This window comes from Rhodococcus sp. ARC_M6 (assembly GCF_022810305.1).
Classification (GTDB): domain Bacteria; phylum Actinomycetota; class Actinomycetes; order Mycobacteriales; family Mycobacteriaceae; genus Rhodococcus_F.
Genome location: NZ_JALGQH010000014.1, coordinates 1 through 56,715, shown reverse-complemented (window position 1 = coordinate 56,715; position 56,715 = coordinate 1). Strand labels below are relative to the sequence as shown.

Below are 56,715 nucleotides of genomic sequence, written 5' to 3'. Positions count from 1 at the left end.
TATGACGACGGGGCTATCGAGTTGACTGCCATGCCGGCGCAGGCCGCAGTCGCTGAAGATTCGGATTCGGTATCCACCGAGTAGACGACCCGTTCGCGGCGGCGGCGCTCCGCGAGGCCACGCTACGGGCGTGGGCGGATTCGCCTACCCGATTACGTGAAGACGCGGCCACCGAATCCGATTTGGCCGCAGCGGGTTACCGCGACCGATTGCTGACGGAGTTGGCTCAGAATGCTGCCGACGCGGCTTCGAGGGCAGGCGTACCGGGATCCTTGAGTGTTGTGTTGGACGGTGCGGTTCTGACCGTCGCCAATACCGGCCGGCCGCTCGACGAGGACGGGGTTCACGCACTCACCGCACTCCGGGCTTCCGGCAAGGTCAACGCCGACGATGGCGTCGTGGGTCGGTACGGTGTCGGATTCTCGGCTGTGCACTCGGTCAGTGACGAGCTCGAGTTGCGGTCGACGACCGGATCGATTCGGTTCTCCGCCAAGAGGACTCGTGAAGAGATCGAGAAAGCCGGCCTGCGAGTTCCGGACTCGGGCGTGCCCGTGCTGCGGCTGGTGTGGCCGTCGGACGAGAGGCCCGGCGCCGGTGTCGATTCCGAGGTGGTGCTGACGCTGCGCGATGATATCGACGGCGGCGCATTGGTGTCCCGGATGGCTGCCGAGGCAGTTGATTTGCTTCTCGAACTTCCCGGATTATCTTCGATTCGGTTGGGTGACAAAACCTTTGAACGAACCGAGCGAGTCCTGGAATCCGGACTGACCGAAGTCTCGATCAATTCCCACGTGTGGTGGCAGTACCGAACTGCCCGTGCTCGCTGGATCGTTCCCGTCAAGCACGGAGTGGCCGTGCCGGTCGGCGACGACGTTCTCCGGGCGCCGACGCGATCCGATGAAGAACTGTCCATCCCGACGCTGGTTGTCGCCGACATCGCGATGCAGCCGGATCGGCGACGAATCCTGCCCGGTGCACCCATCGCGCCGCTCGCAGCGGGATACGCCGAGTTTGTTGCAGCATTGCCGGTCGATCGAAGAACTACTCTGGTCCCGCTGCCGGCCTTTGCGCGAAGTGAGACGGATTCGCTTCTGCGCGAGGCACTTCTGAAGGAACTGCAGGAAAATCCTTGGCTTCCCGTCGTGGGCGAGCCGGACCGGGCGCCGCAGCGTGCGTCCGTGGTTCCGGGGCTCAGTGACGAGTTGGCGGAGTTGCTCACCGATATCATCGGCGGCTTGGTCGTGCCGGAACTTTCGGGTCCGCGCCACGAACGTGCTCTGGCGGCAGTGTCGACACACCGAATCGGGCTGGCTCGAATCGCAGAACTGCTCAGCGGACTCGAACGGGAACCGTCGTGGTGGTCGCGCCTCTACGGCGCTCTGGAACCGCTTGTCATCGATGCACTGTCGGTGGAAGAGCTTGGGACGCTTCCAGTCCCGTTGTCGGACGGGCGAATTGTCACCGGTCCGCGAACCGTGGTTCTGGGTACCGAACTCGGCGATTCGGTGCCACCGGTGCCGTGGACAAGGCTAGTTCACCCGCAGGCATCGCACCCGTTGCTCGCGCGGTTGGGCGCCGTGGGTGCGACTGCAACAGATTTGCTGTCCGACCCGGCGCTGCACGCACTCATCGAAGATGCTGCCGATCAGGATGATTCCGTCGCAACGGAATTAGCGGCGACCGTGTTGGCTCTGGCCGCGCATGTCGCGCCGGGTGCGTTGCCGTCGTGGATCGGTGAAGTGTTGCTTCCCGATTCTGACGGAGAACTGCGCTCCGCCGATCAGTTGTTACTGCCGGGTGCGCCGTTGGCAACCGTGCTGGTTGACGATTCACCGTTCGGCACCGTGGACCCGAAATTTGTGGAACAGGTGGGGGAGCAAGCACTTCGAGTAGTCGGTGTCGGTTGGGGCTTCACCGTCTTTCGAGAAGAGTTGCCGTCGGGCCCGGATCACGATCTCGATTCCGAGGATCAGTGGTGGGACACCCTGAGTGAGGATCCCGAGCATATCGAGGCTGTGCGTGACCTTGATCTGGTCGACGAAAATCGTTGGGCGGCAGCATTGTCGCTTCTCATGGAGTCGCCGGCGACGCGTCCGTTGCTCAGTGACCGACGCGGGTACACCGCGTGGTGGCTGCGTTCGAATGCCGAACTGGGCGGCGAGATCCTGGGCTTGCTGCGAGCACCCCACGACCGCACGTTCGAGGGATTGCTCGACGTAGCAGACCACCCGGAAGGCGACGATCTGCGCGGAGTACTCGCGGCGGATACCGTCGAGGACCCGGAACTGGCTCAGCTCCTCCTCGATCGACTCGCGGATCCCTTGCGGATGCCCACACCGGCCGTCGTTGCACGCGCTCATCGCCACCTGGCGGATGCCGCCCGGCGTCGCGTTCTCGATCTGGACGAGCTGAGCTTGCCGAGCTTCGTTCGCGGACTGTCCGGTGACCTCGTCGAACCCGGCGACGCCCTGGTGCTCGATCGTCCGTGGTTCGGTCCGGCGTTGCCCGCGCAGCGAGTAGTCCTGGGCAGCTTCGAGACCGCGGAAGCGTTGGCTGATCTGCTGGACATCGCGACTGCGTCGTCGGCTGTCGATGGTCGAGTCACGAGCAGTGGAGTTACCCGGTTGTGGGCCGAGGAGCCGCAGGCCGTCCTGGCATTTGCCGCCCTCGGACGAGAAGTGCCCGAGGGCGAGGTGGTGATTCACCACGCGCTCACGATCCGACTGAGCGGCGCAGCCGAGGGAACCGTGACCGTGCCCTGGTGGGTGGATAGCGATGGTGTCCATCACGTGATGCGTGTGTGGGCACAACAGCAAGAGACGTGAGGAAACAGTGTCGTTCGATATTTGGGTACTCGACAGCGCTGTAAGTGCGCGCACACCGTGGTTGGTCGACACCGTGGACGTCATCACCGACAGCGGCGGAACCCTGGCCGCGTGGTCGATCGCGAGCGTCCTGACCATCACACTTCTGATGTGCTCCCGACGCGTCGACGCTCTACTGGTGGCGGGTTCCATGCTCACCGGGTTGCTGGTGATGACGGGACTCAAACATATCTTCACGCGCACCCGTCCACCGATTCCGGAGCGGTTGATCGAAATCGACTCGTACTCGTTCCCGTCGGGGCACGCGATGATGACGGCGATTCTCGCGACGGTGGTGGCCGCGGTGATCGTTCGGCTGACATTGCCGAGGCTCGTAAAAGTAACCATGCTCGCGATGCTTGCGGTCTACACCGTCGCAGTCGGGCTTTCTCGTGTCTACCTGGCCGCGCACTGGATGACCGACGTCCTGGCCGGCTGGGCATTCGGTGTCATCTGGGCGGGTCTGTGGATCTGGGGGACGAACCGGCTGCGCCACCGGCAGGCTGTGCTGACTTAGTCGGTCAGACCCGCACCCTGTTGGGCGCCTTTGCTGCCTCGTAGCGCTGCTCGGCGCTGAATCCAGAACAAGCCGTACCCGAGGAACCCGACGCCGATCCCGGCGTAACAGACGGGTAGGGCGTCGGACCAGCGGTCGCCGCTCAGCAGGACCACGACGGTGGCGACTACCCACCCCGCCGTGCCGATGATGAGAGCTGGTCCCGGTGCGGACAATCGCTCAATCAAGTTTGTTGTGTTCGGAGTCTCGTTCACGAAATTAACGCTACCTGGGCCCTCGTGCCTTACTCTCCCTAGTGCGACCGGCCTTCATGCGCGCCGGCACAGGCGACCTCTAAAGCGATGGGGAAAGAAACACATGGCGGCATCCGGGAAAATTCTCGACACATATTTCAAGATCAGTGAACGAGGGTCCACGATCTCCACGGAGGTTCGCGGCGGTGTCGTCTCATTCTTTGCAATGGCATACATCGTGGTGCTCAACCCACTGATCCTCGGCAGTTTCTCAGCCGATGACGCCGTCGCCAAGGTCGACGTCCTCGGAAACATCTTGCCGGTCAACCAGGTGGCTGCCGTCACGGCATTGGTCGCCGGACTCATGAGCATCGCCTTCGGCGTCATCGCCAACTATCCGTTTGCCATCGCGGCCGGCCTGGGTATCAACAGCCTGCTCGCAGTGACGATCGCCCCGCAGGTCACCTGGCCTGAAGCCATGGGACTGGTGGTCCTGGACGGCATCATCATCGTGGTGTTGGCGCTCACCGGTTTCCGAACCGCAGTGTTCAATGCGATTCCGAACGCGCTCAAATCGGCGATCGCAGCCGGTATCGGTATGTTCATCGCCTTCATCGGCTTCGTCGACGCAGGATTTGTCCGTCGTATCCCCGACGCCGCGGGCACGAGTGTTCCCGTCGGGCTCGGCATCAACAGTTCCATCGCGTCGTGGCCGACTGCGGTCTTCATCTTCGGTGTCCTCCTCATGGGCGTCCTCGTGGTGCGGAAGGTTCGCGGTGGCCTTCTCATCGGCATCGTCGTGACGACCATCCTGGCGGCGATCATCGAGGCTGTTGCCGACGTCGGACCGTCGCTCGGAACCAACCCGAAGGGCTGGAACCTGAGCGTTCCCGCGATCCCCGACATGTTCGGAGGCATGCCCGATCTGAGTCTGGTCGGTGAGGTCAGCCTGTTCGGTGCGTTCACTCGAATCGGAGTTCTGGCTGCCAGCTTGTTGGTGTTCACCCTGGTTCTCGCCAATTTCTTCGACGCTATGGGCACCATGACGGGCCTCGGTAAAGAAGCCGGACTGACCGACAAGGACGGCAACCTTCCCAACGTCGGCCGCGCTCTGGTCGTCGAAGGTGCCGGTGCGATCGTCGGTGGTGGAGCTTCGGCGTCGTCGAACACCGTGTTCGTGGAATCGGCTTCGGGTATTGCCGAGGGCGCCCGCACGGGTCTGGCGAATGTCGTGACAGGTTTGCTGTTCCTGGTCGCCATGTTCCTGACGCCGCTGTATTCGGTGGTGCCGATCGAGGCAGCAGCGCCGGCGCTGGTAATTGTCGGTGCACTGATGATCGGGCAGGTTCGTGACATCGATTTCACGAAGTTCTCGGTTGCCCTTCCCGCCTTCCTGACTATGGTCGTCATGCCGTTCACCTACTCGATTGCCAATGGCATCGGCGTCGGATTCATCTCGTGGGTCGTCTTGAACGCGGCCAGTGGTGAAGCCAAGAAGATTCACCCTTTGCTGTGGGTCGTGGCGGCTCTCTTCATGGCCTACTTCACGGTGGGACCGATTACCGACGCACTTACGTAAAACTTTCAACTAGCCGGTGCCCGATAACCCGGTTACCGGCTAGTTGTTGACGTATTGTTCTCGCGTGACCCCCGAAACCCGTGCGCTGGCCAGTGATCTGTCGTTGGCTGTAGTGCGTCTCAGTCGGCACCTGCGAGGCCGAAGGGCTGATGCGCAGGTATCTCTGACGCAGCTTTCTGCCCTGGCCACCCTGAGCCAAGACGGGCCGATGACGCCCGGTGCCCTCGCGGCTCGGGAGAAGGTTCAACCACCTTCGATGACCAGGGTTGTTGCCTCCCTCGCCGAAATGGGGTTGGTGGAGCGTTCGCCCCATCCCACCGACGGGCGTCAGATTATCGTGACGTTGTCCGGCGCCGGCCAGGCTTTGCTTGCCGACGAGACTCATGCGCGTGAGGCCTGGATGAACGAGCAGCTTTCAGGCTTGAGCGCTGACGAACTCGCGACGCTTCGCGGAGCTGTCGGCATCATCACCGCCATGGTGAACGCGTCCGAGTAACCTCGCTGCATCATTTCGGTACAAGATAATTACCGGAACGAACGATCGTAGAGGCAAGATGGGGTGGTGCCCCGCGATCCCGACTCCGGCATGTTTGCCGCACTCCGCAACCGAAACTATCGACTCTGGGCGTCCGGGCAGATCGTTTCGCTTGTCGGAACGTGGATGCAGCGCATCGCCCAGGACTGGCTGGTACTGACGCTGTCCGACGGCAATGCGTTGGCCGTGGGCATCGTGATGGCGTTGCAGTTCGGACCCACTCTGTTCCTTTCGGTGTGGGGCGGCGTCCTCGCCGATCGGTACGACAAGCGTCGAATCCTCATCTTCACACAGTGGGCGAGTGCGTTGTGCGCGCTGGTGATGGGACTGCTCGACGTCGGCGGAATCGTCGAAATGTGGCACGTCTTCGTCATTGCGTTTGCCCTGGGATGTGTCTCTGCGGTCGACGCTCCGGTGCGGCAGTCGTTCACCATCGAGATGGTGGGCAAGGAAAACCTGTCCAACGCAATTGCGTTGAACTCCATGACTTTCAATACCGCCCGCATCATCGGTCCGGCAATTGCCGGTGTGCTGATCAATGTCATCGGCACCGGGTGGGTGTTTCTGCTCAATGTTGCGACGTTTGCCGGCGTTCTCATCGCGCTCTATCTCATGAACACCAAGGAACTGACGCCGTCGGAACCTGCTCCCCGGGCCAAAGGACAGGTGCGCGACGGATTCCGGTATGTGTGGGGGCGCAAGGATCTGCGCGTGATCATGCTGACTGTCTTCATGGTCTCGACGTTCGGCTTGAACTTTCCGATCAGCCTCGCGGTGATGGCCCGAACCACATTCGATCGGGGCGCCGATGCCTACGGACTGCTCTCCACCACACTGGCGGTCGGGACGTTGGCGGGAGCGGTGTACGCCGCGCGGCGCAAGGACCCACCACGATTGCGCACGTTCCTCTTTGCCGCGACGGCCTTCGGTGCCTTCGAAATAGCAGTCGGCCTGATGCCGACCTATCCGTTGGTGGCGTTGATGCTGATACCCGCCGGCGCACTCACATTGACCTTCAGTACCTCGGCGATGAATATCCTGCAGATGTCGGTGCCTTCGGAGATGCGCGGACGGGTCATGGGCATCTACATGCTCAGTTTCCTCGGCGGAACACCGCTCGGAAGTCCGGTGCTGGGTTGGGTGGCTGACACTGTTGATCCCCGGGCACCGCTGATCGTGGGCGGAGCGATCTCCCTGTTGGCGGGCGCCTTTGCCGGCGTGTATCTGCTGCGCAGCGAGCGCCTGAAACTACGACTGAAGATGCCCGAAGGCGGCGGTAGGTTGCCGGTTTTCGATGTGCGACCCGCTGTTGTCTGTGATGCGGCCGAGCAAGCGGTGGAAGCTAACCGCGTGCCGTGAGCTTTTCTCGTTTGGGAAACAGCGTGTAACTCAGCGCGACGACGCCCCAGATTCCGAGGACCAGCGTCAGGTTGCTGATCCAACCCTCGAGCGCCTCGGTCCGACCGGCGTCGTCGACGAGGAAGATCGCGACGGCGAGTAGGCCGCACGAAATGGCCCAGGCCAGAGCGGCTTTACCGAACTCTCGCCACTCTCGCACTGCCCGCGGGGTGCCGTACTTCGGCGGCGAAACAGGCGGGGGACCGCCGGCAAATCGGTAGGAGAACTGGGCGTCGGCCCACGAGACGAGGCTGTGCCCGAACGCGACGGAGACGCCGATGTACGCGGCGGCGAGCCCATGGCTGAAGTTTGCCTGGCCTCCGCCGCGCAGATCGAGAGCTGTCGCGACCAGGAGCACAACATCGACCAGTGGCGCGCAGATCAACAACGCAGCGCCGAGCGTCGGCTTTCGGAGTAGATAGCGGGCGGCTAGTCCTGCGGCGATGAAGACCCAGAACATGATTTCGCAGGCGACGATCAGGTGGATGATCATGAGACCTCATTTCTAGTACGACTGTATTAGTTACGGAAACTAGCACAGTCGTGTTAGTTTTGTGAAGTGGTGAAACGATTGAGCCCGGAGATGCGGCGTGAGCAGATAGCCGAAGCCGTCTGGCGAGTCATCAGACGCGACGGGATCGCGGCCACCAGCGTTCGGACCGTCGCCGACGAGGCGGGAATGTCTACCGGTTCGCTTCGGCATTTTTTCGCGACGCAGTCAGAGTTGTTGGTCTTCGCCATGGAGTTGGTGGTCATTCGCGTCGAAAAGCGGATCGACGCTATCGAATTCGACCCGGATATGCGGCGCGCCATCCGTCAGTTCGCGGATCAGTTCGTTCCCCTCGACGACGATCGCCGCGAGGAAATGCAGGTGTCCATCGCCTTTGCGGCCGCAGCCCAGACAGATTCGGCGTTGACTGCAGTACGCGATCGGACCGATCAAGTCTTGTTCGATCACTTCCGTCAGTTCGTCGAGGCAGTGCGGAACGATGGATTCCTTCGGCCCGAGGCCGTGGTGGAAGTCGAGGCGATGCGTTTGCATGCGGTGGTCGACGGTCTCGCTGTGCAAGGCGTCAACGATCCGAAGCGAGTGAATCCCGCCGCCGTTGCGCAAGTTCTCGACGCCCATTTTGCTTCGATGTTCAGCGCGGACGGGAGTCGTGACTTAGCTGCCGTGCGCGATACGGCACGATAGAGCAGTGGTTCACGTTATCGATATTTCAGATCCCGCCGATCCTCGGCTGGATGACTTTCGCGATCTCAACTCTTCCGATCGCCGTCCGGACCTGCCGGAAGGCAAGGGTCTGGTCATCGCCGAAGGAGTTTTTGTCACGCAGAGACTCCTCACCTCCCGCTTCCCGACCCTCAGCCTGCTCGGCGTCGAGCGGCGTCTCCTCGAGTTGGCCGACGATCTCGACGGCGTCGACGTTCCCTTCTACCGAACCACCGCTGAAGTCATGGCCGAAGTGGTGGGCTTCCATCTCAATCGTGGGGTGCTTGCCGCAGCCGGTCGGCCGTCGCCTTTGGCAATCTCGGATGTTTTGCAGGACGCAAAAACGGTGGCAGTCCTCGAGGGCGTCAACGACCACGAAAACCTCGGCTCGATGTTCCGCAACGCCGCCGGTCTCGGTGTCGACGCGATTCTGTTCGGCAAAGGATGTGCTGATCCGCTGTACCGACGTTCTGTTCGCGTCTCCATGGGCCATGTTCTGCGAGTGCCGTTCGCGCACGTCGAAAAGTGGCCCTACGATCTGGAAGAATTGCGCAGCAACGATTTTCAGCTCATCTCTCTGACCCCCAATCCTGAGGCCGTGACCCTGGCTCAGGCGATGACCGGCGACAAAGTTGCGTTGCTGCTCGGCGCCGAAGGCCCGGGTTTGACTGAACATGCCATGCGCGCCACGGATATTCGCGCCAAGATTCCCATGGCGCCGGGAACCGATTCGCTCAACGTCGCCACTGCTGCTGCGATGGCCTTCTATGAACGCGTCAGGACAATGCAGTAATGCCGAGCCGAACTCCCTGGGCTACCGGCGTCGCGGTGTCGATTTTTGCCGCGATGCTGTCCACAGTTGCCGTGGCCGCATTCAGTGAGGGGCTCGCGGACATCAACGCGGTGCTGGCGATCGTCGTCAACATCGTCGCCGTCGGCGGATTGGCGCCGACGGTCTGGCGGTGGCGAGCTGTACCCGTGTGGCGGTGGGTGGTTTACGGTGCGGTCGCGGGTATTCCGTTGGGCTGGATCACTGCGATAGCGGCCTGATCGGGTCCGGTTCTGCCCGATGTGTCAGTGGAAACCGAAGTATCGTGCCAGGCGGCCACGCTTCGTCGGTTCCGGTGCTGAAGGTTCCGGTGCTGAAGGTTCCAGGGCTGCCGGTTCTGGGGCTGCCGCGTCGACAATCGGCTCTGCAGCTTCGGCAATCGGTTCCACAGTCTCGGTCTCGGACTCGAGTTCTTCGATCGGAGGATGAAGTTCCTCGGTCGTGTCTGACTCCGACTCCGACTCCGACTCCGACTCTGGCGTCGGCTCCGGTTCCGGTTCCGGAATGGAAACCGTACTGGGCGCCGGCTCCACTTCCGGGGCGGCAAGTTCCAATTTCACTTTGGGTGCCACAAGCTCCAACATGATCTTCGGCGCTTCGACCTTCTGCTGAATCTTGAAGCCCCACAACAAGATTTGGGTCTTGTCGAGGTCGTCGTTGTGGGGGGTCCCCGTGTACCGGAAGCCGAGCCACTCTGCATTGGCGGCTTCAGCGAACTGCTGGGGATGGAACGGCAAAGACTGCGGGTCGGGCAACACACCGGCGGGATAACGCAGGGGGTGCTCGCCGGCCCAATACGGCAATTCCCAGGTTTCAGGGATGCCGATGTTCTCGACGATGTCGATCGGCAGTGCACTGAACGAACGCTGCAGATGGCCGTTTTCCCACAGTGCGAAGGAACCCTGAGCGCGGCCAGGGACGGAGCTGACCAGCAATGTGCGCGGCGCGGGGGGCGAAAGTAGCCACGTTGCAGGCAGTTCCGAAGGGAGAAAGGAACTCAGTTCGGTGCTGCAGACGACGCTGATGTTCTGGTACACGCCGATGAAGACGTAGCCGGGTTGCACGGTGGCGGCCGTCGACAGTGGATGTGGCCCGAGGGATTCGAAGTCCTTGTCGGGGTACAAGCGCTTTGCCACGGTGAGTGCCGCGTTCTGGTCAGGCTGGGGGTACGTGCTCAGTTCGGCGCGCGCGTCACTGCTGTCGATAAACCAGATTGTTGATACCCGTGCCGCCACCGATCGCCCTTTCTCCTGTACTTAGCTTTTAAGAAGAATACGACGAATCGGCTGACGACTTGCCTGTCGGGGCGCATGGTTGCAGGGTCAGCGTCCGCTGCTACGTACGCCAAGGAGAACATCGTCCCACGACGGGAGAGCAGGTTTTCCGCGCTTGTCTTTGGTGGATGGTTGCTGGGGTGCTGTCTTGGGTGTGGTCTCTGCCGCCGGTTCCGGAATTTCTTCGGAAACTACGGGTTCGGGCTCGATTTCGACTGGCGGTGAAAACTCTGCCGGAGCCGCGATTTCGGTGACCGTCGGGATTTCGGTGACTGTCGGGATTTCGGTGACAACTGCCACCTCGGTCTGGATATCGATTTCGGTCTTGACTTCTTCGACCGGAACAATTTCGTTATCAACCCGTGATAATTCAGGCTTCTCGTCCACGACGGGTGCCAGACCACGTAGCGGACGACCGAAATCGGGATCGATCAGATCGAATGCGGTGTCGTCGAGTGCAACGATCGTCCCGCCGTGTGCGTCCGGCTGGTAGCGCCAATGCGCGGCATTGGTGCTGCGTCCGGCCTGCCACTGCAACTGGGCAACCCAGTGATTGTCTTCGTCGCGCCAGGCGTCCCACGTGGCGTCGTCGATGGTGTGCCCGCGGGCGCGAAATGCGTGAGTGACGATCTCTGCGAGGGTAGGCACGGTTGGGCCGTTGTCGCGGATCGGGTGGCCACCCTGCGCCATTTCCGCTGCACGGGAGCGTTCCAGGAGGACAGGGTAGGCGTATCGCTCGACCTTGCTGGCGGGAATTCCGGCTTCTCGCGATACCTGCTCGACGGAAGCGCCGGAGCGGATGCGGGCCTGGATTTCCCGGGGGCGGAGCTGGCTGTCGGTTTCGATCTCGATCTGGCCCAGTCGAGCCATATCGCCCCGGGATGCTGCACGCAGTTTGTCATCGGCGGGGATACGAAATTTCTCGCCGGTTTGGGCGTCCGCGCACACCACATGCGATCCATCGGGTTCAAGTCCGATCACTCGAAGCTCTCGCACATTGACCTCCCTTATCGCGTCGGCTCGCGACTTTGCGCCGCAATTTACTGTAATTCATTTGTGATCAGCGGTCCGGCAGGACACTCCCGAAGGGTGTGCCGCTCGGACCTAGGTCACACGTACAGGGGACCGGCGTCTCCGGCAGTGCGCCGGGATAGCGATCGACGACCTTGTTCAATTCGATCTGCAGGTACAGCGTGTTCAGTCCGAAGGCAAAGGTCGGAATCCACGACAGCGTCGGCGAGCAAGTCAAACGGGCTCCGGCGTTTCATCGCCAGCCCAGTCGCGACCGGTTGTCCGTACGAGACGGATGAATCGACGGATGCAGCATCGAATTCTGATTCGGACATGAGGTCCCCCGGTCTGATTGGCGACAATAATCCCAGTTCAGTACACAATTGGGATGTTAGTGCGCGTGGCAGCTGTTCAGTTCGGAATCCACCGGATTGGTCTGAATACACTGCTGGCCCCGACTCGGAAAGAATCGGGGCCAGCAGATGGAACGAGTCGAGAAATGGCTCAGCCGAGCTGCGAGACGACCCAGTCGATGCTCTTGGTGAGCTGGGAAACGTCTTCGGGATCGATGGCCGGGAACATGCCGACGCGCAACTGGTTGCGGCCGAGCTTGCGGTACGGCTCGGTGTCGACAATTCCGTTGGCGCGCAGGATCTTTGCGACAGCAGCAGCGTCAACATTGTCGTTGAAGTCGATGGTGCCGACAACCTGCGAGCGGTGTGCCGGATCAGTGACGAACGGGGTGGCGAACTCGCTGGCCTCGGCCCAGTTGTACAGGCGGGAGGACGAATCAGCGGTGCGTCCGGTGGCCCAGTCGAGGCCGCCGTTGCTGTTCATCCACTCGATCTGGTTGGCGAAGAGCAACAGGGTTGCCAGCGCCGGGGTGTTGTACGTCTGATCCTTGGAGCTGTTGTCCACGGCGATCGGCAGGGAGAGGAAGTCGGGGGTCCAGCGACCCGAGGTCTTGATCTCCTCCACGCGCTCGAGAGCAGCCGGGCTCATCAGTGCGATCCACAGGCCGCCGTCCGAGGCGAAGCACTTCTGCGGAGCGAAGTAGTAGACGTCGGAATCGGCAACGTTGACCGGCAGTCCGCCGGCGCCCGAGGTGGCGTCGATGGCGATGAGGGCATTCTCCGAACCCGCGGGGCGGGAGACGGGGATTGCGACACCGGTGGAGGTCTCGTTGTGTGCCCAGCCGATGAGATCGACGGACGGGTCGGAGACCGGCACCGGTGCGCTGCCCGGATCAGCGGAAATGACGATCGGGTCACCGATGAACGGGTTTGCCTTGGCAACCGAAGCGAACTTGGAGCTGAACTCACCGTTGGTCAGGTGCAGCGACTTCTCGCGGATGAGGCCGAATGCTGCCGCATCCCAGAACGCGGTGGTTCCACCGTTGCCGAGAACAACCTCGTAGCCCTCGGGCAGTGAGAACAGATCGGCGAGGCCGGAACGAACGCTGGCGACAACGTTCTTGACCGGCTTCTGGCGGTGGCTGGTGCCGAACACCGAAGCGCCCACGTCGACCAGGGACTGCAGCTGCTCGGGGCGAACCTTGGAAGGACCGCAGCCGAAGCGTCCGTCAGCGGGCTTGAGATCGGCGGGGATGATCGGTGTGGAGGTCATCGCTTCTTTCTGTTCCTTCACTTGTGTTCTGTACTACCGTGATTGGTGATTAGAGCAGGTGTTACGCGTGGCTGATCTGATCCCAGCCCTCGACGGACTCGGGGGAGCGGGGTGCCGGGCCGGTGTAGATGGCGGCCGGACGAACCAGTTTACCGAGACGCTTCTGTTCGAGGATGTGTGCACACCAGCCGGCGGTGCGGCCACACGTGAACATGGCGGGCATCATGTGCGCGGGAACCTCGGCGAAGTCCAGGATGACAGCAGCCCAGAACTCGACGTTGGTCTCGATCGCACGGTCCGGACGACGCTCACGCAGTTCGGTGAGAGCAGCCTGCTCGAGTGCTGCAGCAGCTTCGTAGCGGGTGGCGTTGAGACGCTTCGCTGTGGCGCGGAGCACGCGTGCACGGGGATCTTCGGCGCGATAAACGCGGTGACCGAAGCCCATGAGCTTTTCCTTGCGGTCCAGGATTCCCTTGACCAGGGCGCGGGCGTCGCCGGTGCGCTCGGTCTCTTCGATCATCGGGAGCACGCGTGCCGGTGCGCCGCCGTGCAGCGGGCCGGACATGGCGCCGATGGCACCGGAGAGGGAAGCCGCGACGTCGGCGCCGGTGGAGGCGATGACGCGGGCGGTGAAGGTGGAGGCGTTCATGCCGTGCTCGGCGGCGGAGACCCAGTACGCGTCAATTGCCTCGACGTGGGCCGGGTTGGGCTCACCCTGCCAGCGGACCATAAAGCGTTCGGTGACGGTCTTGGCTTCGTCGATGCGCTTCTGCGGAACTGCGGGCTGGTAGATGCCGCGCGCCGACTGTGCGACGTAGGACAGTGCCATGACGGATGCGCGTGCGAGCTGGTCGCGGGCGGTTTCGTCGTCGATGTCCAGGATTGGTTCGTAGCCCCAGATGGGAGCCAGCATCGCGAGTCCAGCCTGGACGTCGACACGGACGTCACCGGTGTGGATCGGGAGGGGGAACGGCTCGGCGGGCGGTAAGCCTGCGCCGAAGCGTCCGTCGACGAGCAGGGCCCATACATTGCCGAAGGTAACCTTCTGGCCGACCAGATCTTCGATGTCGACGCCGCGGTAGCGCAGTGCGCCGCCGTCTTTGTCGGGCTCGGCGATGTCACTGGTGAAGGCGACTACGCCTTCGAGTCCGCTGACGAAATCGTCGGGTATTCCTGCGCTCACTGCCATTCTCGTGGACTCTCCTCGTTCGAGTGCGCCCGGTCAGAGTCGCACTGCCTCAGCCTTCAGCGATTGCGCGTCAAGTGCTTGCGGGATGAGCACGCACTTCAAGTTGTCTTGCGCAATCTTCTCGTCCCGATCGGCTGCGGTCGCTGATGCGGCCTGCGATTCGAATCGGGTCTAGCCACGGCAAACTTTAGCGGGTCCCGCACGGCCGGTGACCGGTGAGTACCCGGGAGTAGCGTTCTGGGCTGTGTCGAAGGAACATCAGGACCCGGTGGTAGTGAACAACGAACTGGCTGCGATGCGGGTGGGGTATCCGCAACCCGGCAGTGAATCCGAGGCTGTACACGACCGGATGAGCGTCGAATTGGACGTGAGTCAAGTCGAGAACGGCTGGCTTCCGCTCATGCGTCAGTGGCTGCTCGATGCCGTCGAGGCCGAGGCGCCCGAACCGAATGCGATGACACTGTCCACTCTCGACGAACACGGGCACCCGACGTCCCGGACGGTTCTCTGTAAGGGCTTGTCCGAAGCCGGGGTTCTGTTCTTCACCAACTATCGCTCCGACAAAGCGCGTCAGCTGGACGTGCATCCCTTTGCATCGGCGAACTTCACCTGGCTGACGCTCGCCCGGCAGGTCATCGTTCGAGGCGCGGCCGAGCATGTGAGTGATCAAGTGACACAAGGGTATTGGAGTACCCGGCCGCGAGGGTCTCAGCTCGGGGCCTGGGCGTCGTCGCAATCACAACCCGTCGAATCACGGGCAGCGTTGGACGAACAACTCCGTGAAGTCGCCGCGCGCTTCGGCGTCGACGGTGAGATTCCGGTGCCACCGCACTGGGGCGGGATCCTGATCCGCCCCGAGATCGTCGAATTCTGGCAAGGCCGCGCCAACCGCATGCACAATCGGGTCCGAACTGCCGTCGTCGACGGTCAGTGGTCCGCAGTTCGTCTCCAGCCGTGAAGAGTGTTCTCGCGGACACGACTCCGCTCGAGAATCCTGATTATCGACGATTGTGGACCGCCGGAATCGTCACGGTTATCGGCGCCCAACTCAGTGTGGTCGCAGTCCCGCAGCAGGTGTACGTCATCACCGGCAGTTCCGGCTATGTGGGTTTGACGGGAATCTTCGGTCTTGTTCCCCTGATCATTTTCGGGTTGTGGGGTGGCGCCCTCGCCGACGTGATGGATCGTCGACGGCTGTTGATGATCAGCTCGATCGGCCTCGGTGTCACGTCGGTGCTGTTCTGGATTCAAGCTGCTCTGAACGTGAACAACGTATGGCTGGTTCTCACACTGTTCGCGGTGCAACAGGCGTTTTTCGCGGTCAACCAGCCGACCCGGGCCGCGATAATTCCGCGATTGATTCCGGGAGCGCAGTTGCCGGCCGCGAACTCACTGAACATGACGGTGGTGCAGTTCGGTGCGATCGCCGGGCCGCTGTTGGCGGGTGTGCTCATTCCGACGGCCGGTCTGGCTCTGCTGTACCTGCTGGACTCGATCTTCCTGCTGGCCACGTTGTGGGCCGTGTGGAAGCTCCCGTCGATACCGCCGACCGGAACGTCGAAGCGCGCAGGTTTCCGAGAAGTCCTGAGTGGGTTTTCCTATCTCGCGACACAGAAGGTGCTGCTCGCGTCCTTTGTCGTCGACATCATCGCAATGGTGTTCGGCATGTCCCGGGCGTTGTTCCCGGAGATTGCGGAAGAAACCTTCGGCGGCCCACCCGAGGGCGGTTTCGCGCTGGGCTTGTTGTTCGCGGCGATGTCGGCGGGTGCCGTACTCGGCGGCGTCTTTTCGGGGTGGTTGCCACGAGTTCAATACCAGGGCAAGGCAATTCTGATCTGCATTGTCTTGTGGGGATTGTCGATGATCGGATTCGGTGTGGTCGTCTACTTCGCGAGTCCGGAGTCCAGCGTGATCTACCTCTGGGCAGCGGTGGCGTTCCTGGCATTCGGTGGTGCCGTCGACATGGTGTCGGCCGCGTTCCGCAGCACGATGCTCCAACAGGTCGCGACGGACGACATGCGCGGACGGCTCCAGGGCGTCTTCATCGTCGTCGTGGCGGGTGGCCCGCGTATCGGAGACGTCCTGCACGGCGGCGCCGCATTCCTGTTCGGAACGGGGGTGGCGGCGGCCGGCGGTGGCGTTCTGGTGGTTGTCGGGGTCGTCGTGGCGGCAATCGCCTTCCCGACGTTCGTTCGGTACAAGGTGGGACGCGCCGCCTGACGTCCTGGTTTGCGGACGGTTCGTGGTGGAAACTTAAGTCCATGACGCAACCGCACAGCACGGGTAGAGGTGGGTTCGAGATCCGTGGTGGCGGCTACCGGGCCGAGATCGCTGCGGCGGGAGCCGGATTGCGATTGCTCGATCACGACGGTCCGTCGGGGCGTCGTGCGCTTACCGAAACGTGGGAACTCGGTTCGAAACCACCGTTGTCCGCCGGCTTGGTGCTGGCGCCGTGGCCCAATCGGATCCGTGACGGCCACTTCATGTTCGACGGTATCGAACATCAGCTGGAGATCACGGAGCCTGCTCTGGGGAATGCCAGCCACGGGTTCGTTCGTCGACGTAATTGGAGTCTGGTCAACCACACGTACAGTCGCGTCGAATTGTCCGTCGACGTGGGATTACACAAGGGTTGGCCGTACCCGCTGCAGTTGACGATCGTCTACGCAGTGGACGAGAGCGGCTTGACCGTGACGCACACTGCGACCAACAAGGGGGCGACGCCGTCGCCGTTTGGACTCGGAATGCACACCTTCATCCGGGCCGGCGATTTTCCGCTCGACGAATGTTCTCTTCACCTGGCTGCGGGGACACGGTTGCCGATCGATCCCCAGCGGCTACTGCCCAATGCGTATTCGCAGCCTGTTGCGGGCACGGATTTCGATTTCCGAACGCCGCGTTCGCTCGAAGGTGTGCAGTTGGATACGCCGTACAGCGCGCTGGACGTCGTCGACGGCAGCGGACGTACGCAGCACGAGTTGCTCGCGCCCGACGGCACCGGGACGGCACTGTGGACGACGCGTGAGTTCCCCTGGATTCAGGCGTTCATCGCAGATCCCGCAAACGACAAGGGGTATCCGGATCGTGGGCGGGCGTTGGCGCTCGAGCCGATGACGTGCCCGCCCGACGCGTTCAATTCGGGAATCGACATGTTGGTTCTCGGGCCGGGGAAGACGTGGACGGGTACTTGGGGGATCCACGCGTTGTGATCCCCATCCCAAATGCTGGGAGCGCGTAACGAAGCTGTGGACGGTCTCGATGGAGGTGAGTTGGTGAACGCAGTTCGGCTGTGAGGCGGGATTCACGGCAGGTCGATGGGGTGCAAAATGACAACCCTTCGGCAAACAAGCAGTTCACGATAGGTTGGGGGGTGTGAACATCGGACCCAGCACGTCCGTGACCAAGGCAATGAAACTTGTTTCAGTTTCGGGGGATATGTCTAACTCCGATCGGGCTGAAATCCTTCGCGGAGCTACCCTCCCTCGGCATGTTTTGTTCGGTGCGACTAGTTTCTAGTTGAATCGTATGAAGTTACTCGTTGGTTTGAGCTTGAGAGGGATCCTTCGTGCCCGCTGACAATGACACAAAGCCCACGCTTACTTACCCCGGTGGTGAGCACACGATGTCCATTGCCAGGGCAACCGAGGGCAATGACGGCATCGAACTGGGAAAGCTGCTGGCCAATACGGGGTACACCACCCTTGACCCCGGCTTTGTGAACACTGCATCCACCAGTTCCGCAATCACCTACATCGACGGCGAGAAGGGCATCCTGCGCTACCGCGGATACCCCATCGAGCAGTTGGCCGGTAAGTCGACGTTCATGGAGGTCAGCTACCTGCTGATCTACGGTGAGCTTCCGACCGAGGTCCAGCTCGAGTCCTTCACGGACCGCATCCGTCGCCACACACTCCTGCACGAAGACCTCAAGCGGTTCTTCGACGGCTTCCCGCGCAACGCACACCCGATGCCGGTTCTGTCCTCGGCAGTCAATGCGCTCTCGGCGTACTACCAGGATTCCCTGGACCCCGAGGATCCGGAGCAGGTGGAGCTTTCCACCATCCGTCTTCTCGCGAAGCTGCCGACCATCGCGGCGTACGCGTACAAGAAGTCCGTCGGACAGCCGTTCCTCTACCCGGACAACTCGTTGAGCCTGGTCGAGAACTTCATGCGCATGACGTTCGGCTTCCCGGCCGAGCCGTACCAGGGTGATCCCGAGGTCGCCAAGGCACTCGACATGTTGCTGATCCTGCACGCGGATCACGAGCAGAACTGCTCCACCTCCACGGTGCGCATGGTCGGTTCTTCCGATGCCAACATGTTCACGTCGGTGTCCGCTGGTATCAACGCACTCTGGGGCCCGCTGCACGGCGGCGCAAACCAGGCCGTGCTCGAGATGCTCGACGAGATCAAGGCCAACGGAAGCACCGCAGCCGAGTTCGTCCGCAAGGTCAAGAACAAGGAAGACGGCGTGAAGCTCATGGGCTTCGGGCACCGCGTCTACCGTAACTACGACCCGCGCGCTGCGCTGGTCCGTGAGACCGCGCACAATATCCTGGGCAAGCTCGGCGGCGACGACGAATTGCTCAACATCGCAATGCAACTCGAAGAAGCGGCTCTCACCGACGACTACTTCATCGAGCGCAAGCTGTACCCGAACGTGGACTTCTACACCGGTCTGATCTACCGCGCGATGGGCTTCCCGCCGCGCATGTTCACCGTGCTCTTCGCCATGGGTCGTCTGCCCGGGTGGATCGCACACTGGCGTGAAATGCACGAGGATCCGGCTACCAAGATCGGCCGCCCCCGTCAGATTTACACCGGCTACACCGAGCGTGACTACAAAGACATGACGTCCCGCTAACGCGCTACTGGCGACATGACTTTCCACTAGTTTCACTCACCAAAACAATTTCGCCTCGACACCCGGACCTGTCCGGCTCGTAGTTCAGGAGAACATCATGAGTAGCAAGCCCGTAATTGAATTCCAGGAAGGCCCCGCGCCGACCGATCTGGTCATCAAGGATCTGGTTGTCGGAGAAGGCACCGAAGCCGTTCCCGGTGGCACCGTCGACGTTCACTACGTCGGTGTCGAATTCGAATCCGGCGAAGAGTTCGACTCTTCCTGGAGCCGCGGCGAGTCCATTCAGTTCCCGCTCCGCGGTCTGATCAAGGGCTGGCAGGACGGCATTCCCGGCATGAAGGTCGGCGGACGCCGTCAGCTCACCATCCCGCCGGAGCTCGCCTACGGCCCGGCCGGTGCGGGCCACCAGCTTTCCGGCAAGACCTTGGTGTTCGTGATCGATCTGCTCAACGCCAAGTAAGTCGCAGTACCGCTGGTACAGATTTTCAAGAAGCGTCCTGCTCGACCGTCTGGTCGGGCAGGACGCTTCTTTTGTCGCAGTGGCGATAATGACGGTATGGACATCGAGATTCTGTATGTGGATCAGTGCCCGAACTCCGACGAAGCCGGTGTGCGAGTGAAGGAAGCGCTGGCGAAGGTCGGTCTGGTCGACGTCGCAGTGTCGTACCGATTGCTGGCCACCGATGACGAGGCAGCGGCGGTACCGTTCGCGGGATCACCGACGATCCTGATCGATGGTGTCGACGCTTTCCCTGACGCTGACAGAGTTACCGACTTGGCGTGCCGCGTCTATCGAACGGACGAAGGGTTGAAGGGATACCCGACCGTGGATCAATTGGCCGCCGCGATCCGGAGACGCGTCTAGGCTCCGGTCGCGCGCGGGTCTCGGGTCAACTCGTAGTCTTGCGTCGGTAGAGCAAGTTCGCCCACACAAATCCCATGACCGCGATTCCCAGGCACCACGCGAGTGCGATGACGGCGCTGTTTCCGATCGGTGTCCCCATCAGGAGCCCACGCACCGTCTCGATGATCGGTGTGACCGGTTGATGCCGCGCAAATCCCTGAAGCCAGGACGGCATGGATTCAGCGGGAACGAAGGCGGTGCTGACGTAGGGCAGAAACATGATGGCGAAGGTGAATCCGCCTGCGGCTTCGGGATTTTTGGCCACGAGGCCAAGTGCTGTCGAAAGATATGACATCGCGAAGACGAACGCGATAATCACGCCGGCGACAGCGAGCCAGCGCAGTGGATCGCTGGTTGGGCGAAAGCCCATGATCAGGGCGACTACGATCACGATTGCCGTGGTCAGAATGTTGCGGACGACGCTGGCGAGCACGTGCCCGGTCAGGACCGACGACGGCGCGATCGCCAAGGTCCGGAAGCGATCGATGATTCCGTCCTTCATGTCGCTCGAGACGCTCACAGCCGTGGTCGATGCGCCGAAACCTGCGCACAGCAGAATGATTCCGGGAACGACGTAGTCGATGTACTCGCTGCCGGTGTTGATGGCTCCGCCGAACACGTAGACGAAGAGCAGCATGAGTATGACCGGTAGCGCTATTGCCGTGATCATCGAATCCGGGCTGCGTAGAACATGTTTGAGATTTCGCCGGAGCATCACCGCGGAATCGGTGGTAACGGTTGTTGTCATCGGACACTCGCAATCTTGGATTGAGCGGTCAAGGCGAAGAACACGTCGTCGAGGTCGGGTGTGTGTACGGAGAATTTTTCGACGGTGACCGTTGGGTCGTCGATGGAGTCGAGGATTGTTCTGATCGACGACACGGCTCCATCCGACGGGATCTGCAGGGTCAAAGTTTCGGGTGATTTGTGCGCGTAGGGGAATACTGTTGTGGCGTAGTCGAGTTGCGCCGGATTTTCGAATTGCAGCGCCACGTGTCCACCAGGAACCAGCCGTTTGAGTTCGTCCGGTGTTCCCTCGGCGACCAGTCGGCCGCCGTTCAATACGCCGATGGTGTCTGCCAACTCGTCTGCCTCGTCGAGGTATTGGGTGGTCAGAAAGATTGTGACACCTGACTTCGTGAGAGTTCTTACGATGGACCACATTTCGTGGCGACTGCGCGGGTCCAAGCCTGTCGTGGGTTCGTCGAGAAAAACAATCTCCGGTTGCGCTACCAGGCTCATTGCAATGTCGAGTCGCCTGAGCATGCCGCCGGAGTATTCGCCTGCACGCTTGCCTCCGAATTCCGTGAGGTTGAATTGTTGGAGTAGTTCTTCGGCGCGGTGTCGGGAACCCTTCCGGCCCAGATGATTCAGCTCGCCGAGCAATACCAGATTCTCGGTTCCGGTGAGCAGGGTGTCGACCGCTGCGTACTGGCCGGTGACGCTTATCCGTCGGCGAACGTTCTGCGGATCGTCGCGAAGTGAATGTCCCGCGACGGTGATATTGCCGGAGTCGAACGGGATGAGGGTTGTGAGAATTTTGACTGCCGTGGTCTTTCCGGCTCCGTTTGCTCCGAGTAGGGCGTAGACGGATCCGGAGGGTACTGACAGGTCGAGTCCGTCGAGTACATGCTGGTCGCCGTAGCGCTTACGGATTCTGCGGGCCGAGATTGCGGGGACTTTTGTTGGCATCGGAACCTCCGATAGGGAACTGTGTACGCCATAAACTCGTGTTTATAGCGTACACAGTTCTAGGATGATGGCAAGAGCGAAGAGATGGGACTGTATGGACACCGGCGACGACGGCGCGTTACCGAAAGTTGTGGAGTTGGCCTGGGGTCTGGATCAGCCGGGCACACGCGGTCCCAAACGCGGTCTCAGTCTCGAACAAATTCTCGACACTGCGATCGAACTTGCTGATGCCGAGGGCGTTACAGCCCTGTCGATGGGCAGGGTCGCCAAATCGCTCGGATTTACCACGATGTCGCTCTATCGATACGTGTCGAGCAAAGACGAACTGCTCGAACTGATTTCGGATCGAGTAGTCGGACCTCCGCCAGTACTTCCCAAGGATGCGTCGTGGCGAGTTCAGTTGGAAGCGTGGGCAAATCAGGAATACGCAATGATGGTCAGTCGGCCGTGGTGGCTCAAGTTACCGATCACTGCTCCGCCGACCGGACCCAACAACATGGCCTGGTTGGACGCTGGATTGGGCGCCTTGGCGGGCGTGGAACTGACTGCGGCGTCGAAGTTTCAAGTGATCACCAATGTCTCGCTGTTCGTGATCGGCCGTGCTCGTTTCGTCGTAGATCTGGCCGCACAAACTGTTGCTGACGAAGCGGCGTACCAGGCTGTCATTGCACGTGTCGTAAATCGTGAAGATTTCCCCCACCTGAGTGCTGTGATAGCAGAAGGTGGGCTCGAAGACGAGCCTGCTGCCGAAGAATCCGAAGACATCGACTTCGACTTCTCGCTCGGCTTGCTTCTCGACGGCATCGAACAGTTGGTGCATCGATCCCGTGGAACGGCGTGACGTCTCGACGGATCAGGTGGCGTTCAGGCTCCGGCGGTCTTTCCTGATCCCGTTCATTTGAGTGTTGTTTAATGCACTCGCCACGAGCGACCGGATTGCCCCGGCCACGTTCACCACCATGTGGTGTTCCCGCGGCAGTACCGTCCGCCCGCGCGGTGGCAGGTCTTACGTTTGGTTTCCGTCGGGCATCTTTACCGTCTCGTCCGCAACTCGCCGAAGACGTGCCATCCTCAACACGTGCTGCGAGAGCAGCAAGGTTCAGAGCAGCGTTGTGATCACGATCGCTGCGGAAACCGCACACATCGCAGACGAACACCCGAACCTTCAACGGCAGTTTGGCTTTCACTACCGAACACTTCGAGCAGGTCTTACTCGACGGAAACCACCGATCCGCCACCACCAGACCGGTCCCCGCCCAATCCGATTTGTAGGCGACCTGCCGCCGGATCTCGCCGAACGCGGCATCATGCAACGCCCGATTCAACCCCTTCGTGTAGACGCCACCCGACCTTGTCATTGCGGCGACACTCAAGTCTTCTACGACGACGGTGTCGAACTCGTTCACCAGTCGGGTGGTGAGTTTGTGGCGGTAGTCCCGGCGACTGTTGGTGATGCTGGCATGTACGCGCCGCACCTTGACCTGGGTGTCCTGTCACCGCCGGGAGGGTTGTTGGTTGGTGCGGCGATCCGGACCGACACGCCGGGATGCTTGGCGTTGCAGGCGACGTAGTGTTTTCGCTTGTTTGCGTGCATGTTTCGGGGTCTCGATCATCTCCCCGGTGGAGAGAACCGCGAGGTGCTTGACGCCGACATCGACGCCGACGACCGACGTGCCGCGCCGGGTGCCGGTGGCGCTGCCGGTGACGACGGTAGCCGACCGAATCCTGGCTGTTCCCGCTGCGGTTTTGCGGGCAAGTTTGCGGGTCGATTCCGCAGTCTTGACGACCCCGATCCGAGGCAACTGGACATGGCGACGATCCCCACGAGTGGTGGCAAATCCGAAAGCGCCGGTGGTGAATCGGCACGAGAGCGCAGCCTGCATTCTCTTGAACCTCGGGAAGCCCATCGTTCCTTGACGTTTCCCGGTCCGAGCATCCTTCCAGTTCGACAACGCTGTGGCGCAGTTCGCGATGCCGCTGCTGTAGGACTCTTTCGAATTCTCCGGCCACCACGGCACACCCGTCTCACGATTCACCGCGACCGTGTTCTTGACGGTGTTCCACTGTTTGCGCAGGCTGTGCGCCGACCACGACACCGGCGGTGTCAACTCCGAATCGGGGATGTCGTACGAGCGTTCGGCGGTCCGCTGATCGAGGTTCGCTTTCACCTGATCGAGTGCCCAGTTGTAGGCGTACCGCTGCGCCCCGCAGTGCGAGCGCAACATCTTGGTCTGGGCGGGGGTGGGATCGAGGACGTACACGAACGCCCGGATCACCGTTCGATCCGACGGTGGGTCGACGATTTCCGCAGCTGGTGCCGCATCAAATGTTGTGTCCGGCATCCGATCATCAACTCCCCCCCAGAGTCAGTGCTGTTGCCGGTCATCGCCCGACAACCGACAAAATACAACGTCGTACCGACACGAACGATGCGGCGCATTCGCACCCGATCCGGATTGCCGTGGTCGGCACTCTCTGACGCGTCGCCGCACGGATCCGAGCCAGTACTGTCCGACACATTCTGGCCGTTCCGTGCTGCTTGATCCTTGACTGTCAACTATCTGGAACTGCACTGAACAACACGAAACCGTCCGAATTGCCGAACGGTTGCAACCCCAGGCTGGAAAGTATCCGTCACAGACGGGTTTTCGACATCACACCATGTCGTTTTTCTGTAGCCACCGCAGGGTCGGCCAGCCGCAGAAGACGGGCAGCCAGCACGTCAGTACGCGGTAGAGCAGGACCGACGGGACAGCGATGCTCGGCGGGAGGCCGAATGCCGTCAGTCCGCCGATGAGGGCGGCCTCGACGGCTCCGACACCACCGGGCGTCGGAGCGGCCGAAGCGAGAGTTCCGCCGATCATGGTCACGATGGTGACGGTAATGAACGTTGTTCCGCCGCCGAATGCTTCGACGCTTGCCCACAATGCGAGGGCTGCGCCGAGAGTTGTTGCGGCACTTCCGCCGACGATGATGAGGAAGCGAGTGGGATTGCGCGCCAACTGGCTCAGCTCTCCGAGGACTTCGGTGACCTGCGGCCTCAGATCGTTGTTGAGCCACCGCCGGAGTTTGGGGATGAACATGAAGGCGCCCAGGATTCCCAGTGCGATGCCGCCAATGAGGTAGAGCACTGTCGAACCCGGAATGAAGTGCGAGAGATTGGTGTCTCGGCCGGCAACGATCGAGAAGAAGATGAGTAGACCGACGTGGGTGACTACCTGAACGGTTTGTTGCAGGGCAACCGCTGCGGTGGCTCGGACGGTGCCCAGTCCGCCCTTTTGCAGGAAGCGGACACTGAGTGCCAAGCCGCCGACGCCGGCGGGGGTCGTCGTCGCCGCAAATGTGTTGGCTACCTGCATGATCAGGAGGTGTCGGTAGCTGACCATGGATGATGCGCAGGCCCAGAGGGCCGCTGCGGCGCCGACGTAGGTCAGTGCCGAGACGGCAAGGCCGAGGAGTGCCCACCACCAGTTTGCGGTGTTGAGTTCGGTGATGAAGGCCGGTACCTGGCTGAGGAACGGGTACGCGACGTAGACCAATCCGATGAGCAGCACCAACTGGATGATCTGATTGCGGCTGAATCGGGTGACCTGCGCGGGGGCGATTTTCTCGATGCCGTTCTTGGCGCCGACCTCGTCGCGGATCTCGGTCATCAGCGGGGTGGAGTCAGGGATTCCCCGGCGGATCCGGTTCGGCATCGCCGCGGTGGTCAACCGGCCGCTGGCCCCGAGAATGGTTTCTGCGCCTTGAATTCGGATGGCGGTCTCCACTGCTTGGTCGACGCCGAAAAGTGATGCAGTCGTCAGGAGAAGTTGTGCGTTGTCCGACTGCATCTGCACTTCGGTGGCGCCGAACTCGGAGTACGCGTACCCGCCGAACAGGACCGTTCCGCCGTCGACGTGGATCTCGGATGCGCGGAGGTCGCCGTGGGCCATCTGATGGACGTGGGCGGTGTGCAGTGTCTGCCACAGTGCGTCGATAAGTTTCGAGGACTCACCTTCGGCGTCGAGGTCCTCGGTCTTCTGCTCCTGGGCTGCGACGGAGAGGGGGATTCCGCGCGGCGAGGGACGTGCGTACATCTGCCAGCCGCGATCGAGTACCGAGATCGCGACGGCTTTGGAACTGGCGAGCCCGATGTCGGCAAAGGCGATCCCCATCAACGCGCGATGCTCGACGGCGCGGCGCAGAGATCCGTAGGGCGGGGGAGTTTCACGATTGCGGAACGAGATCCAGCGGAAGGTCTGGCGGATCGCACCGCTGCTGCGCTGATTCTGTCCGAACAGTTCGACGGTCAACGCGTCGCACAGTTCGCCGTCCGGGGATTGATCGATCGCCGCGGACAGGACGAGAGGGCCGATGCCCGACGGACTGACCACACGGAAAGCCGTGACACGGAAGCCACGTTTCAACAGCACCCGGACCGCGGAATCCAAGGGAACCTCGAGGCCCGGAGTGCCGACGACGAGCACGATCACGGCACCGATGAGGTAACCGACGGACAGTCCGAGCATCGACCTTGCCGGCACGATCGCACTGACCACAAGGTGGATCGGGGCGAACAGCAAGAGCAAGGTCCACCAGGCACGACGCCACTTCTTGGGCAGCCACGGACCGGATACGGTCAGAACAGCGGCCAGCATCGCGATCCAGCGAGGGTCGTCGAGGAACTGTGAGAGGAAGGTGGCGTCGAGTCGATCCGGCACGTCGAGGTGCCATTTGGGTGCCGAAATACCGGTTCCGGTGATGGACAGCGCGACGAGCGCGATCAGTCCGGCGGCGGCGTATCCCGCGAGCAGTTTCCATCGTCGGCCCACGATCAGTCCGATGAGAATTGCGAACGGCAGAGCCAGGATCGCGATGCCGTACAGAAGATAGACCGTGTCCGACAGGCTGGGGGAGAGAACACCGACGATGTTCGACACCGATGTTTCGAGAGCGTCCCACTGGCTGCGTGTAATCAATGAACCGGCGATCACACCGCCCATGAGTACAGCAGCGACGGCCACACGCATGATGTCGCTGGTTCTGCGTTGCAGCGGCGGCAGCAGGCTTCCCGTTACCGGGATGTCCCGTCCGTCAACGCGCATATGTTTTCAGAACTCTCTCGTGCTTGAGCGGCAGCCGTCGTGGCTACCTCGAATCAAAGTACCGTGCGTGCATCGGTGCGCTGCGATGCAAGGACGTGTCGTTACGTGCGTGATGGCAATTGCCGCAGAGATCCTACGTGGCGGGGCAGGAGCGCGTAAAATTCACTTTCCGGATGCTCGACGGTAAGGAGCGCACATTTCATGAGTCCAGAGTCGAATGGTGTGGACGGACGGGTTCCCGACCTGCCAGTTGCCGCAGCCAGGATTTCCGTGACCGAGGACTACGCGCAGGAGATCGACGAGATCGCGAGTCTGACGGCAAAACTTGGCGGGCTGGAATCTGCTGAATTCGCGGATGCCTGGAGGCAGGGCTATCCGTACGAGAAGAAGATGTCGCGCCGTGAGTACGAGCGGAAGAAGCGCCGGCTCCAGATCGAACTACTCAAGCTGCAACTGTGGGTCAAGGACACCGGTCAGAAAGTTCTGATCATCTTCGAAGGCCGCGATGCGGCCGGCAAGGGTGGCTCGATCAAGCGTTTCACCGAGCATCTCAACCCTCGCGGGGCTCGCGTCGTCGCCCTCGAGAAGCCGACGGACATCGAGCGAACGCAGTGGTATTTCCAGCGGTACGTCGCGCACCTGCCCAGTGGTGGCGAGATCGTCCTGATGGACCGGTCTTGGTACAACCGCGCCGGCGTCGAGCGTGTGATGGGATATTGCACCCCGACCCAGTATCTCGAATTCATGCGTGAGGCACCGGAATTCGAACGCATGCTCGTCAACTCCGGGATTCATCTGCACAAATTGTGGTTCTCGGTCAGTCGAGAAGAGCAGTTGGCACGATTTGCCGCTCGCCGAACCGATCCGGTGCGTCAGTGGAAGCTGTCACCCACAGACCTTGCCTCCCTTGACAAGTGGGACGACTACACCCAGGCCAAGGAAGCGATGTTCTTCTACACGGATACGGGCGACGCTCCGTGGACCGTGATCAAGAGCAATGACAAGAAGCGGGCGCGACTCGAAGCGATGCGTCATGTGCTCGCCAGTTTCGAATACCCCAACAAGGATCACAAGCTTGTGGGAACCCCGGATCCCTTGATCGTGGGACCGGCCTCCGCAATCTTCGAAGAGGGCGAGCACGTCAACGTGGTGTTGCCGAGCATTTAGCAGGAGGGTTGCCGGTATCCGGCCTTTTGTCTGTATGCCCTTGTATTGTGACTCGCATTCGTAGGGGGCCACTTCGGCTGTGATGTGACGGAGGCGACGTGTCGGTCAAGGTTGTGTATTTGCATGGGGTCGGTACCGGCGACCCGGATGCTTCCTGGCTCAAGGGATTGAACGAGGGTCTTGTGGGTGAGGGGCATTTGCCTGTCGGCTGGGATGACGTGTGCGTACCGAAGTATTCGCATTTGTTGTCGGTCAAGGGTGCGAGTGCCAAACTTCCGCCCAGCACGTACACGGTGACTGACGACGGGACCAGTCGCTTACAGTTCGAGCGCCGGCAGGCTGACATTCTTCGGAAAATGGCGATGGATCCGTCAGTTTTGGCGTTTGGTCTCCGCCGACTGCCCAACGGGATGCTCACGACGATCCAGAAAGGCGCTGTTGCACTGGGGCCGGCAGTGCTGGGACAAGTAAAACGCTATGTCTCCGACGAAAATCTCCGGGGAGCAGTTCTGCATCATATTCTCGGCTGCATGCCGAAATCGGGCGAGATTATCCTGATTGCGCATAGTCTGGGCAGTGTCATTGGGATCGATCTCCTTGGACGACTACCGAAAAGTGTCCGGGTTCGGCGGTTCATCACGATCGGCAGTCCAGCGGGTGCACGGGTCTTCGCTGTCAACAATGACCGGTTACTGAATCGATTTCCGTATACACGGGTTGACGCTTGGTCGAACTTCTTCGGAACAAATGACCCGGTGACGGCGGGGAGGGGGCTCTCTACTGCCTTTCCTGCGGCCCGAGATTTCAAAGTTTCCACGCACAAGCATGATTCGGAGTCGTACTTGGCGCACCCTGCGATTGCAGGTTTGGTTGCCGACGTTCTGTACCCGACAATCGATACCCGAATCGTGGGCCACGGACTTGCAGTTCAAATGACCATTGGCGAGGCGAATGCCCTTCTGCTGCTGCATTATGCGCATGCGGTGCGCCGTCGGATCAAGGACCCGAAGGTGGCCGAGAGGTACGCCGCCGCGCTGAGGGTGAGCCAGGACAACGCTGCTGCCAATTGGCAGCACAAGGTGAAACTCGAGAACCGATCGCCGTCGATGGAACTTGAATCGCTTGTGGCAGGAAAGCTTCCGCCGTTGCCATACCGCTGGGATTTTGCCGAGGCGGTACGGACGTTGCTGACCTTGGCATTGACCAACCTCGTCGAGCCCTACGATATCGAGGTCGGGAGCGCCCAAATTGACGCATTAGCTGATATAGCTGTCGAGATGGGCTTTCAGCCCAAAACTGGCATAAAAATCGGCAAGGCGTTGCAGACCGTTGAGGCTTCCGTTGTCGGTAAACGCGGGAAACCGTGGGGACGAGTTCTGACAGCCACAGTAGGCCTCGGGTTGATTGCACTCGGACCGATCGGATTGGTTGCTGCGGCGCCAGCGGCAGCCTTCGGCGGGGCGGCGATCGTAGGCGGTCTGGCGGCGTTCGGCCCGGGCGGTATGGTCGGTGGTATCGCGATGGTGGGTGGTCTCGCGTTCGGAGGTGGTGCAGCACTTGCGGCGGCCGCTGTGATTCCTGCCGGCGCAAAGGTTTCGGTGGTCGATACGACCCGGCTTACGATTGGCCTCATGGAGCAGATCGCCTGCACGAGCTTGGATATACAGGTCAAACCAGGGCTCTGGTATCTGATGGCTGATGCCGAGAACGATTTGTCGGCAGAGATAAGCCGACTGAAGGTGTATTCGGACCCCGATTCGTCCGATGTGAAGGCGCTGGAGGATCAACGATCGCTGATCGGCAAACTGATCTCCTACATGATCAAGAACGGATTAGCAGATGTCGTCATCGAACCTGACGACGCCGAGAATGCCTTTGCAAGCGTCTGAGTAGCTGTTGTCGAGCTCGAAATCCGCCGTTGATTCAGTTCTGCCGAGGCGTGTCTCGGAGTTCGACAAATAGACGTGCTCCGCCCAACGGGCTGGCGTGAAGTGAGGTGCTGCCGCCGTGGAGTGATGCTTGCTGAGCGACCAGGGCCAACCCCAGCCCTGAGCCGGATTTACCGGCAGTCGAGCCGCGGGTGAACCGCTCGAACACGGCCTCGCGCTCGCCTTCGGGAATGCCGGACCCGTTGTCGTCGATGGTGATGGTGAATGTCGCGGGCGGGCCGGGGCGGCATCCCAGGGTGATCCGCACTTCGGTGGCGCCGCCGTGCCGCACGGCATTGGTGATGGCATTGTCGAGGATCAACCGGATGCCGCCCGGTAGTGCGTGAATGCGGTAGGGAAGAGGCGAATCGGTGGTTTCGACGCTCACCCGTAGATGCGGATGGAGGCGTTGCGCTTCATCGGCGGCGATGTCACACACTTCGATCAGATCGGTGTCCTTGAAGTCCTCGGCAGTGGACAACTCGCCCTTGGCTAGCCGCTCGAGGTCGCGCAATGTCGATTCCACTCGTCCTTGGGCGCGCGCGAGATCGACCAGAATTTCGTGTCTTTGCGACTGATCCAGATCGTGGATGGACAGCACTTCGATGTCAGTGCGCATGGCAGTCAACGGCGTTCGGAGTTCGTGTGCTGCTGCCGAGGCGAAATCTCGAGCCGTGGCCAAAGCCGACGTCGTGGCTGCCTGTGCGCTGGCAACGTCCCTGAGCATCGATTCTGCGGCTGCCGCAAGCTCATCCGCTTCTCGAATGCCGGAGACCTGGGTGGCGAGGTCAGGGTCGCGTCGGGCGATCCGGCGTGTCAATTCAACGAGTGGACGCACTGCCGGTCCGCCGAACAGCCAGCCCAGCGCGGCCGCCGCGCCTACAGCGCCCAGCCCGAACAAGGCCACCTGCTTTTGCTGATCGACAGTGATGTCGCGGGCCTCTGCGTAGGGAACTGCCAGTGAGACAAGAGCATTGATTCCATCGGCTTCGGCGGTGTAGGCGCGATACATGGTTCCGTCAACCTCGACGGTTTCCGAACCCACCGGCAGAGCCGGAAGCCTGGTGGGGGTACTGGACATGACCTTGCCGTCAGTGTCGTTGCGGATGGTCACCGAGAACGCACCAGCATCGCCGAAAGCACCGAGGAACGGACCTGCGGTGGCGGCATTGGCCACGACAACCGTCGACGCGGTCTCGAGTCGACGATCCAACTGCGCGAGGTTGTTTCGCGCGATCGCGAGTGCAACGACCACGCCCAGTGCAAGAACGATGAACGTCGCCCCCAGGGCTGCGGCGGCTGCGACGCGGATTCGCAATGAGAAGCGCCGACGCTTCACGGATTTTCCCGAAGAACAAATCCGACGCCGCGGACGGTATGGAGTAGGCGGGGCGATCCGCCGGACTCGAATTTTCGGCGAAGGTACCCGATGAACACGTCGACGACGTTGGTGTCCGCTACGAAGTCGTACCCCCACACGAGTTCGAGGAGGCGTTCGCGAGTGAGGACGATTCCCGAGTTGTGGGCCAGGACTTCGAGCAATTCGAATTCGCGCTTGGTCAGAGGTACTTCGTTGCCGTCGACGCGAACGCGTCGACCGGAAAGGTCGATGTCGAGGTTTCCGATGCGCAGGGTGTTGGCGGCGCCGGAGTGGTCGCCGGCGGGGGCATTGCTCCGCCTCAGCATCGCGCGGACGCGCGCTACCAATTCGGCGAGGACAAACGGTTTGACCATGTAATCGTCGGCACCGGATTCCAGTCCGGCAATCCTGTCGTCGACGGAGTTTCTGGCGCTGAGCACGCAGATGGGTATCTCGTTGCCGGCCGCGCGCAAGGCCGTCACCACTCCGGTGCCGTCGAGGACGGGCATGTTGATGTCGAGAACTACCGCGTCCGGGTGCTTGTTCGCGATCACCCGGAGGGCGTCCGCGCCGTCGACAGCAGTCAGGACCGAGAACCCCGAAAGCCGCAGCCCACGTTCGAGTGAGGTGCGGACGTCGGCGTCGTCGTCGACCACGAGGATGAGCGGTGTCTCGGTCACCGTCCCATTGTGCACTGCCAGGAATGGCAGTTTTGTTAATCAGACCGGCAAGTCGGTGCCGTCCGGTCGTAGGCCTGCCACGAATATGGCAACCAGCCGTGGAACGAGGTTCGGTATCGCCTCGTCCGACAGTTCGGGGTGGGGGCGGGTCAGCCGGGCCAGAGCCAGGACGAACTCGAATGGGTGCAGGTCAGGCCGGACGAGTCCGGCGGATTGTGCGGCGCGGATTGCGGCGGTCATCTGGGTTTTGGTCAGTTCGCGGGCCTCGAGAACCTTCGGTGGGAACTCCGCGAAACTACGCTCGACCAGTGCCGGGATGAGCGCGCCCAACTTCAGCTCTACGAGTCGGTCTACCAAGCTTTGCCAGGCCAGACTCGGATCGGTTGGCATTCCTGCGAGTGCGGTTTCGGCGGCTTCTCGAGCGTCGGTGAGCGTCGCGACGGCAACGGCCGTCACCAAGTCCTCGCGCGTCGGAAAATTTCGGTAGAGCGTGGCGATGCCGACATTGGCGAGTTCGGCAACGGCGTCGAGCGGCGCGTCGTGCCCGCGCTGTGTGAACACCGCGCGCGCGGCCCCGACTATCGCATTCCTGCGTTCGAGCGCATCGGCTCTCATTTCACACCTCCGGTATTGACAACACATCATAACCGGAGGAATATCTTCCACAAGAGCCGGAGGGAAATCCTCCACTTGCGAAGGGGTTATTCATGGAGACTGTCTCCGATCCGAAGGACGGCAAGAAACTACTGGCCGTGGTGCTCGGCCTCTCCGCCGTCATCGGTCTTATGCTCCTGGCGTTTGTCTTGCCTTCGGTCAACAGTGGCGCGCACGGATTGAAGCTGGGAATCGCCGGTCCCGCCCCGGCGACGACGCAGATCACGGCGTCGCTCGGCGAGAACAAGCCGGGTGCATTCGCGTTCGACGAGTTCGCTGACGAGGATGCTGTTCGCGACGCAATCCGAAACCGGGACGTGGTCGGCGGAATTGTCGTGGATGCGAATGGTTCACGAATGTTGATCGCTTCCGCCGGAGGTACGCCCATTGCTCAAACCCTGACCGGCGTGGCAAGTGCACTGTCCGAAGCTTCCGGGACCGAGGTGGTCGTCGAAGACGTCGTTCCTCTGACGAAGGACGACCCGGCCGGCGCCGGGCTCACCGCTCTCGCTTTGCCGCTGGTCTTCGGCGGCATGATGCCCGCTATTGTTCTGGTGCAACTGTTTCCGCGCAGTATCGGCAAGCGGGTGTCCAGCGCCACCGGTATCGCGGTGGTCGCGGGCTTTGCTTTGACGGCCATTCTGCAGTTCGGCACCCACAGCCTGGACGGCAACTATGTCCTCACCTCATTGGCTCTCGCACTGGGAATTTCCGCGATTTCCCTGACCATTCTGGGTCTTGAATCCTTGCTGGGTATGAAGGGTTTCGCGCTCGGGGCCGTTCTCATGATGTTCGTGGCCAACCCGCTTTCCGGAATGGCAACCACGGGCGCGTGGCTGCCGGCAGGCTGGGGCGCCTTCGGGCAGTTGCTCCCGCCGGGTGCTGCTGGTGCTGCGGTCCGTTCGTTGGCGTTCTTCGACGGCCATGGTGCGGCGAAGCCAATTTTGGTGCTGACGTGCTGGATTGCCGTCGGAATTACGTTGTGCGTGGTTGCGGGAATGAAGAAGGCGCCATCGCTGGTGTCGGAGCCCGAGCCCGCGCTGAGTAGTCGGTAGGCTCGAGGGTGTGAACAACTCTGTCGTCTGGTTTCGCCGTGACCTGAGGGTAAGCGATCTTCCTTCGCTCACTGCTGCAGCTGATTCCGGGGGAGAAGCGTTGGGGCTGTTCGTCCTCGACGAGAAGCTGCTCGGGCCGGCGGGATCGCCCCGCCAAGATCAACTGTTTGCCAATTTGACGGCGCTCGACCAGCAACTGGGCGGACGTCTGATGGTTGTTCGCGGTGATCCGGTCGACGTGGTCCCACGCGTAGCGGAATCCGTTGGTGCCAAGGAAGTTCACATCAGTGCCGACTATGGACCGTACGGACGGCGGCGAGATGCGGCGGTGGTGAGGCAGATAGACCTGATCGCGACGGGATCGCCCTACGCCGTTGCGCCGGGGCGCGTCACCAAAGCAGACGGCGATCCGTACAAGGTATTCACACCGTATTTCCGTCGGTGGATGGAACATGGCTGGCGAGGACCGGCTGCAACAGATGCGCAGACAGTCCGATGGCTCGATCCGGACGATCTCGATGGTGGACCTCCGCGTGAGGAAATTCCCGCGGCGAACGGGAAGATTCTCTACCCGGCCGGTGAGATCAGCGCGCTCGAACAGTGGAAAGACTACTGCGAGAACAGTCTTGTTCGGTACGACGACGAACGCAACCGGCCCGACCTCGATACGACGAGTCGGATGTCGATTCCCTTGAAATACGGCACCATTCATCCGCGAACCATGTTGGCGGATTTATCGAGGCGTACCGGCGACGGACCGCAAGCCTACCGTCGCCAGCTGGCCTGGCGAGATTTCTACGCGGACATCCTGTTTCAGCGGCCGGACAGTGCGCGCGAAAACTACGACGCGAAGTTCGACCGTTTGCGCCACGACCGCGGTACCGACTCGGACGTGGCATTTCAGGCATGGTGCGAGGGTAAGACAGGCTTTCCGATCGTCGACGCCGGGATGCGTCAACTGGCGTCCGAGCATTGGATGCACAATCGGGTCCGGATGATCGTTGCGTCATTCCTGGTGAAGGACTTGCATATTCCGTGGTGGCGCGGTGCTCGCCACTTCATGGCGCACCTGGTGGACGGCGATTTGGCATCCAATCAGCATGGCTGGCAATGGACCGCCGGTTCGGGAACCGATGCGTCACCGTTCTTTCGGGTGTTCAATCCGACCACGCAGGGTGAGAAGTTCGATCCCGAAGGCAACTACGTTCGGCGGTGGGTTCCCGAACTGCGGGGGATTCCGGGTAAAGCTGTGCATTCACCGAAAGGGATACGCCCAGTGGGCTATCCGGATCCGATCGTGGACCACGCTCACGAGCGTGAGGAGGCGCTGAAGCGGTACGCCGAGATCAAGGGCTGAGCGGGGCGACTACTCGATGACCGACGGCACCGACGTCTTCCGCTCGCCGGTGGCCAGGAGTCCGATCAATGCCGCTGCCGCCAAGACCATGACAAACGCGCCGTAGCCGCGGGTGGTGTCGACCAGTCCGATCTTGCCGACGAGATAGCCCGCGACCAATGCCGGAAGGCTATTGGCGAGGTAGGCGATGACGTACACGGTGGACAGTAGGCCTGCCCGCTGGTGATTGTCGGCGAGTGGCATGACGGTGAGAATCGTTCCCTGGAAGCCTGCCCCGAATCCAACTCCTGCGATGGCAGTTCCGGCAAAAATCGCCACGGTGGAAGAGATTTCGGCACCCAAAAGGGTGATTCCGACGCCCAGAATCAACGTGGTGGTGCCGATCAGCATGACTGTCCGACCGCCGAGACTGCGGAACGTGAGCACAGCGGCGGCACCGAATCCGGTGAGTGTGGCGACCATGACCGCGCCGATGAACGAGCTGTGGACGTCAAGTGCGTTGCGCGCCAAGGCTGGCCCGAGTGAGAGGTAGAAGCCACCCAGCGCCCAGACTGCAATCAAGCACGGTGCAGTCAGCGCGATCATCGTGCGCGCCTCCCGTGGAACAGAGAGGGTTGGCCTCATGGATTTCCAGGCACCGGACCGTCCGCCGGAAGTTTCGGGAACTGCCCAGACACCAAGGATTTCGAGTATGACGATGACGAGGAGGACAAGATAGACAGTGCTGGTGGGGCGCGGGAGATGTTCGGTGATGAGGCTGGAACCCACAGCGCCGACGGCCAGGCCAACCGTCGGAGCAACGCTGTTGATGACTGCGCCCCGTCCCGGTGTGCGTTCGAGGTCGATGAGGGAAGAACCCAGCGTGCTGATGGCAGCGCCGGTAGCGATCCCTTGTATGACGCGGGCAATGAGCAACATGGTCAAGCCGTCGGCCGACGCGAAGAGAGCCAGCGAAAATGCTTCGAGGGCAAGGGCTCCGAGAAGGACTGGCCGACGGCCGATGTGGTCGGACAGTGACCCGGCCGTCAATAGCGTCGCGAGCAGTGCCAGAGCGTAGATGCCGAAGACGAGCGTCGATCCGAGCGAGGAGAATCCCCACAGTTGCTGGTAGTGCTCATACAGAGGGGTTGGAGTAGCGGACGCGCCGAGGAAGGTGGCGATGATGACCGCGATGAGTGTGAACGAGGCGCCACGGCCGAGGCTGGGGCGTGTGGTGCCCACAGTCTTCTGTAAAACGGTTGTTGTCATCGCGTGGGGCTTTCGGTACGGCTAAGGGGATCAAACGCAAATTCTTTGCTTTTAGGACGGTACGCCCAGCCCTGGCTTAACGCAATATCTTTGCGTTAGTATCGGATCTATGACTCCGACCGCAGGTCCGCGCCCCGGTGGCCGCAGTGCACGCATTCAACAGGCCGTGCGCGCGTCTGCTCGTGCGCTGTTGGAGTGGCATGAGCGGGCCGATATCACCGTGCCCATGATTGCGACTGATGCGGGTGTCACTCCGTCTACGATCTACCGGCGCTGGGGCGATATCAACGAGGTCTTTGCCGACGTGTCGATCGAGCAGTTGCGTCCCGACGCTCCGCCACGTGAGACCGGTTCGCTGCGTGGGGATTTGACGGCGTGGTCGCAGGAATACCTCGAAGAGATGTCGACGTCGGTGGGGCGTGCCGCGCTTCGTGATGTGCTGATGAGTGACGATCAAGCGCTAGCGCCAGACGGTACGAAGAAGTTCAAATGCGCGTTTTTCTGTCGCACCCAGATCGATGTGATTCTTGCGCGCTGGCCCGAAGCTTCTGCGGTGGATGGCGATTCGGTGGTGGATCACGTTGTCGCACCGATCGTCTACCGCATATTGTTCGACCTTGAACCCTTGTCCCTGCTACGGGTTTCCGAGTTGGTGGACCAGGTTCTCGCACCGAAGGTTTCGGTTTAACTCTGCCACTCGATGGTGATTCGGCGGGCAGACTCCAGAATTGCGATTGCCTGCAGTGTGTCGACTCGGGCCAGGATTAGCGCGCTGATCGTGCAGGACAGCAGAATTCGGGTTCGATCATCGAGTGTGAGAGCCGGTGCATCAGAAAATATCGCGATCAATCCGGACCGGAGTGCGTCGGAGAGTTCTCGGCGATAATTGCGGACCACTTCGGCGAGCGCGTCGTCATGCGCGCCCATACCGGTGGCAGTGTTCAGGAGCAGACATCCGCGACGTGGTGATTCCGGCGTCATGGCGGCGATGGCAACGCTCAGTGAGTAGAGGTATTTATCCACGGCGTCGACGCCCGGATTTTCGGTCAGTCCGCGCAGGCGTGGACGTATGACGTAATCGAGGTACATCGTGACGGCGGCATCGAAGAGACCACGTTTGTTGCCGAAAGAGTTGTAGAGGCTGGACCGACTCAAGCCGGTTACTGTTTCGAGGTCGGTGAGTGACACGCCCTCGTATCCACGCGACCAGAACACGTCGAGAGCTGCGGCAACGACGGTCTTGGTATCGAATTCCTGTGATCGGCCCATCGAACTCAACCCTTTCTGTATCGTCCGATCCAGTATATATTGAACTGACCGATACAAAATTCATCTGCACATTCAGGAGTCCACCGATGAACGTTGCCGGCTACATCTTCGCGGCGCTCGCAGCCGTTGTACATGTGTACATTTTTGTTCTCGAATCGATCCTCTGGACGGCACCGAAGACTCGGGCGACGTTCGGTGTGAAGTCCGAGGAAGAAGCGCTCACCATAAAGCCGTTAGCGTTCAACCAGGGCTTCTACAACCTCTTCCTGGCCGTCGTCACCGTGATCGGCATCGTGATCGCGGCTACGGGTTCTGCAGCCGTCGGAATCACGCTTGTATTGGCCGGCACGGGTTCGATGGTTGCGGCCGGACTCGTCCTGATTCTCTCCTCGCCGGACAAAGCTCGCGCCGCGGTCGTGCAGATGCTGTTCCCGGCTATCGCGGTGATCCTTCTGGTGATTCACCTGCTCTGAGCACTATTGCGGAGTGCCGAGTATCAGGGATTCGAATAGTGCAACGGCCCCGTTCAGTGCGCCACAATCGAACGCCTCGGCCAGCGCGTATCCGACGACGAGTTCGTTGCGAGTCGGCGGTGTCGTCCAGACCGCGTCCGTGCGCCGAGGATCCGTCTCCTCGTCCTTCGAGAACAATGCAAGACGATTCCCGTCGCGAATGAAGGCACTGTTTGCGTCGTCGACCGGGACGAAAGTCAGCGTCGATCCGTCGACGACAGCCGACACCGTGTACGAACGACGTGACAAAACGCCCTTGCCTACCTCGAGCTTCCCAGCGTCGCCGTCGAGAGTGAGCGACAGTTCGGACTGGGCGCGGGTACCGATCGGAATGCCCTCGCGATGTGGGGAGCTGACTGTGCGCGTCAGGGTCGCGAGGGAACCTCCGTTGCTGACTTCTACGACGCCCGTTTCGGGGTCGAACAGGACATCGACATCCCCATGAATCGGATCGGACACGGTGTAACTGACGGACATAGCGCGTTCCCCCTGCGTTGAGCGATTTCTGTCGATCGTAGGTGATGAGAGGCTTGCCGTGATTGTCTGAATCTGAAAAAATACTGCCGTTTGACGCGCGGTTTGGCGAAAATGGATCTATTGTTGGTCTTGGGTTTGTTGCGCATCCCACACATGAGTTTCCTACTTCAGACGAGGAGCGCCTATGAGGTTGCCGACTACTTGTTCTGTTGCTACGAAGGCTTGATCAAGCCGAGAATTGCTTCTGCCGGATGGTGCTCGAGACCCATCCGGCAGCGGCAATTTTTTTGTGTCCCGAACTCGCTGGCGTTTATCCGCCGGCGAATTTCTCAGACGTCCCAAGATCGACTGGCAACGCGATTCCGGTGATTCCCCGTCCCGCCGGCCCCACCAGATAGAACACCGCGTCCGCGATCACCTCGGGGTCCACCCACGGATGTGGAAGCAAATTCAGCTTCGACATGATAGGTGCAGTGTCTTCCAGAACCGGATTTTCCAGGTCCGGTCGGAATCCTCGGACCATCGGTTCATTGTCGATCATCGTGGTGCGTACATTGCCGGGGTGAACGGAGTTGACGCGAATGTCGGCCCAACCGAGTTCGTTGGCCAGTGACTTCGCCAATCCGCGGACGGCATGTTTGGACGCCGAGTAATGAACGATGCCCGGAACGCCGCGCAACCCCGCCATCGAGCTGATCAGCACGATCGATCCGCCGCGGTTGCCGTTCATGATGTGTGGGATGGATACCTTGGTGGTCAACCAGACGCCGGTGACATTGATGTCCATCAACTCGCGAAACTCTTCGGGACTGAGATCCCAGGACAGCTTTGCCGACGCGGCGATGCCGGCATTGGCGATGACGATGTCGAGACGCCCGAACTTCTCGACCCCGGCGTCGACTGCCGCCTTCAGAGCATCAAGATCGCGGGTATCGGCGACGGAGGCAGAAATGCGTCGGCCCTGTGCCTCGACCAGCTTCACCGTTTGGGCCAGATCCGATTCGGTCGCCATGTCGTATCCGGCCGTGGCAACAGGCGCACAGAGATCTACCGCGATGATGTCGGCGCCTTCCGAAGCAAGCTTGACTGCATGCGCGCGGCCTTGCCCGCGTGCTGCTCCGGTAATGAACGCTACCTGTCCGTCCAATGTGCCCATGAAACTTCCCCTACCCGATTGAAGTACTGAAATCGCAGAACATCCTCATACTGCGTGCTCGTACTGGATCGGGTAGGGGGAATCGTGAAAATTGCTATCCCCGAAGAAGTTTCGTTAGATCATCCAGAACGGACATGTCTTCGATAGTCGACGGCACGGTGTACTCCTCGTTGTCCGCGATCTGACGCATCGTCTTGCGCAGGATCTTGCCGGATCGAGTTTTCGGGAGCGCCTGCACGACGGTCACATCGCGGAACGTGGCAACAGCACCGATTTGATCGCGGACCCGGGCTACCAATTCTTTCCGGAGTGTGTCGGGGTCGATGTCCACGCCGGACTTGAGGACGACATAGCCGCTGGGCCGCTGTCCCTTGAGTTCGTCGTGGATACCGATGACGGCGCACTCCGCGACGGCCGGGTGGCCGGCAACGACGGCTTCCATGCTTCCCGTCGAAAGGCGATGTCCGGCAACGTTGATCACGTCATCGCTGCGGCCGAGCACAAACACGTAGTTGTCCTCGTCGATGTAGCCCGAGTCGCCGGTGAGGTAGTAGCCGTCGAAGGTGGAGAGGTACGACCTGACATATCGATCGTCGTCGCGCCACAGTCCGGCGAGCGTTCCGGGAGGTAGCGGCAGGCCGATGACGATGTTGCCTTCGGTGCCCGGTCCCACGAGTTCGCCTTTGCCGTCGACGATTTCGACGCGATAGCCGGGGCAGGCGACGGTGGGGGAGCCGGCCTTGATCTCCATGGGTTCGAGACCGCGGAGGTTGGCGCAGATCGCCCAACCGGTTTCGGTCTGCCACCAGTGGTCGACGACGGGACGATCCAATACGCGGGTTGCCCACTCGTAGGTGTCGGGATCGAGGCGCTCTCCGGCGGCGAACAACGTGTCCAGAGACGAGATGTCGTACTTCGCAAGCTCTTCCGCATCAGGATCCATCTTGCGGACAGCGCGAATCGCCGTCGGAGCGGTGAACAGGGCCGACACTTTGTATTCGGAAATGATGCGCCAGAAGGCGCCGGCATCCGGGGTTCCGACGGGCTTGCCCTCGTACATGACGGTGGTTGCGCCCGCGAGCAAGGGGCCGTAGACGATGTAGGAGTGGCCGACCACCCAGCCGACATCGGAAGCAGTCCACCAGACTTGACCTGGTTCGATGTTGTACAGATTCTTCATCGTCCAGGTGAGCGCCACTGCGTGTCCGCCGTTGTCACGAACAACGCCCTTGGGCTTACCGGTGGTACCCGAGGTATAGAGGATGTACAGCGGATCCGTCGCAGCAACGGAGACCGGATCCGCGGGAGTGGCGTCGGCGATCAACTCGTCCCAGTCGAACCACGCTGCGCCACTGGACTTGTAGTCGGCAGCGGATCCGGGAATCTGTTCACGATTCTTGACGATGACGGTGTGAGCCGGAGTGGCGGAAAGCTGCAGAGCCTTCTCGACCATCGGCAGGTATTCGATGGTGCGCCCGGGTTCGAGGCCACCCGACGCTGTCACCAGCACCACCGGGCCGGCGTCGTCGATACGTGTTGCGAGTTCCTTGGCGGCAAATCCGCCGAACACCACGGAGTGCACCGCGCCGATGCGCGCGCAGGCCAGCATGGCAATCGCAGCCTCGGGGATCATCGGCATGTAGATGATGACGCGGTCTCCGGCGACGACGCCCTGATCGCGCAGGACACCAGCGAACAGTGAAACCTGCTCGAGCAGTTCGGAGTACGTGTACGACGTCTTGGCCGGAACCATCGCTGAATCGAAGATGAGTGCCGTCTGGTCTCCGCGTCCGTCGCGTACGTGGCGATCAAGAGCATTGAAGCTCGTGTTCAGCGAAGCATCCGGGAACCAGCGGTAGACGGGCGTTGCGGAGTCGTCGAGAGCTTTGGTGGGGGCAATATCCCAGTCCACAGCGCGAGCCGCATCGAGCCAGAACTGCTCCGGCTGCTCCATGCTCTCGCGATACGCGTCGGCATAGGTGGTGTGGGCCGTCTGCTCGCGCTCGCTCATCGACGTGGGTCCTCTCATGACCTTCTGGTACCGCTGACTTGTTGCACTTTACTCGAGGACCGCGAAAGAAGGACGTCAGAAGCCGGAAGCCCACTCTTGTGCGCTGGGCGGGCCGGAACTGTCGGTCAGTGACGCATTTCGAGGCTGCGATCAGGCGCAGCTTCTGCTGCTGCCTCCTCGGTTCGGATGGTGACACGCAGAACGGCCAGCATGAAGAGCGACAGTACAAAGCCGGTGAGCGCTCCGAATTGATCTTGCGTGAACAGATACACCTGAGTCACAAGGAGGCTGATGACGATCGATGCCCGGAGCAGTCGCAAGGCTCGTAGATAGCGGTTGCGGAATAGGAACCACACGCCCAGAATCACCAAGATCGTCGAAGTTGCGGTCGATAGGAGAACAACAAGATCCGAGACATCCTCGGCCACGATCTCCACTTTTGTGAACATTGCGATCACGGCGGTGGCTATCGAACCCAGTGCTTCCACGATAAAAAGCGCCAACACGATTCGACGGACAATGCGATGTCCGAGGACTGCGGTGAGGCGAGTGGAGACGGAATTTCGCCAATTTGTGAGCTGCGATTCGACACCGCCGCCAGTCGGGGTGTGCGAGTGCAGTCCGGTCTTGATCGACCCGGCCAGATCCGCGAGTTCGGGATCTCGTATTCCGTCGAGAACGCGCAGAGCGTGGTGGTAATGAACCTCGTCCAACTGCCCGAGCGCCAGGTCTGACAATGCTCGTGAACCGATGACAAGTCGATGTCGGTCGTTCAGTCCTCGCCGGATCACGATTTCACGTGCTATCAGGTAAAACAGAACGAAGACGACGTACATGATTGCGATTGCAGGTTGGTAGAAGTAGTTGACATCGGAGGTGACAAACTTTCCCACCTCGTCGATAAACAGGCCGAATCCGATGCCGCCGATCAAGCAAGTGCGAGCACGGATCCGGCTCCCTTCCGTGATGGCAGTCATGACAATGGCGACAGCCATCAAAAGTCCACCCCAGAGGACATGCGCGACATGCAGTCCGCCGCCGCCGATCTGGGGGTATCCCATGGCAGCGAGGTATCCGCGGGTGACGAGTACCGTTGCTACCGAAGCAAAAAGAAACACTTCGAATCGTGCGAGCGCTGCGCGGTCGTAGTTGTGCGGCAGTGTCTTCACGGTGATCGTCTTCTGGTCCGTTGTCTGCGGTGTCGTCGGTCTCGGCGTCATCGGGGTACTCCCAAATTTCGATAGCGAGCGATCCGCGCAGTGGTCCTGTCGACGGTGGTTTCTTCGGTCAGGCGTGCGAGCTCGTGCGCGATCGCTGCTCCGACGCGTTTGGAGAACTCGACAGGCTCGTCGGCAGCATCAGGCATTTCGGGAATAATAGCGTCGACGATTCCGTCGCGGAGAAGATCCGACGATCGAATTCCCTGAGCCGCGGCCATTTCGGGGGCATGCGTGATGTCGCGGTGCACGATGGCGCTGGCACCTTCGGGAGGGAGCGGTGCGAGCCAACCGTTCTGTGCGGCGAGGACGCGATCGGCCGGCAGGAGAGCTAGGGCGCCGCCGCCGGTACCCTGGCCGAGAATTACCGACACGGTCGACGTTTTCAACATCACGAGATCCGCGATGCAGCGCGCGATTTCAGGAGCCAGCCCGCGCTCTTCGGCTTCCTTGGACAATGAAGCCCCGAGTGTGTCAATGACAAGAACGAGCGGAAGTTGAAGTTCTTCCGCCAATTTCATGCCGCGCCTGGCCTCGCGCAGGGCTCCCGGGCCCATGGTGTTGAGCGCAGATTGACCACTTCGATCCTGCCCGAGCAGGATGCAAGGGTAGCCACGAAAACGTGCGAGCGAGAGCAGGATCGTCTTGTCGGTCTCGCCTTGACCAGTGCCACTGAGCGGTACCTGTTCGGTGGCAGCATGACGCAGCAGTTGCCGGATTCCGGGGCGATCCGAACGCCGCGAGAGCATTACCGACTGCCAGGCCGGTACGTCCGGGAGCTCTGGCGCCTCCGCAAGAGAGAGGGTAGTCGGTGTCGGCGGATCGCTGAGTACACACAGCGCTCGATTGACCAGCAGGCGCAAGCGCTCGACGGGAACCACGCCGTCGATGACGCCGTTGCGATACAGGTTCTCGGACGTCTGGATGCCGTCGGGAAACTTCTCGCCGTAAAGGGCCTCGTACACGCGTGGCCCGAGAAAGCCCACCAGCGCACCGGGTTCCGCAATGGTGATGTGGCCCAACGAACCCCAGGATGCAAAGACTCCGCCGGTAGTGGGGTTGCGTAAGTACACGAGATAGGGGAGATGAGCGCCCTTGTGGACGGCGACTGCCGCCGCGATCTTGACCATCTGCACGAAGGCGACAGTGCCTTCTTGCATTCGGGTTCCGCCGGATGTCGGCGAGGCGAGGAGTGGAAGTTGCTGCGCCGTGGCACGTTCGACAGCCGAGACGATTCGTTCTGCAGCCGCGACACCGATGGAACCGGCGAGAAAGCTGAAATCGCACGCGATTATCGCTACTCGCCGCCCACGAACGGTGCCGACGCCGGTCATCACCGACTCGTCGGCACCGCTCTTCGCTCGGGCGCTGGCGAGGTCTGCTGCATATTCGGGCCCCGGATGGACGTCGAGTGGCTCGGTATCCCAGGAGTCGAAGCTCCCAGGATCAAGCACGTGAGTCAGTAGTTCCTGGGCCGAGATACGCACAGCACCCTCCGTTTTCGCCGATTACTTCGTCCCGGACGAACCTACCGGCCCCGGCCCGGCAGTGAGGTCAGCGCCCGAAGGCCTCTTTCCAGGAGACAACCTTGCCGATACGAAGGATGGAGCGCTGGTAGATCTTTGCGGCGATGATCGAGAACAAAACGGTGACCGTGAGCATGAGGACAATCGTTCCGACGATCTGGAACGGCGTCGCAACTCCGGCGGCGATACGCAACGGCATGAGGATGGCCGAGAACGGGGGAATCCAACTCAGTACATTGCTCAGTGTGCCCTCGGGGTTTCCGACGGTGGAGAACGCGATACCGAACATTGCCACGATGAGAATGACCAGCGGCGCGGCCGTTGCGTTGACGTCCTCCTGCCGCGAAACCATGGAACCTGCTGCAGCATAGAGGACAGCGAAGAATGCGAAGCCCAGGATGAACCAGCCGACTGTACCGATCAGAACACCGATCGCGGTACCGGTCACGGTCAACATTCCGGTGGCCAGGCCGGTGCCCACCCCGGCGATGGCATAGGCGGCTAGCTGGAGCAATCCGACTGCGCCGATCCCGATGACCTTCCCCCACAACAGCTGCAGCGGGCGAAGAGTCGAGAGGAGGAGTTCGACGACACGGCTGGACTTCTCCTCGACAACACCCATCGCAACGTACGTTCCGAACAGCATGATCTGCATGTACAGGAGGGCGACAGCAGCGATCGAGAGCGCAATGCGTTGTCCCTGTTCGGGATCCGGCGGATCCAAGGTTTCCAGGGTGACCTTAGCGCCTGCAGTGGACGCGGCGAGCTGCGCGGGGTCGACGCCGGCTTCGGTCAGTGCTTCCGACTGCGCTTTCCCGGCCACGGAACCTTCGATGATTGCGCGGAGGTTGGTGGTGATCTCCTTGTTGGTGATGACGGTGGCGCCGCCGTTGGCGGAAGGGATGACCGCAACATCGAGGTCCCCGTCCTGCACACGGGTGCGGGCCGTCGCTTCGTCGCTGACTTCTGTGACCTCGACGCCGGTGCCGATGGCTTCGCCATTACTGACAAGGGCAGCTGAAAGTGACTGACTTCCAACCAGACCGATCTTCGACTTATCCTCGTCGCCCCCGGAGAACAAGGAGAAGGCGATGATGCCGCCGATAATCGCGATCAGAATGATGATGTTGCTGATCAGAAAGCTCTTTTTGGCAATCTGGGTGGTGAATTCGCGCTTGGCGACCAAACCAATGGCGCGGGTACCGCTTAGCGGAGTGCTCACGCTGAAACCACCTCTCGGAACAAGTCGGTCAGGGAGGGACGATGACGGGTGAATTCATGCACCGGACCGGTTTTCAGGGCGGCGTGCAGAATCTGCTGGTCGTCGGCGGCATTGTCGACACTGAGAAGTGTGCGTCCGTCGCGGTGGCTGACGGTGCTGACACCGATGAGATGATCAGCCCAGCCGGGTGGGGCGTCGGGTGCAAGGATCTCGAGTTGCGTGTTGCCTTTGCCGCGGAGTTCGTCGACTGTTCCGACCTCGCGCATACTGCCACGGCTGATGATGCCGACGCGGTCGCTGAGGCGCTCCACGAGTTCGAGTTGGTGACTCGAGAAGATGACCGGTACACCGGTGCGGGCCTTCTCCACCAATACGTCGCTCATGACGTCGACGGCAACCGGGTCCAGACCGGAGAACGGTTCGTCGAGAACAAGTACCGCTGGATCGTGCACCAGAGCAGCGGCGAGCTGAACTCGCTGCTGGTTGCCCAGCGAGAGCGAATCGACGGTGTCCTTGGCTCTGTCGGCGATACCGAGGCGCTCGGTCCAGAAGGTGGTTGCCGTTCGGGCATCTGCCTTCGAAAGTCCGTGCAGCTCGGCAAGATAGGCGAGCTGGGCGCCTACCTTCATCTTGGGATAGAGGCCACGCTCCTCGGGCATGTATCCGATGGTGCGTCGTACGTCGAGGTCTACGGGATTGCCGCCGAGACGTACTTCCCCCGAATCTGCTGCGAGGACACCGAGGGCGATGCGCATCGTCGTGGTCTTGCCGGCGCCGTTACTGCCGACAAACCCGAAGATCTCGCCGGGGCGCACTTCGAAGCTGAGGTTGTCGAGCGCTACGACGTCGCCGTAGCGTTTCGAGATTCCGTCGATTGTCAGGGTTGAGGCCATGATTCCTTCTCATCGTTCGGGTGTTGCTCTTACGTGGTGCAGGCGTGGGTTCGGCTAGTCGGTGTCGCCAGGTTCCGGATCCGGCTGGGTCCAGGCGAGAATCATTGCCGGTGTGCATGCGCCGATCAGCATCGCGGTGATTGCAAGCAGTCCTCCTGTATACGGAAGTTTCTCTACATTCCAACCCACCGACGAGGTAAAAATCAGGAATATCGCGACAAAGAACACCAACGATTGGGTCACGGTCAATGCAATGGAGCGAGCATTGTTGCGTTGCTGGATTTCCCATTCGTCCAGCGCTTGCCTCGGGGCGTCGCCTTGGCGTCCCGAAACTACTTGCAACGACGTGAACAGTGCCATGAACACAATGGTGATCACGGGCCATACCAGCGCGACCATGGTGTTGAACAGGCATGCGACGGCCACTGCGATCATCACGACGAACACGAGGCTGAGCGCCCGCACCAGAACGCGTCGTCGGCGGCGAGTTCTCCAGGTGGGCAACCAGTGTTTGAACACTTCCTCGTTCTGCAGGAACCTTCGAGTGCGGTGAGCCTGGTAGCGATCGATCAGATTTGTTTCAGACACCTGGCTTTTCACTCTCCTCGGGATAGTGGTCGGATCGGTAGACCTCTGTGGACAGGGGGCTGAACTCCGTACGAGAGAACACTGCTTCGACCGGGAGATCGAAAACATCGGAGATCCGAAATGCGAGGTCCAGGCTGGGATAGTGGTCGCCGCGTTCGAGTACACCGACTGTCTGCGGATTGACGTCGACAAGTTGTGCGAGCTGGATCCGACTCATCTTCCGCTCGGCGCGAAGCACCGCGATTCGATTGAAGATGGGGAGTGAGTCTCCCCGGCGGACTGGGCTCATCTATCAAAGTGTTGTAAAAACACAACAGTTTGTCAATGTTCGCAACTGTGCAGCGTGTCCGGTTCCCATCCTGGAAGGGTCGACCGCGTTAGGCTTGGCCAAACCGAAAGGGGCGAGCCGGTGGTTACCGAAAAGTTGGTTGTCGAGGAGTTGGTGCTCGAGAAGTCCCGTGTTGCCGTATCCGTTCGCAGCGATGATAGTTACAGCGTGGCGCCTGCCTCGCGCGAGAAAATCTGGCACGACCGCCTGGAAAAGGGCGCAGTCATCGGCATCGGTCAACACACTCCCGGTGACGTCGAGGGTGAATCCTGGTGGGTTGTCTACGGACAGTCCGACGCCGGAGCTGATGTGACAGTTCGACTCGAAGACGGCTCGCATGTTCCGGTCCAGCGGATCGGAGACATCTTTGTCAGTGAGTGGGTGAGCCTGCCGCAACGGGCGCTGCTGTATCGATCGGACCGGCCGGTGGAATCTCAGCCGACCAATCTGTCGGTGCTGTTTGCGCGTCCCCGATTCATGCCCAAAGCGCCGTTTCCGGAGAATGATCGTTTGTAGACGGTATTCGGCATGGTCGTCCGATTTTTTTGGGCGAACAAGCCCGACCCAGATTTGTTACGGTACGTACTGTACCGTTTTTATATGACAACGTGGCCTGACAATCTGGCGGTCGTCCAAGTACGAGTCGCCCGCCCCACCGACAAGCTGGAAGAAGTGATTGCGTTCTATCGCGATTGCCTCGGACTTCGCGAGCTGTATCGATTTTCCGGGCACGCCGGCTTCGACGGCATCATGCTCGGGCTACCCGACGCGAACTATCACCTCGAGTTCACTACTCACGTCGACGGAAGTCCGTGCCCCGCGCCCAGCGCCGACAATCTTCTGGTTCTGTACTTCGCCGGAGAGGATGCGATGTACAAGGTTGTGCAGCGGCTTGGCGAGGCCGGACATGAACCCGTCGAATCCGAGAATCCGTATTGGGCGGAGAATGCGGGAATGACTTTCGAAGATCCCGACGGATGGCGACTGGTGCTCATGCCGAGGCCGGTGCTGTAGATGGTTCGCAGTCGCGACGAGCGAATTGACGACGCTGTACTTTCTGCGACTCTGGAGTTGTTGGGGGAGAAGGGGTATGGCGAGCTTTCCATCGGGTCGGTAGCAACGAGAGCCGGAGTGCATCGCCCGGCGATCTACCGACGTTGGCCGTCGAAGCGGCATTTGGTCGTGGATGTGGTCCAGGCGCAGATCGGTACCCATCCGACGCCCGATACCGGCGATCTCAGAGCGGATCTGGTCGCCGGTATCTCGACGTTGGTTGTCGGCCTGCGCGATACTGTCGTGGGTGCCGTTCTGCCGGCGTTGGTTGCAGACCTGGCGTCAGATCCGGAATTGGCCCGCGATTTCCAGGCGAACTTTTTTCAGCCGCGACGCAATTCGACTGCAGCAGTGTTGGAATCGGCTCGTGCTCGCGGTGAGATCCGCGACGACTTCGACCTGGATTTTGTTCTCGATGCATTGGCGGCGCCCATCTATTACCGGGCCCTGTTCCGCCATCTGCCGTTGGATGAGCTACTCGCCGAGCAATCCGTCGACTCGGTACTGCTGACGCTGGCTCGTTCGGTCAGTTGAGTTCGAGTGGGTTCGGTCCGACGCGAGAGTCGGTGTTGAGGCCGGCGATCGCGGCCGAATCTTCTGCGGTGAGCGCGAAGTCGAAGATGTCGGCGTTGTCGCGCATGCGTGCCGGAGTCACTGATTTCGACAGTACGGTGTGTCCCTGCTCGATGTGCCAGCGGAGGATGATCTGAGCCACGGACTTGCCTTGTGCCGCAGCGATCTTGGCGATCGTCGGATCGTCGAGGATGGTTCCCTGGCCCAGTGGACTCCAGGCTTCGATCTCGATGCCGCGAGACTGGGCGTACTCCCGTGACGTGTGCTGCGCAAGCCTCGGGTGTAGTTCGATCTGATTGACGGCGGGTGTGATCGAACTGTGCTGGGCCAGCAGATCGAGGTGTTCCGGCAAGAAGTTGGAGACGCCGATGGCGCGGGCGCGACCGGAGGCGAGGATCTTCTCGAATGCCGCCCAGGTCTCGACAAAGAGGCCCTTTTCCGGGGCGGGCCAATGGATCAGGTACAGATCCACGTAGTCCAGGCCGAGCTTGCCCAGGCTGGTGTCGAAGGCTGCGAGTGCGGTGTCATGGCCCTGGTCGTCGTTCCACAATTTGGTGGTGACAAACAGTTCCTGCCGGGGGATACTCGACGCCGCGATGGCGCGGCCGACGCCGGATTCGTTTCCGTAGATTGCGGCGGTGTCGATGTGGCGGTAGCCGATGTCGAGGGCTTCGCCGGTTACGTCCTCGGTCTGTGAATCCGGAACCTGGAATACGCCGTACCCGAGTTGGGGGATGGTGATCGGCTCGCCGGTTGTTCCGTGCGTGAGCGTGTTTTCGGGGATCGACAACATTTCTGGGGTGCCTTTCTCGGAGAGGCGAGCCGACGGCTTTGTGTGCATTCGGCCACCTATAGCGCGCATGCAACTATTGCGTACGCCTCATAAATAGTTGCACACGCGTGATGTCTGCGCAAGCGCGCGAATTATTCGACCCAGTTGGTCACTCCTCGAACAGTTGCCCGCCATCCATGCGCCAACGACGGGTGCTTCGCGTGGAACTGAGCATGCGGCGATCGTGTGTGACAAGCAGAAGGGTGCCCTCGAACGATTCCATCGCCTGCTCGAGTTGTTCGATTGCCGGTAGATCGAGGTGATTGGTGGGTTCGTCGAGGACCAGAAGGTTCACGCCGCGCGCCTGAAGCAAAGCCAATGCTGCTCTGGTTCTTTCGCCGGGAGACAGAGACTGCGCCGACCGCAGTACGTGGTGCCCGCGCAGGCCGAATTTTGCGAGCAACGTCCGGACATCAGCATCCGGCCACTCCGGAACTTGAGCACCGAAAGCCTCGACCACCGGCTGATCGCCCTCGAAAAGGCCACGGGCCTGGTCGATTTCGCCGATCGCCACACCGGATCCGAGGGATGCGATGCCCTCGTCCGGAACAAGCTTGCCCAGGAGAACATTCAGTAGTGTCGTCTTGCCGGCGCCGTTTGCGCCGGTAATCAGGATGCGATCGCCCCAATCGATCTGCGTGGTGACGGGCCCGAACGTGAAGGATCCGCGGGTTACCTTGGCGCCGTTGGTAGTTGCCACGACAGATCCTGAACGCGGGGCCGCCGCGATCTCCATTCGCAGATCCCATTCCTTACGGGGCTCTTCCACGACGTCGAGCCGCTCGATACGACGCTGCGTCTGACGGGCCTTGGCCGCTTGCTTTTCCGTCGATTCGGTACGCAATCCGCGGCCGATCTTGTCGTTGTCCTTCGCTTTGCGACGCGCATTGCGGACGCCGTGCTCCATCCAGTTGCGCTGCATCTGTGCGCGATCTTCGAGATCGGAGCGGGTGCCCGCGTACTCCTCGAACGCTTCACGGGCGTGCTGGCGAGCAATCTCACGCTCGGCGAGGTATGACTCGTAGCCGCCGTCGTACACCGCGATGTTCTGTTGCGCCAGATCGAGTTCCACGATTCCGGTGACGGTGCGCGAGAGGAATTCACGGTCGTGACTGACCACCACGAGTGCGGCACGGGTTTCGTCGACAAAGCGCTCGAGTTGTTCGAGTCCCCGCAGATCGAGATCGTTGGTGGGCTCGTCGAGCAGCAGGATGTCGTAGCGCGAGAGCAACAGTGACGCGAGTCCGGCGCGAGCGGCCTGGCCACCGGAGAGCGCGGTCATGTGGGCGTCGAGGGGAACACCCAGACCCAGCTCGTCGACAACCTTTTCGGCGCGCTCGAGCAGATCGGCGCCCCCGAGCGTCAGCCACCGTTCGAGTGCGGGGGAGTACAGATCTTCTTCGGAATCGGCCAAGGTTTCGGCAGCCGCATTCATGACCTCTTCGGCGTGCGCGACTCCGGTGCGTCGGCCCAGGAACTCGAGGACGGTTTCGCCCTCGATGCGGTCCGGTTCCTGGGCGAGGTAGCCGACCGCAGCGTCGGGTGGGCTCAGGGTGATCGAACCTTCCACATCCGCAGTCCCGGTTCCGGCGAGCGCGGTCAGGAGCGTCGACTTGCCCGCGCCGTTGGCGCCGACGAGGCCGATGACGTCGCCGGGAGCGACGGTGAGATCAAGATCGGAGAACAGGGTGCGTTCGCCCCGGGAAGCTGAGAGTCCGCTGATGCGCAGTGTTGCAGTCACCCGTCAAGTATCCCCTGTGCTGTGCGCCCTTATTTACCGCCCGCGGTTAATAAAGGCGCACAGGGTTAGTGCCGAACCAGGTGGTACCAGCAGGGATGCGCCGCGCGAACCGGAAGCCCGGCGTCGCTCACGTCGGCTGGATCACTGGACCCCATGGTCCAACCGTCGAAGTGGCGCACGACGTCGTCACGCGAAACGCCATGTGGCATCGGCCAGCGATGCCCGTGGCTGAAAGCGAACATGATCATCGACGCGCCGGGCGCCGTGACGGCATTCACCGACTGCGCGTAAGAATGACGCTCGTGCTCGTTGAGCCCGTGAAAACAGCCGATGTCCAGGACCAGCATGTTGCCCGGGTCGACGGCGATGTGCAGATCGGCGGCATCCTCATGGAGAAATCGGATGGTGGTACTGGCTTCGCGAGCATGGATACGGGCTTTGTCCAGGGGTTCCTGCTCGGAGTCGACGCCGGTGACGTGCCAACCACGCTCGGCCATTTCGATGGAATGTCTGCCGGTTCCGCAGCCGATATCGAGCGCACGTCCGTTTTCGGGGACGGGAACTTTGTCGAGGAGCGCTGACAATTGTGCGTCGAAGCCGCGGCCCGTGTGCTCCCACGGAGTGACTCCGACTTTGTAGGCGAGATGGTACGGAACATTCATCGCCGTCTCTTTTCTCGAGGCGATTCTAAGGCTTGTCTTCCAAGGTAGACGGCCATTTCAGGCAGGACAAGGGGGCAGGTGCGGGAACACTCCACCGGAGTGCCGCGTTGCCTAGGTATGACCGAACCACAAGACGTGACCTCTGTTCCGAGCATTGTGCTGGCCGACGGCAAGACGATTCCTGCGTTGGGATTCGGTGTCTTCCAGGTTCCGGACGACGAAACCCAGGAAGCCGTCTCGACCGCGCTGAAGGCCGGATACCGCAGTATCGATACCGCCAAGATCTACGGCAACGAAGTAGGTGTCGGGCGTGCGATCGCAGAATCCGGCATAAACCGCGGTGACCTCTACATCACTACGAAGTTGTGGAACAGCGATCAGGGCTACGACTCGACGCTCGCAGCCTTCGACGCCAGCCTCGACAAATTGGGCCTCGACTACCTCGATCTTTACCTGATCCACTGGCCCGTCCCGTCACAGGACCTCTATGTAGAGACGTTCAAGGCATTTCAGAAGCTCAAGGCCGATGGCCGGGTTCGCTCCATTGGCGTCTCCAACTTCACCATCGAGAATCTCGAACGCGTCATCGGTGAGACGGGCGAGGTGCCGGTCCTCAACCAGATCGAGCTTCATCCCAAGTTCAATCAGTCGGAACTGCGCGCCTTCCATACAGGCAAGGGAATCGCTACGGAGGCGTGGAGTCCACTCGGCCAGGGCACGGTTCTGACGGATCCTGTCCTGAAGAAGATCGCCGACGCCCACAGCGTCACCACAGCCCAGGTGATCATTCGCTGGCATCTGCAGATCGGGAACGTCGTCATCCCCAAGTCGGTGACGCCCGCGCGGATCAAAGCGAACTTCGACGTCTTCGGATTTGCATTGACGCCGGACGAGATCAACGCCATCGGCGCTCTCGATGACCCGTCCGGTCGCATCGGTCCGGATCCGGCGGTGTTCGGAAGCTAGAACCAAGTATTTCAACGTCAACGGCGCTCCCACATCAGAGTGGGAGCGCCGTTGACGTTGAAAGATCAATTCAGATGCGAGCGGTGTTCTGCCGTGAACGCGATGTGTTCATCGGTGCGTCCCGTACGGAGCTTCTCCACCCACTCCGGATCGGCGAGGAGTGCACGACCGACGGCAACCATGTCGAATTCGCCGTCCTCGTACTGAGATTCGAGACGTTCCAGTCCGGTGACCGAGGATGCCGCGTCGGCGGTGAATGCGGTGGTGAACACCGAATCGAGTCCGACCGATCCGACGGTGATGGTTGGCAGGCCCGTCAGCTTCTTCGTCCATCCGGCAAGTCCGAGCTTGCCGTCGTCGCCGTCGAGTTCTGCAAACGCGGGTTCCCAGTGACGCCGCGTCGACGGATGCAACACATCGACTCCTGCGTCGACAAGGGGAGTGAGGATGCGACCGAGTTCACTGGGGCTCTGAGCGATTCGAGCGTCGTACTGGCCCGACTTCCACTGTGAGAATCGGTAGACGATTGCAAACTCGTTTCCGACGGCCTCGCGAATCGCAGCAACAACCTCAGCGGGGAATCGGGTACGGGCTTCCAGTGATCCGCCGTAGGAATCGGTGCGAACATTGCTTCCGGCCCAGAGGAATTCGTCGAGCAGATAGCCGTGCGCTCCGTGGAGTTCCAGGCCGTCGAAGCCGGTGTTCTTCGCGTTGAGTGCGGCGTCGACCCAAGCTTGCTTCAAGTCTTCGAGGTCCGCGGAAGTGAATTCCCGTCCCAACGGAGTGCCGTCCAATGCCAGTCCGGAAGGACTGACGGTCTGGACGTCCGGATTGAGCTGAGGCTTGTCGCCACGTTCGACACCCAGATGCCAGAGCTGCGGAATGATCGATCCGCCCTCGGCGTGGACGGCGTCGACAACTGACTTCCAGCCGTCGAGGCTCTCGCTGCCGTAGATGCGTGGTACTCGTGTGTGGGGTCCGGCGGCCGGGTCCGGAATGTACGTACCTTCGGTGATGATCAGGCCGACGCCGCCGGCTGCGCGACGCCGGTAGTACTCGGCAACGTCGGCGCCGGGGATTCCGTCCGGAGAGAAAGCGCGGGTCATCGGGGCCATGGCGAAGCGGTTACGCAACGAGAGCGATTTCACCGCGAATGGCTCGAACAGGCCGCGCAGTGCGGAGGATGTGGTCGAAGCGTGGGAAAGAGTCACGGAGCTGTTCAACCGGGGAGATTCGCTGCCTATTCCGCACTTCTGCCCACAGTTGCGTCGCCCACAGTCATGCAGATTAGTTAGTGCAAGACTAGTTATCGCACTAACTAATCTGCTAGCCTGAGTGCTATGACCACGCAGGAGCAGGCATACGACCCACTGGCACTCGACCGCCAGGTGTGTTTTGCACTTGCCGTCGCCAATCGGGCGGTGTTGTCGGTGTATCGGCCACTGCTCGAGCCGATGGGGCTTACGCACCCGCAGTATCTGGTTATGTTGGCGCTGTGGGGGAAGACTCCGATGGCGGTCAAGGAAATCGGGCAAGCGCTCCAGCTTGATTCGCCGACGCTCTCGCCCCTCCTGAAACGGCTCGAAGCGTCCGGTTTGATCACGCGCACGCGCAGCCGCGCCGACGAGCGTCAGTTGGACGTCGATCTGACCGATGCCGGTGCTGCCCTGCGTGTCGAGGCGGAAAAGATTCCGCCGGCCGTGGTGCAGAAACTCGGTGTCGGGATGGCTGAACTCGAAGAGTTGCACTCGGTGTTGACTCGGGTCAACGAAGCCGCGTTGCGCGCTGGCGCATTGGACCAATGAAAGAGAAGACTATGACTGCCGCACCGAATCCTATTCAGTGGCTTGGTTATTCGTTTGGCCGCAAGTTGCCCGATTCCATGCGTGAATGGGTACGCAACGACCTGGTCGGTGACTGGGCCGTACCCCGGCACCTGGTGCGCAGTATGGTGCCGTTCCTGCCGGTCTTCGTCATCTTCATGCTGTTTCCGGGCCCGTGGGCACTGCGTGCGTCGATGGTCCTTCTCGGTGTGCTGCTGGCGCTCTTCTATTCAGTTTCCTATATGGCGCAGAACCGGTCCCGTCGTCTCGAGCGCCACGGATTGCCGGCAGATCTCGAGAACGCGAAGAAGATGTCGCGCCAGGACGCAGAGAAAGCTGCCTACGAAAAGCTGCACGGCCCGATCTCGTCCTGATTTACCGGTCGGCGAACTCCCGGGCTTCGAAGGCGAGATCATCGGCGGCAGATTCCATTTGGGCGGTTGCCCGGTCGGGAGCAGTAAGCACTCCGACAATCGGCACAGCCAATGCCAGGAGTCCGAGCACGAAGACGGGAAACAGGAACGCGAACACTTCGAGGCCTTGTGGCGCCGGCGCCGACGGATCGTGAGTAACTTCGACAGCGGCCATTCCTGTGTAGTGCATTCCGACGACGGCGATTCCCATGATCACACCGGCAATGAACCGCAGGACCGTGGATTCCAGGACCATCGTGAACCACAGCGCTGCGGTGCCGGCGACAACGGCGATCAATACCGACAACGCGACAAAGTACATGTTGTAGTGAATCTCGCCTTGAAAATGTAAGGCGCGCATACCCAGATAGTGCATGATGTTGACCGCGATACCCACCACGAGACCGCCCGCGAGAAGCTTGCTCAAACGGAACGTGGTTCCGAGGATCAAGAGACCGACAAATACGGCGGTCACGGAAATCACGGCAGAGACGATCGTCCAAGTCAGGTTGTATCGAATGGGGCTGCCGGGTACCGCAAATCCGAGCATTGCAATGAAGTGCATCAGCCAGATTGCTACACCGCCGATAGACAGAGCCCCCATGAACAACCAGCGCATCCGCGCCGCAGTATGGGTGGCGGCTGCGGAATGACGCGTACACGCCAAGCCGACAACCGATCCGACGACGGAAACGACGAAGGCGAGTCCGAGCAGCCAGAGTCCCATCGAGAAATGATGCATTTCATCCGACATGCCAGTTCCTTTCAGTGCCAATGGTGTTGGTTGGTCAAGCTGGGTCAAGCGAGAGCGGCGGCCGCAAGAAATTCGAGTGAGTATTCGGTAACCGCGATCAGTGCCTGTTTGGCGGACTCACGGTTGCGCGCATCGATCTCGATCAACGGAATTCGATTGGGCAGTGCCAGAGCCTGACGAAGATCGCTTGCCGAGTGGATGGGTGCACCGTCAAAGCGGTTGACCGCCACAATGAACGGAAGCCCACGGGCTTCGAAGAAGTCGACAGCCGCAAAACTGTCTTCGAGCCGTCGCGTGTCGACGAGGACGACTGCCCCGATAGCGCCGGTGATGAGGTCGTCCCACATGAACCAGAAGCGCCGCTGACCCGGTGTTCCGAACAGATAGAGAACCAGGTCGTCGGCCAGCGTGATGCGACCGAAATCCATTGCCACC

58 protein-coding genes and 1 pseudogene (1 of these 59 only partly in view) are annotated in these 56,715 nt (G+C 61.2%); 28 read left to right on the top strand and 31 right to left on the bottom strand.

What is annotated here, in order from left to right; translation table 11 throughout:
- From MTX36_RS16180 to MTX36_RS16170, 3 genes are all read left to right on the top strand, one after another.
- Positions 1–84 carry the end of a DUF3027 domain-containing protein gene (locus MTX36_RS16180; RefSeq protein WP_243620757.1) on the top strand. It extends 735 nt beyond the left edge of the window, so the window shows 84 of its 819 coding nt (coding positions 736–819); its start codon lies off the left edge, out of view; its stop codon occupies positions 82–84.
- Positions 85–209: 125 nt separating this feature from the next.
- A complete protein-coding gene (locus MTX36_RS16175) occupies positions 210–2,825 on the top strand; it encodes a sacsin N-terminal ATP-binding-like domain-containing protein (protein WP_243620827.1) in 2,616 nt (871 codons plus the stop codon).
- 7 nt (positions 2,826–2,832) lie between these two features.
- A complete protein-coding gene (locus MTX36_RS16170; protein WP_243620756.1) occupies positions 2,833–3,381 on the top strand; it encodes a phosphatase PAP2 family protein in 549 nt (182 codons plus the stop codon).
- On the opposite strand, the gene MTX36_RS16165 is transcribed toward MTX36_RS16170, so the two are convergent.
- Complete coding sequence (locus MTX36_RS16165; RefSeq protein ID WP_243620755.1) at positions 3,378–3,635, bottom strand: DUF2530 domain-containing protein; 258 nt, start codon at positions 3,633–3,635, stop codon at positions 3,378–3,380. The two genes, MTX36_RS16170 and MTX36_RS16165, sit on opposite strands and share 4 nt — an antisense overlap.
- A 103-nt stretch (positions 3,636–3,738) precedes the next feature.
- Here MTX36_RS16165 and MTX36_RS16160 point away from each other — a divergent pair, with 103 nt between their 5' ends.
- The 3 genes from MTX36_RS16160 (at position 3,739) to MTX36_RS16150 (ending at position 7,087) form a co-directional block, all read left to right on the top strand.
- Complete coding sequence (locus MTX36_RS16160) at positions 3,739–5,193, top strand: NCS2 family permease (RefSeq protein ID WP_243620754.1); 1,455 nt, start codon at positions 3,739–3,741, stop codon at positions 5,191–5,193.
- Positions 5,194–5,257: 64 nt separating this feature from the next.
- Positions 5,258–5,689: a MarR family winged helix-turn-helix transcriptional regulator gene (locus MTX36_RS16155; RefSeq protein ID WP_243620753.1), complete on the top strand. Its 432-nt coding sequence runs from the start codon at positions 5,258–5,260 to the stop codon at positions 5,687–5,689.
- 90 nt (positions 5,690–5,779) lie between these two features.
- Positions 5,780–7,087 carry an MFS transporter gene (locus tag MTX36_RS16150; protein ID WP_243620826.1) on the top strand — a complete coding sequence of 436 codons (1,308 nt, stop codon included), beginning with the start codon at positions 5,780–5,782 and terminating at the stop codon, positions 7,085–7,087.
- Here the strand turns inward: MTX36_RS16150 and MTX36_RS16145 are convergent.
- Positions 7,071–7,619, bottom strand: a complete 549-nt coding sequence (locus tag MTX36_RS16145) for a hypothetical protein (protein WP_243620752.1) — start codon at positions 7,617–7,619, stop codon at positions 7,071–7,073. The genes MTX36_RS16150 and MTX36_RS16145 overlap by 17 nt on opposite strands.
- A 66-nt stretch (positions 7,620–7,685) precedes the next feature.
- Between MTX36_RS16145 and MTX36_RS16140 the strand changes: the two genes are divergently transcribed.
- The 3 genes from MTX36_RS16140 to MTX36_RS16130 are packed head-to-tail and all read left to right on the top strand — an operon-like array spanning position 7,686 to position 9,389.
- Positions 7,686–8,321, top strand: coding sequence for a TetR/AcrR family transcriptional regulator (locus tag MTX36_RS16140; protein WP_243620751.1), 636 nt, complete (start codon positions 7,686–7,688; stop codon positions 8,319–8,321).
- A gap of 4 nt (positions 8,322–8,325) precedes the next feature.
- Positions 8,326–9,132: an RNA methyltransferase gene (locus MTX36_RS16135; protein WP_243620750.1), complete on the top strand. Its 807-nt coding sequence runs from the start codon at positions 8,326–8,328 to the stop codon at positions 9,130–9,132.
- On the top strand, positions 9,132–9,389 hold the full coding sequence (locus MTX36_RS16130; RefSeq protein ID WP_243620749.1) for a DUF2537 domain-containing protein: 258 nt from the start codon (positions 9,132–9,134) through the stop codon (positions 9,387–9,389). The genes MTX36_RS16135 and MTX36_RS16130 overlap by 1 nt, the downstream gene beginning before the upstream one ends.
- Before the next feature lie 24 nt (positions 9,390–9,413).
- Here the strand turns inward: MTX36_RS16130 and MTX36_RS16125 are convergent, their stop codons facing one another.
- The 5 genes from MTX36_RS16125 to MTX36_RS16105 form a co-directional block, all read right to left on the bottom strand.
- Positions 9,414–10,403, bottom strand: coding sequence for a hypothetical protein (locus MTX36_RS16125; protein ID WP_243620748.1), 990 nt, complete (start codon positions 10,401–10,403; stop codon positions 9,414–9,416).
- Positions 10,404–10,490: 87 nt separating this feature from the next.
- On the bottom strand, positions 10,491–11,438 hold the full coding sequence (sepH, locus tag MTX36_RS16120; protein ID WP_243620747.1) for a septation protein SepH: 948 nt from the start codon (positions 11,436–11,438) through the stop codon (positions 10,491–10,493).
- A gap of 64 nt (positions 11,439–11,502) precedes the next feature.
- Positions 11,503–11,691: a hypothetical protein gene (locus tag MTX36_RS16115; protein ID WP_243620746.1), complete on the bottom strand. Its 189-nt coding sequence runs from the start codon at positions 11,689–11,691 to the stop codon at positions 11,503–11,505.
- Between the two features lie 266 nt (positions 11,692–11,957).
- Positions 11,958–13,079, bottom strand: a complete 1,122-nt coding sequence (serC, locus tag MTX36_RS16110; protein WP_243620825.1) for a phosphoserine transaminase — start codon at positions 13,077–13,079, stop codon at positions 11,958–11,960.
- 61 nt (positions 13,080–13,140) lie between these two features.
- Positions 13,141–14,268, bottom strand: a complete 1,128-nt coding sequence (locus tag MTX36_RS16105) for a citrate synthase 2 (protein ID WP_243620745.1) — start codon at positions 14,266–14,268, stop codon at positions 13,141–13,143.
- A gap of 244 nt (positions 14,269–14,512) precedes the next feature.
- On the opposite strand from MTX36_RS16105, the gene pdxH reads away from it, so the two are divergent.
- The 6 genes from pdxH (at position 14,513) to MTX36_RS16075 (ending at position 19,997) form a co-directional block, all read left to right on the top strand.
- The gene (gene pdxH, locus MTX36_RS16100) at positions 14,513–15,226 is read left to right on the top strand and encodes a pyridoxamine 5'-phosphate oxidase (protein WP_243620744.1); all 714 of its coding nucleotides are present in this window, start codon (positions 14,513–14,515) and stop codon (positions 15,224–15,226) included.
- Positions 15,223–16,488 (top strand): MFS transporter, encoded by a 1,266-nt coding sequence (locus MTX36_RS16095; protein WP_243620743.1) that lies wholly within the window; start codon positions 15,223–15,225, stop codon positions 16,486–16,488. The genes pdxH and MTX36_RS16095 overlap by 4 nt, the downstream gene beginning before the upstream one ends.
- A 41-nt stretch (positions 16,489–16,529) precedes the next feature.
- Positions 16,530–17,477, top strand: coding sequence for an aldose 1-epimerase family protein (locus MTX36_RS16090; protein ID WP_243620742.1), 948 nt, complete (start codon positions 16,530–16,532; stop codon positions 17,475–17,477).
- 356 nt (positions 17,478–17,833) lie between these two features.
- Positions 17,834–19,132: a citrate synthase gene (locus tag MTX36_RS16085; protein ID WP_243620741.1), complete on the top strand. Its 1,299-nt coding sequence runs from the start codon at positions 17,834–17,836 to the stop codon at positions 19,130–19,132.
- Between the two features lie 97 nt (positions 19,133–19,229).
- Positions 19,230–19,592, top strand: coding sequence for an FKBP-type peptidyl-prolyl cis-trans isomerase (locus MTX36_RS16080; RefSeq protein WP_094271444.1), 363 nt, complete (start codon positions 19,230–19,232; stop codon positions 19,590–19,592).
- 96 nt (positions 19,593–19,688) lie between these two features.
- Complete coding sequence (locus tag MTX36_RS16075; protein WP_243620740.1) at positions 19,689–19,997, top strand: alkylmercury lyase; 309 nt, start codon at positions 19,689–19,691, stop codon at positions 19,995–19,997.
- Positions 19,998–20,022: 25 nt separating this feature from the next.
- Here MTX36_RS16075 and MTX36_RS16070 read toward each other — a convergent pair whose 3' ends face one another.
- Both MTX36_RS16070 and MTX36_RS16065 read right to left on the bottom strand, forming a co-directional pair.
- Positions 20,023–20,784 carry an ABC transporter permease gene (locus MTX36_RS16070; RefSeq protein WP_243620739.1) on the bottom strand — a complete coding sequence of 254 codons (762 nt, stop codon included), beginning with the start codon at positions 20,782–20,784 and terminating at the stop codon, positions 20,023–20,025.
- On the bottom strand, positions 20,781–21,728 hold the full coding sequence (locus MTX36_RS16065) for an ATP-binding cassette domain-containing protein (protein WP_243620738.1): 948 nt from the start codon (positions 21,726–21,728) through the stop codon (positions 20,781–20,783). The genes MTX36_RS16070 and MTX36_RS16065 overlap by 4 nt, the downstream gene beginning before the upstream one ends.
- A 94-nt stretch (positions 21,729–21,822) precedes the next feature.
- Here MTX36_RS16065 and MTX36_RS16060 point away from each other — a divergent pair, with 94 nt between their 5' ends.
- Complete coding sequence (locus MTX36_RS16060) at positions 21,823–22,569, top strand: TetR/AcrR family transcriptional regulator (protein ID WP_243620737.1); 747 nt, start codon at positions 21,823–21,825, stop codon at positions 22,567–22,569.
- A gap of 307 nt (positions 22,570–22,876) precedes the next feature.
- On the opposite strand, the pseudogene tnpB reads toward MTX36_RS16060, so the two are convergent.
- Positions 22,877–23,953 (bottom strand): annotated as a pseudogene (gene tnpB, locus MTX36_RS16055) (IS607 family element RNA-guided endonuclease TnpB); the annotation flags it as partial.
- Positions 23,954–24,382: 429 nt separating this feature from the next.
- Positions 24,383–26,815, bottom strand: a complete 2,433-nt coding sequence (locus MTX36_RS16050) for a lysylphosphatidylglycerol synthase transmembrane domain-containing protein (RefSeq protein ID WP_243620736.1) — start codon at positions 26,813–26,815, stop codon at positions 24,383–24,385.
- A gap of 201 nt (positions 26,816–27,016) precedes the next feature.
- Between MTX36_RS16050 and ppk2 the strand changes: the two genes are divergently transcribed.
- Together ppk2 and MTX36_RS16040 are read left to right on the top strand one after the other, a co-directional pair.
- Positions 27,017–27,982: a polyphosphate kinase 2 gene (gene ppk2, locus MTX36_RS16045; protein ID WP_243620735.1), complete on the top strand. Its 966-nt coding sequence runs from the start codon at positions 27,017–27,019 to the stop codon at positions 27,980–27,982.
- A gap of 98 nt (positions 27,983–28,080) precedes the next feature.
- A complete protein-coding gene (locus MTX36_RS16040) occupies positions 28,081–29,871 on the top strand; it encodes an alpha/beta hydrolase (protein ID WP_243620734.1) in 1,791 nt (596 codons plus the stop codon).
- 34 nt (positions 29,872–29,905) lie between these two features.
- On the opposite strand, the gene MTX36_RS16035 is transcribed toward MTX36_RS16040, so the two are convergent.
- From MTX36_RS16035 to MTX36_RS16025, 3 genes are read right to left on the bottom strand one after another with little or no spacing between them, the layout of a single operon-like run.
- The gene (locus tag MTX36_RS16035; protein WP_243620733.1) at positions 29,906–31,249 is read right to left on the bottom strand and encodes a sensor histidine kinase KdpD; all 1,344 of its coding nucleotides are present in this window, start codon (positions 31,247–31,249) and stop codon (positions 29,906–29,908) included.
- The gene (locus tag MTX36_RS16030) at positions 31,246–31,950 is read right to left on the bottom strand and encodes a response regulator transcription factor (RefSeq protein WP_243620732.1); all 705 of its coding nucleotides are present in this window, start codon (positions 31,948–31,950) and stop codon (positions 31,246–31,248) included. The genes MTX36_RS16035 and MTX36_RS16030 overlap by 4 nt, the downstream gene beginning before the upstream one ends.
- Positions 31,951–31,989: 39 nt before the next feature.
- Entirely contained in the window at positions 31,990–32,565 is a 576-nt protein-coding gene (locus MTX36_RS16025; protein ID WP_243620731.1) for a TetR/AcrR family transcriptional regulator, read from the bottom strand.
- Between the two features lie 92 nt (positions 32,566–32,657).
- Between MTX36_RS16025 and MTX36_RS16020 the strand changes: the two genes are divergently transcribed.
- Positions 32,658–33,659 carry an ABC transporter permease gene (locus MTX36_RS16020; protein ID WP_243620730.1) on the top strand — a complete coding sequence of 334 codons (1,002 nt, stop codon included), beginning with the start codon at positions 32,658–32,660 and terminating at the stop codon, positions 33,657–33,659.
- 10 nt (positions 33,660–33,669) lie between these two features.
- Positions 33,670–35,016 carry a deoxyribodipyrimidine photo-lyase gene (locus MTX36_RS16015; protein ID WP_243620729.1) on the top strand — a complete coding sequence of 449 codons (1,347 nt, stop codon included), beginning with the start codon at positions 33,670–33,672 and terminating at the stop codon, positions 35,014–35,016.
- Between the two features lie 9 nt (positions 35,017–35,025).
- On the opposite strand, the gene MTX36_RS16010 is transcribed toward MTX36_RS16015, so the two are convergent.
- On the bottom strand, positions 35,026–36,264 hold the full coding sequence (locus MTX36_RS16010) for an MFS transporter (RefSeq protein WP_243620728.1): 1,239 nt from the start codon (positions 36,262–36,264) through the stop codon (positions 35,026–35,028).
- Between the two features lie 109 nt (positions 36,265–36,373).
- Between MTX36_RS16010 and MTX36_RS16005 the strand changes: the two genes are divergently transcribed.
- Complete coding sequence (locus MTX36_RS16005; RefSeq protein ID WP_243620727.1) at positions 36,374–36,952, top strand: TetR-like C-terminal domain-containing protein; 579 nt, start codon at positions 36,374–36,376, stop codon at positions 36,950–36,952.
- Here MTX36_RS16005 and MTX36_RS16000 read toward each other — a convergent pair.
- Positions 36,949–37,533, bottom strand: coding sequence for a TetR/AcrR family transcriptional regulator (locus MTX36_RS16000; RefSeq protein ID WP_243620726.1), 585 nt, complete (start codon positions 37,531–37,533; stop codon positions 36,949–36,951). The two genes, MTX36_RS16005 and MTX36_RS16000, sit on opposite strands and share 4 nt — an antisense overlap.
- An 86-nt stretch (positions 37,534–37,619) precedes the next feature.
- Here MTX36_RS16000 and MTX36_RS15995 point away from each other — a divergent pair, with 86 nt between their 5' ends.
- On the top strand, positions 37,620–38,006 hold the full coding sequence (locus tag MTX36_RS15995; RefSeq protein ID WP_243620725.1) for a DUF1304 domain-containing protein: 387 nt from the start codon (positions 37,620–37,622) through the stop codon (positions 38,004–38,006).
- Between the two features lie 3 nt (positions 38,007–38,009).
- Here the strand turns inward: MTX36_RS15995 and MTX36_RS15990 are convergent, their stop codons facing one another.
- From MTX36_RS15990 to MTX36_RS15950, 9 genes are all read right to left on the bottom strand, one after another.
- Positions 38,010–38,522, bottom strand: coding sequence for a hypothetical protein (locus MTX36_RS15990; RefSeq protein WP_243620724.1), 513 nt, complete (start codon positions 38,520–38,522; stop codon positions 38,010–38,012).
- A gap of 310 nt (positions 38,523–38,832) precedes the next feature.
- Positions 38,833–39,678, bottom strand: a complete 846-nt coding sequence (locus tag MTX36_RS15985; RefSeq protein WP_243620723.1) for a mycofactocin-coupled SDR family oxidoreductase — start codon at positions 39,676–39,678, stop codon at positions 38,833–38,835.
- 94 nt (positions 39,679–39,772) lie between these two features.
- The gene (locus MTX36_RS15980; RefSeq protein WP_279394690.1) at positions 39,773–41,707 is read right to left on the bottom strand and encodes a propionyl-CoA synthetase; all 1,935 of its coding nucleotides are present in this window, start codon (positions 41,705–41,707) and stop codon (positions 39,773–39,775) included.
- 107 nt (positions 41,708–41,814) lie between these two features.
- A complete protein-coding gene (locus MTX36_RS15975; protein ID WP_243620721.1) occupies positions 41,815–42,909 on the bottom strand; it encodes a hypothetical protein in 1,095 nt (364 codons plus the stop codon).
- Positions 42,906–44,393 carry a carboxyl transferase domain-containing protein gene (locus tag MTX36_RS15970; protein WP_243620720.1) on the bottom strand — a complete coding sequence of 496 codons (1,488 nt, stop codon included), beginning with the start codon at positions 44,391–44,393 and terminating at the stop codon, positions 42,906–42,908. The genes MTX36_RS15975 and MTX36_RS15970 overlap by 4 nt, the downstream gene beginning before the upstream one ends.
- 67 nt (positions 44,394–44,460) lie before the next feature.
- On the bottom strand, positions 44,461–45,654 hold the full coding sequence (locus MTX36_RS15965; RefSeq protein ID WP_243620719.1) for an ABC transporter permease: 1,194 nt from the start codon (positions 45,652–45,654) through the stop codon (positions 44,461–44,463).
- The gene (locus MTX36_RS15960; protein WP_243620718.1) at positions 45,651–46,547 is read right to left on the bottom strand and encodes an ABC transporter ATP-binding protein; all 897 of its coding nucleotides are present in this window, start codon (positions 46,545–46,547) and stop codon (positions 45,651–45,653) included. Before MTX36_RS15960 ends, MTX36_RS15965 begins: the two co-directional genes overlap by 4 nt.
- A gap of 54 nt (positions 46,548–46,601) precedes the next feature.
- Positions 46,602–47,135 carry a hypothetical protein gene (locus tag MTX36_RS15955; protein WP_243620717.1) on the bottom strand — a complete coding sequence of 178 codons (534 nt, stop codon included), beginning with the start codon at positions 47,133–47,135 and terminating at the stop codon, positions 46,602–46,604.
- Positions 47,128–47,424 (bottom strand): helix-turn-helix transcriptional regulator, encoded by a 297-nt coding sequence (locus tag MTX36_RS15950; RefSeq protein ID WP_243620716.1) that lies wholly within the window; start codon positions 47,422–47,424, stop codon positions 47,128–47,130. The genes MTX36_RS15955 and MTX36_RS15950 overlap by 8 nt, the downstream gene beginning before the upstream one ends.
- A 120-nt stretch (positions 47,425–47,544) precedes the next feature.
- Here MTX36_RS15950 and MTX36_RS15945 point away from each other — a divergent pair, with 120 nt between their 5' ends.
- From MTX36_RS15945 to MTX36_RS15935, 3 genes are all read left to right on the top strand, one after another.
- Positions 47,545–47,979, top strand: a complete 435-nt coding sequence (locus MTX36_RS15945) for a hypothetical protein (protein WP_243620715.1) — start codon at positions 47,545–47,547, stop codon at positions 47,977–47,979.
- A gap of 84 nt (positions 47,980–48,063) precedes the next feature.
- Positions 48,064–48,477: a VOC family protein gene (locus MTX36_RS15940; RefSeq protein ID WP_243620714.1), complete on the top strand. Its 414-nt coding sequence runs from the start codon at positions 48,064–48,066 to the stop codon at positions 48,475–48,477.
- On the top strand, positions 48,478–49,050 hold the full coding sequence (locus tag MTX36_RS15935; protein WP_243620713.1) for a TetR/AcrR family transcriptional regulator: 573 nt from the start codon (positions 48,478–48,480) through the stop codon (positions 49,048–49,050).
- Here the strand turns inward: MTX36_RS15935 and MTX36_RS15930 are convergent.
- The 3 genes from MTX36_RS15930 to MTX36_RS15920 form a co-directional block, all read right to left on the bottom strand.
- Positions 49,043–49,882, bottom strand: a complete 840-nt coding sequence (locus MTX36_RS15930) for an aldo/keto reductase (protein ID WP_243620824.1) — start codon at positions 49,880–49,882, stop codon at positions 49,043–49,045. The genes MTX36_RS15935 and MTX36_RS15930 overlap by 8 nt on opposite strands.
- A 148-nt stretch (positions 49,883–50,030) precedes the next feature.
- Positions 50,031–51,662, bottom strand: coding sequence for an ABC-F family ATP-binding cassette domain-containing protein (locus MTX36_RS15925; protein WP_243620712.1), 1,632 nt, complete (start codon positions 51,660–51,662; stop codon positions 50,031–50,033).
- 65 nt (positions 51,663–51,727) lie between these two features.
- Positions 51,728–52,324, bottom strand: coding sequence for a class I SAM-dependent methyltransferase (locus MTX36_RS15920; RefSeq protein WP_243620711.1), 597 nt, complete (start codon positions 52,322–52,324; stop codon positions 51,728–51,730).
- Between the two features lie 117 nt (positions 52,325–52,441).
- On the opposite strand from MTX36_RS15920, the gene MTX36_RS15915 reads away from it, so the two are divergent.
- Positions 52,442–53,290 (top strand): aldo/keto reductase, encoded by an 849-nt coding sequence (locus MTX36_RS15915; RefSeq protein ID WP_243620710.1) that lies wholly within the window; start codon positions 52,442–52,444, stop codon positions 53,288–53,290.
- Positions 53,291–53,355: 65 nt separating this feature from the next.
- Here MTX36_RS15915 and MTX36_RS15910 read toward each other — a convergent pair whose 3' ends face one another.
- The gene (locus tag MTX36_RS15910) at positions 53,356–54,501 is read right to left on the bottom strand and encodes an NADH:flavin oxidoreductase (protein ID WP_308198230.1); all 1,146 of its coding nucleotides are present in this window, start codon (positions 54,499–54,501) and stop codon (positions 53,356–53,358) included.
- 129 nt (positions 54,502–54,630) lie between these two features.
- Here MTX36_RS15910 and MTX36_RS15905 point away from each other — a divergent pair, with 129 nt between their 5' ends.
- Positions 54,631–55,095 carry a MarR family winged helix-turn-helix transcriptional regulator gene (locus MTX36_RS15905; protein WP_243620709.1) on the top strand — a complete coding sequence of 155 codons (465 nt, stop codon included), beginning with the start codon at positions 54,631–54,633 and terminating at the stop codon, positions 55,093–55,095.
- Between the two features lie 11 nt (positions 55,096–55,106).
- Entirely contained in the window at positions 55,107–55,487 is a 381-nt protein-coding gene (locus tag MTX36_RS15900) for a DUF5313 family protein (RefSeq protein ID WP_243620708.1), read from the top strand.
- A 1-nt stretch (position 55,488) separates the two neighbouring features.
- Here MTX36_RS15900 and MTX36_RS15895 read toward each other — a convergent pair whose 3' ends face one another.
- Both MTX36_RS15895 and MTX36_RS15890 read right to left on the bottom strand, forming a co-directional pair.
- Positions 55,489–56,280 (bottom strand): MHYT domain-containing protein, encoded by a 792-nt coding sequence (locus MTX36_RS15895; RefSeq protein WP_243620707.1) that lies wholly within the window; start codon positions 56,278–56,280, stop codon positions 55,489–55,491.
- Positions 56,281–56,324: 44 nt separating this feature from the next.
- A partial coding sequence (locus MTX36_RS15890; RefSeq protein WP_243620706.1) for an ATP/GTP-binding protein occupies positions 56,325–56,715 on the bottom strand: 391 nt, incomplete at its 5' end.

Bases quoted from the DNA above. Each gene is read 5' to 3' on its own strand.
- MTX36_RS16160 (WP_243620754.1), top strand. From the start codon at position 3,739: ATGGCGGCATCCGGGAAAATTCTCGACACATATTTCAAGATCAGTGAA.
- MTX36_RS16150 (WP_243620826.1), top strand. From the start codon at position 5,780: ATGTTTGCCGCACTCCGCAACCGAAACTATCGACTCTGGGCGTCCGGG.
- MTX36_RS16145 (WP_243620752.1), bottom strand. From the start codon at position 7,619: ATGATCATCCACCTGATCGTCGCCTGCGAAATCATGTTCTGGGTCTTC.
- MTX36_RS16130 (WP_243620749.1), top strand. From the start codon at position 9,132: ATGCCGAGCCGAACTCCCTGGGCTACCGGCGTCGCGGTGTCGATTTTT.
- serC (WP_243620825.1), bottom strand. From the start codon at position 13,079: ATGACCTCCACACCGATCATCCCCGCCGATCTCAAGCCCGCTGACGGA.
- MTX36_RS16105 (WP_243620745.1), bottom strand. From the start codon at position 14,268: ATGGCAGTGAGCGCAGGAATACCCGACGATTTCGTCAGCGGACTCGAA.
- MTX36_RS16090 (WP_243620742.1), top strand. From the start codon at position 16,530: ATGACGCAACCGCACAGCACGGGTAGAGGTGGGTTCGAGATCCGTGGT.
- MTX36_RS16080 (WP_094271444.1), top strand. From the start codon at position 19,230: ATGAGTAGCAAGCCCGTAATTGAATTCCAGGAAGGCCCCGCGCCGACC.
- MTX36_RS16075 (WP_243620740.1), top strand. From the start codon at position 19,689: ATGGACATCGAGATTCTGTATGTGGATCAGTGCCCGAACTCCGACGAA.
- MTX36_RS16070 (WP_243620739.1), bottom strand. From the start codon at position 20,784: ATGACAACAACCGTTACCACCGATTCCGCGGTGATGCTCCGGCGAAAT.
- MTX36_RS16065 (WP_243620738.1), bottom strand. From the start codon at position 21,728: ATGCCAACAAAAGTCCCCGCAATCTCGGCCCGCAGAATCCGTAAGCGC.
- MTX36_RS16060 (WP_243620737.1), top strand. From the start codon at position 21,823: ATGGACACCGGCGACGACGGCGCGTTACCGAAAGTTGTGGAGTTGGCC.
- MTX36_RS16050 (WP_243620736.1), bottom strand. From the start codon at position 26,815: ATGCGCGTTGACGGACGGGACATCCCGGTAACGGGAAGCCTGCTGCCG.
- ppk2 (WP_243620735.1), top strand. From the start codon at position 27,017: ATGAGTCCAGAGTCGAATGGTGTGGACGGACGGGTTCCCGACCTGCCA.
- MTX36_RS16025 (WP_243620731.1), bottom strand. From the start codon at position 32,565: ATGAGAGCCGATGCGCTCGAACGCAGGAATGCGATAGTCGGGGCCGCG.
- MTX36_RS16020 (WP_243620730.1), top strand. From the start codon at position 32,658: ATGGAGACTGTCTCCGATCCGAAGGACGGCAAGAAACTACTGGCCGTG.
- MTX36_RS16010 (WP_243620728.1), bottom strand. From the start codon at position 36,264: ATGACAACAACCGTTTTACAGAAGACTGTGGGCACCACACGCCCCAGC.
- MTX36_RS16005 (WP_243620727.1), top strand. From the start codon at position 36,374: ATGACTCCGACCGCAGGTCCGCGCCCCGGTGGCCGCAGTGCACGCATT.
- MTX36_RS16000 (WP_243620726.1), bottom strand. From the start codon at position 37,533: ATGGGCCGATCACAGGAATTCGATACCAAGACCGTCGTTGCCGCAGCT.
- MTX36_RS15995 (WP_243620725.1), top strand. From the start codon at position 37,620: ATGAACGTTGCCGGCTACATCTTCGCGGCGCTCGCAGCCGTTGTACAT.
- MTX36_RS15990 (WP_243620724.1), bottom strand. From the start codon at position 38,522: ATGTCCGTCAGTTACACCGTGTCCGATCCGATTCATGGGGATGTCGAT.
- MTX36_RS15985 (WP_243620723.1), bottom strand. From the start codon at position 39,678: ATGGGCACATTGGACGGACAGGTAGCGTTCATTACCGGAGCAGCACGC.
- MTX36_RS15980 (WP_279394690.1), bottom strand. From the start codon at position 41,707: ATGAGAGGACCCACGTCGATGAGCGAGCGCGAGCAGACGGCCCACACC.
- MTX36_RS15975 (WP_243620721.1), bottom strand. From the start codon at position 42,909: ATGACGCCGAGACCGACGACACCGCAGACAACGGACCAGAAGACGATC.
- MTX36_RS15960 (WP_243620718.1), bottom strand. From the start codon at position 46,547: ATGGCCTCAACCCTGACAATCGACGGAATCTCGAAACGCTACGGCGAC.
- MTX36_RS15950 (WP_243620716.1), bottom strand. From the start codon at position 47,424: ATGAGCCCAGTCCGCCGGGGAGACTCACTCCCCATCTTCAATCGAATC.
- MTX36_RS15940 (WP_243620714.1), top strand. From the start codon at position 48,064: ATGACAACGTGGCCTGACAATCTGGCGGTCGTCCAAGTACGAGTCGCC.
- MTX36_RS15935 (WP_243620713.1), top strand. From the start codon at position 48,478: ATGGTTCGCAGTCGCGACGAGCGAATTGACGACGCTGTACTTTCTGCG.
- MTX36_RS15930 (WP_243620824.1), bottom strand. From the start codon at position 49,882: ATGTTGTCGATCCCCGAAAACACGCTCACGCACGGAACAACCGGCGAG.
- MTX36_RS15920 (WP_243620711.1), bottom strand. From the start codon at position 52,324: ATGAATGTTCCGTACCATCTCGCCTACAAAGTCGGAGTCACTCCGTGG.
- MTX36_RS15915 (WP_243620710.1), top strand. From the start codon at position 52,442: ATGACCGAACCACAAGACGTGACCTCTGTTCCGAGCATTGTGCTGGCC.
- MTX36_RS15905 (WP_243620709.1), top strand. From the start codon at position 54,631: ATGACCACGCAGGAGCAGGCATACGACCCACTGGCACTCGACCGCCAG.
- MTX36_RS15900 (WP_243620708.1), top strand. From the start codon at position 55,107: ATGACTGCCGCACCGAATCCTATTCAGTGGCTTGGTTATTCGTTTGGC.
- MTX36_RS15895 (WP_243620707.1), bottom strand. From the start codon at position 56,280: ATGTCGGATGAAATGCATCATTTCTCGATGGGACTCTGGCTGCTCGGA.